General features: G+C 45.5%; 36 protein-coding genes, 2 tRNA genes and 1 pseudogene. 25 read left to right on the forward strand and 14 right to left on the reverse strand.

Translation table 11 applies throughout. The annotated features are described in order from the left end of the window. Positions 1-202 precede the first annotated feature (202 nt). Positions 203-276 (reverse strand) — tRNA-Cys (locus Q0K92_RS08495). A gap of 106 nt (positions 277-382) precedes the next feature. Next, positions 383-457, reverse strand: a tRNA-Gly gene (locus tag Q0K92_RS08500). A gap of 313 nt (positions 458-770) precedes the next feature. Here Q0K92_RS08500 and Q0K92_RS08505 point away from each other — a divergent pair. From Q0K92_RS08505 to Q0K92_RS08580, 16 genes are all read left to right on the forward strand, one after another. Next, positions 771-1,916, forward strand: coding sequence for an MFS transporter (locus Q0K92_RS08505; RefSeq protein ID WP_297325379.1), 1,146 nt, complete (start codon positions 771-773; stop codon positions 1,914-1,916). 81 nt (positions 1,917-1,997) lie between these two features. Further along, on the forward strand, positions 1,998-3,410 hold the full coding sequence (gene leuC / locus Q0K92_RS08510; RefSeq protein WP_297325412.1) for a 3-isopropylmalate dehydratase large subunit: 1,413 nt from the start codon (positions 1,998-2,000) through the stop codon (positions 3,408-3,410). 8 nt (positions 3,411-3,418) lie between these two features. Next, entirely contained in the window at positions 3,419-4,057 is a 639-nt protein-coding gene (leuD, locus tag Q0K92_RS08515) for a 3-isopropylmalate dehydratase small subunit (RefSeq protein WP_297325380.1), read from the forward strand. A 26-nt stretch (positions 4,058-4,083) separates the two neighbouring features. Next, the gene (gene leuB, locus Q0K92_RS08520) at positions 4,084-5,145 is read left to right on the forward strand and encodes a 3-isopropylmalate dehydrogenase (RefSeq protein ID WP_297325381.1); all 1,062 of its coding nucleotides are present in this window, start codon (positions 4,084-4,086) and stop codon (positions 5,143-5,145) included. A gap of 153 nt (positions 5,146-5,298) precedes the next feature. Then, positions 5,299-6,411, forward strand: a complete 1,113-nt coding sequence (gene asd / locus Q0K92_RS08525) for an aspartate-semialdehyde dehydrogenase (protein WP_297325382.1) — start codon at positions 5,299-5,301, stop codon at positions 6,409-6,411. Between the two features lie 169 nt (positions 6,412-6,580). Beyond that, a complete protein-coding gene (locus tag Q0K92_RS08530; RefSeq protein WP_297325383.1) occupies positions 6,581-9,145 on the forward strand; it encodes a FimV/HubP family polar landmark protein in 2,565 nt (854 codons plus the stop codon). Positions 9,146-9,209: 64 nt separating this feature from the next. After that, a complete protein-coding gene (gene truA, locus Q0K92_RS08535; protein ID WP_297325384.1) occupies positions 9,210-10,007 on the forward strand; it encodes a tRNA pseudouridine(38-40) synthase TruA in 798 nt (265 codons plus the stop codon). Between the two features lie 17 nt (positions 10,008-10,024). Next, entirely contained in the window at positions 10,025-10,642 is a 618-nt protein-coding gene (locus tag Q0K92_RS08540; protein ID WP_297325385.1) for a phosphoribosylanthranilate isomerase, read from the forward strand. Further along, a complete protein-coding gene (gene trpB / locus Q0K92_RS08545) occupies positions 10,639-11,838 on the forward strand; it encodes a tryptophan synthase subunit beta (RefSeq protein WP_297325386.1) in 1,200 nt (399 codons plus the stop codon). The genes Q0K92_RS08540 and trpB overlap by 4 nt, the downstream gene beginning before the upstream one ends. Before the next feature lie 130 nt (positions 11,839-11,968). Then, positions 11,969-12,793, forward strand: a complete 825-nt coding sequence (gene trpA / locus Q0K92_RS08550) for a tryptophan synthase subunit alpha (RefSeq protein WP_297325413.1) — start codon at positions 11,969-11,971, stop codon at positions 12,791-12,793. Between the two features lie 12 nt (positions 12,794-12,805). Then, complete coding sequence (accD, locus tag Q0K92_RS08555) at positions 12,806-13,675, forward strand: acetyl-CoA carboxylase, carboxyltransferase subunit beta (protein WP_297325387.1); 870 nt, start codon at positions 12,806-12,808, stop codon at positions 13,673-13,675. A gap of 59 nt (positions 13,676-13,734) precedes the next feature. Continuing rightward, positions 13,735-15,030 (forward strand): bifunctional tetrahydrofolate synthase/dihydrofolate synthase, encoded by a 1,296-nt coding sequence (folC, locus tag Q0K92_RS08560; protein ID WP_297325388.1) that lies wholly within the window; start codon positions 13,735-13,737, stop codon positions 15,028-15,030. 24 nt (positions 15,031-15,054) lie between these two features. Further along, positions 15,055-15,768 carry an SPOR domain-containing protein gene (locus tag Q0K92_RS08565; protein ID WP_297325389.1) on the forward strand — a complete coding sequence of 238 codons (714 nt, stop codon included), beginning with the start codon at positions 15,055-15,057 and terminating at the stop codon, positions 15,766-15,768. A 17-nt stretch (positions 15,769-15,785) separates the two neighbouring features. Beyond that, positions 15,786-16,283 carry a CvpA family protein gene (locus Q0K92_RS08570; protein ID WP_297325390.1) on the forward strand — a complete coding sequence of 166 codons (498 nt, stop codon included), beginning with the start codon at positions 15,786-15,788 and terminating at the stop codon, positions 16,281-16,283. Positions 16,284-16,424: 141 nt separating this feature from the next. Next, the gene (gene purF, locus Q0K92_RS08575; protein ID WP_297325391.1) at positions 16,425-17,945 is read left to right on the forward strand and encodes an amidophosphoribosyltransferase; all 1,521 of its coding nucleotides are present in this window, start codon (positions 16,425-16,427) and stop codon (positions 17,943-17,945) included. A 90-nt stretch (positions 17,946-18,035) separates the two neighbouring features. Next, positions 18,036-19,211, forward strand: a complete 1,176-nt coding sequence (locus Q0K92_RS08580) for an O-succinylhomoserine sulfhydrylase (protein WP_297325392.1) — start codon at positions 18,036-18,038, stop codon at positions 19,209-19,211. 148 nt (positions 19,212-19,359) lie between these two features. Here the strand turns inward: Q0K92_RS08580 and Q0K92_RS08585 are convergent, their stop codons facing one another. Continuing rightward, a complete protein-coding gene (locus tag Q0K92_RS08585) occupies positions 19,360-19,851 on the reverse strand; it encodes a peptidylprolyl isomerase (RefSeq protein ID WP_297325393.1) in 492 nt (163 codons plus the stop codon). Positions 19,852-19,881: 30 nt separating this feature from the next. Next, on the reverse strand, positions 19,882-20,472 hold the full coding sequence (locus Q0K92_RS08590; protein WP_297325414.1) for a peptidylprolyl isomerase: 591 nt from the start codon (positions 20,470-20,472) through the stop codon (positions 19,882-19,884). A 157-nt stretch (positions 20,473-20,629) separates the two neighbouring features. On the opposite strand from Q0K92_RS08590, the gene cysS reads away from it, so the two are divergent. Beyond that, complete coding sequence (gene cysS / locus Q0K92_RS08595) at positions 20,630-22,012, forward strand: cysteine--tRNA ligase (RefSeq protein WP_297325394.1); 1,383 nt, start codon at positions 20,630-20,632, stop codon at positions 22,010-22,012. 11 nt (positions 22,013-22,023) lie between these two features. On the opposite strand, the gene Q0K92_RS08600 is transcribed toward cysS, so the two are convergent. From Q0K92_RS08600 to Q0K92_RS08615, 4 genes are all read right to left on the reverse strand, one after another. Continuing rightward, on the reverse strand, positions 22,024-22,776 hold the full coding sequence (locus Q0K92_RS08600; RefSeq protein ID WP_297325395.1) for a class I SAM-dependent methyltransferase: 753 nt from the start codon (positions 22,774-22,776) through the stop codon (positions 22,024-22,026). Positions 22,777-22,814: 38 nt separating this feature from the next. Beyond that, positions 22,815-23,735 (reverse strand): flagellar motor protein MotB, encoded by a 921-nt coding sequence (motB, locus tag Q0K92_RS08605; protein WP_297325396.1) that lies wholly within the window; start codon positions 23,733-23,735, stop codon positions 22,815-22,817. A 38-nt stretch (positions 23,736-23,773) separates the two neighbouring features. Further along, positions 23,774-24,634, reverse strand: a complete 861-nt coding sequence (gene motA, locus Q0K92_RS08610; RefSeq protein WP_297325397.1) for a flagellar motor stator protein MotA — start codon at positions 24,632-24,634, stop codon at positions 23,774-23,776. A gap of 508 nt (positions 24,635-25,142) precedes the next feature. Continuing rightward, positions 25,143-26,282 carry a glycoside hydrolase gene (locus Q0K92_RS08615; protein ID WP_297325398.1) on the reverse strand — a complete coding sequence of 380 codons (1,140 nt, stop codon included), beginning with the start codon at positions 26,280-26,282 and terminating at the stop codon, positions 25,143-25,145. Between the two features lie 855 nt (positions 26,283-27,137). Here Q0K92_RS08615 and Q0K92_RS08620 point away from each other — a divergent pair. After that, complete coding sequence (locus tag Q0K92_RS08620; RefSeq protein ID WP_297325399.1) at positions 27,138-27,551, forward strand: hypothetical protein; 414 nt, start codon at positions 27,138-27,140, stop codon at positions 27,549-27,551. Between the two features lie 103 nt (positions 27,552-27,654). Here Q0K92_RS08620 and Q0K92_RS08625 read toward each other — a convergent pair whose 3' ends face one another. The 5 genes from Q0K92_RS08625 to Q0K92_RS08645 form a co-directional block, all read right to left on the reverse strand. After that, on the reverse strand, positions 27,655-29,220 hold the full coding sequence (locus Q0K92_RS08625; protein ID WP_297325400.1) for a glyoxal oxidase: 1,566 nt from the start codon (positions 29,218-29,220) through the stop codon (positions 27,655-27,657). 490 nt (positions 29,221-29,710) lie between these two features. Further along, positions 29,711-30,280, reverse strand: coding sequence for a hypothetical protein (locus Q0K92_RS08630; protein WP_297325401.1), 570 nt, complete (start codon positions 30,278-30,280; stop codon positions 29,711-29,713). A gap of 30 nt (positions 30,281-30,310) precedes the next feature. Next, positions 30,311-31,111 carry a PEP-CTERM sorting domain-containing protein gene (locus Q0K92_RS08635; RefSeq protein ID WP_297325402.1) on the reverse strand — a complete coding sequence of 267 codons (801 nt, stop codon included), beginning with the start codon at positions 31,109-31,111 and terminating at the stop codon, positions 30,311-30,313. 106 nt (positions 31,112-31,217) lie between these two features. After that, complete coding sequence (locus Q0K92_RS08640; RefSeq protein ID WP_297325403.1) at positions 31,218-31,679, reverse strand: hypothetical protein; 462 nt, start codon at positions 31,677-31,679, stop codon at positions 31,218-31,220. 184 nt (positions 31,680-31,863) lie between these two features. Then, complete coding sequence (locus tag Q0K92_RS08645) at positions 31,864-33,393, reverse strand: NAD(P)H-hydrate dehydratase (protein WP_297325404.1); 1,530 nt, start codon at positions 33,391-33,393, stop codon at positions 31,864-31,866. A gap of 71 nt (positions 33,394-33,464) precedes the next feature. On the opposite strand from Q0K92_RS08645, the gene purL reads away from it, so the two are divergent. Genes purL through Q0K92_RS08660 form a run of 3 tightly spaced genes read left to right on the forward strand, consistent with a single transcriptional unit; the run spans position 33,465 to position 40,816 of the window. After that, on the forward strand, positions 33,465-37,481 hold the full coding sequence (gene purL, locus Q0K92_RS08650) for a phosphoribosylformylglycinamidine synthase (RefSeq protein WP_297325405.1): 4,017 nt from the start codon (positions 33,465-33,467) through the stop codon (positions 37,479-37,481). A gap of 38 nt (positions 37,482-37,519) precedes the next feature. Further along, positions 37,520-38,752: a ChaN family lipoprotein gene (locus Q0K92_RS08655; protein ID WP_297325406.1), complete on the forward strand. Its 1,233-nt coding sequence runs from the start codon at positions 37,520-37,522 to the stop codon at positions 38,750-38,752. 18 nt (positions 38,753-38,770) lie between these two features. Further along, positions 38,771-40,816 (forward strand): M1 family aminopeptidase, encoded by a 2,046-nt coding sequence (locus tag Q0K92_RS08660; RefSeq protein WP_297325407.1) that lies wholly within the window; start codon positions 38,771-38,773, stop codon positions 40,814-40,816. A gap of 161 nt (positions 40,817-40,977) precedes the next feature. Here Q0K92_RS08660 and Q0K92_RS08665 read toward each other — a convergent pair whose 3' ends face one another. Further along, positions 40,978-41,172 (reverse strand): type II toxin-antitoxin system VapB family antitoxin, encoded by a 195-nt coding sequence (locus Q0K92_RS08665; RefSeq protein ID WP_297325408.1) that lies wholly within the window; start codon positions 41,170-41,172, stop codon positions 40,978-40,980. A 228-nt stretch (positions 41,173-41,400) separates the two neighbouring features. Here Q0K92_RS08665 and Q0K92_RS08670 point away from each other — a divergent pair, with 228 nt between their 5' ends. From Q0K92_RS08670 to Q0K92_RS08685, 4 genes and pseudogenes are all read left to right on the forward strand, one after another. Next, a complete protein-coding gene (locus Q0K92_RS08670) occupies positions 41,401-41,817 on the forward strand; it encodes a hypothetical protein (RefSeq protein ID WP_297325409.1) in 417 nt (138 codons plus the stop codon). A 194-nt stretch (positions 41,818-42,011) separates the two neighbouring features. Continuing rightward, complete coding sequence (locus Q0K92_RS08675; protein WP_297325410.1) at positions 42,012-42,284, forward strand: BrnT family toxin; 273 nt, start codon at positions 42,012-42,014, stop codon at positions 42,282-42,284. Next, positions 42,241-42,519: a BrnA antitoxin family protein gene (locus Q0K92_RS08680; RefSeq protein ID WP_297325411.1), complete on the forward strand. Its 279-nt coding sequence runs from the start codon at positions 42,241-42,243 to the stop codon at positions 42,517-42,519. The genes Q0K92_RS08675 and Q0K92_RS08680 overlap by 44 nt, the downstream gene beginning before the upstream one ends. A gap of 221 nt (positions 42,520-42,740) precedes the next feature. After that, a pseudogene (locus tag Q0K92_RS08685) lies at positions 42,741-42,974 on the forward strand (hypothetical protein); the annotation flags it as partial.

A 42,974-nucleotide genomic window follows, 5' to 3' on the forward strand; every position in this document is an offset into this window, starting at 1 on the left:
CTTATTTTGTCGATGCCGATCAAGAATTGACCAGGTAATCCACGTATTCTGATTACCGGTAACTCTTTTAAGGTGCTGAAAAAATTACCACACTTTTTACTGGCTTCTAACGGAATATTCTGGATTGCTGCGGAATGGAGTTTATTTTAGAACGGCTTAATTATTGCGTTTCGTGGATTGCTTCGGATTTGTGTGGAAGATGTGGAGGCGGGGGTCGGAATCGAACCGGCGTAGACGGCTTTGCAGGCCGCTGCATGACCACTCTGCCACCCCGCCATGAGTACATAACTATCAGATAAAAACTATATGAATAAATTTTGTTGGAAGCTATTTTATTCCGACAATTAAAATGTATTTCATAAGAGTCATTTTATTCTGAAAATGGAGCGGGAAACGAGGCTCGAACTCGCGACCCCAACCTTGGCAAGGTTGTGCTCTACCACTGAGCTATTCCCGCAATATGAAGTTCCTGTGCGACTTATGCCACTTTGGAAACAAAGGGTGGATTATAGTGATGCTGTACGTTTTGTCAAGAAATGCAGGCTGATAATTCTTGATGCAAATAATAGATCAAAATAGAATTGATTGAATCCCTCGTTTTATTACCGCTAATCTTACAAAATAATTTTCTCACTTCTTGTAAAATTAATGCCAAGATGGTTTTGAGATAATGATTGGTTTTTACATGCCTATTTTCAGCTAAATCCCAAATCTAATAGCACCGCCAAATCTACAATTCTTTATCGTTACAGCGTCAATTAGTTTATTTTATGCACTTACTTCCTTATTGGCGTCTTTCCGGTTTTTATTTCTTTTATTTTGCTTTTGTTGGTGCATTTGCACCGTATTGGAGTCTATATCTGCAATCGCTGTCATTTAATGCGCTGCAGATTGGCGTGTTGATGTCATTACTGCTGGTTACGCGTATTTTCTCACCGGCTGTTTGGGGTTGGTTGGCGGATCATACGGGTAAACGTGTTCGAGTAGTTCAGGTTGCCGCTGTCAGTGGCTTTTTAAGCTTCTGCGGGTTTTTCTGGGGTGAATCTTTTGCCTGGATATTTTTTGTCATGTTGTTGATGAGCTTCTTTTGGAGCGCATCTTTGCCATTGATGGAAGCGATTACGTTGTCTCATTTGGGGGACTACACGGACAAATATGGACGTATCCGCTCATGGGGTTCGGTCGGATTTGTTGTGGCAGTGATCGGTATCGGCTATCTCTTGGAAAGCGTGGAAATTGGTTGGCTGCTTTGGATTGTGCTGGTGCTTAAACTTGGTATTGTGATTTTTTCTTATCAAATTCCTGAAAAGGAAATCATCAATTATGCCACCGGACTTCATTCGGTAAGGCAGATTTGCATGCGCCCGGCAGTGATGGCCTTTTTACTTTCCAGTTTCTTAATGTTGTTTGCGCATGGCGCTTACTATACGTTTTTCTCAATTTATTTGGTTGAGCACGGCTATGATAAAGGATTTGTTGGATTATTATGGGCCGCCGGCGTTGCTTGTGAAATTGCCATTTTTTTTATTATGCCGTGGCTGATGCGGCACTTTAGTTTAAAACACATATTAATTTTCAGTTTTGCGTGCGCCATCCTGCGATTTCTGATGATTGGACAAGGCGTTGAATGGCCGATCATTATTATTCTTGCGCAGATTCTACATGCAGCAACTTATGGCGCGCATCATATTGCGGCGATGATGGCGATCCATCAATTCTTTCAAGGTCGCCATCAAGCGAAAGGCCAGGCGATTTATACCGGTATTGCTTATGGATTGGGTGGGGCTTTGGGATCGGTATTTAGCGGGTATACCTGGGATTGGTTAGGTGCGGATGTAACTTTCTTTATCAGTGCTGTTGCAGCTTCAATCGGTTTGATTTTAATCGCATGGAAAATGAAATCGTTCAATAATTAATACAATATAACGTGCTGAGTTTGTTGAATCAGTAAACTTTATGGGATAATTGCGCGTTAACCCGATTTTTAAATTTGTATGATGCAAACGCTATACGACAAGCTTTGGAACCAACATGTAGTGCATGCTGAATCTGCCGAGCCGGATAGCATGACATTGATCTATATTGACCGCCATCTGGTGCACGAAGTGACCAGTCCGCAAGCATTTGAAAGTCTGAAGCTGGCCGGCAGGAAACCCTGGCGTCTTGATTCCATTCTTGCAGTTGCGGATCATAATGTGCCGACGACCGATCGCAGTCATGGTATTCATGATCCCATTTCTCGTTTGCAAGTCGATACGCTGGATCAGAATTGCGATGAATTGGGGATTACCGAATTCAAGATGCAGGATTTGCGTCAAGGTATTGTGCATGTCATTGGTCCTGAGCAAGGTGCAACATTGCCCGGCATGACGGTTGTTTGTGGCGACTCGCACACTAGTACACACGGTGCGTTCGGTTGTCTGGCATTTGGTATCGGCACTTCAGAGGTCGAACATGTATTGGCGACGCAGTGTTTATTGATGAAAAAATCCAAAGCCATGCGCATTTCTGTTGAGGGCAAATTGGGTTTGGGGATTACCGCTAAGGATATCGCTTTGGCAATCATCGGTGAAATTGGTACAGCCGGCGGGACCGGTTATGCGATTGAATTTGCGGGTAGCGCCATCCGTGCGTTATCGATGGAAGGACGTATGACGCTGTGTAATATGGCGATTGAAGCCGGTGCGCGTGCCGGTATGGTGGCCGTTGATGATACGACGATCGACTACATCAAAGGACGGCCTTTCGCGCCACGAGGGGAATTATGGGATAAGGCGGTTGCCTATTGGAGAACACTCCATAGTGATACCGATGCGATTTTTGACCGGACAGTAGCTTTAGATGCTGCGCAAATCAAACCGCAGGTGACTTGGGGAACATCACCTGAAATGGTGACAACGATTGATGGTGCGGTGCCCGATCCTGCGTTGATTAGCGATGAAGTGAAGCGCCATGATATGCAGCAAGCGTTGAACTATATGGGCTTGCATGCCAATACACCGATTCAGCAGATTACTCTCGACAAGATATTTATCGGTTCCTGTACGAACTCGCGTATTGAAGATTTACGTGCAGCTGCGCACGTTGTCAAAGGAAAACATATTGCGGTTAATATCAAGCAAGCGCTGGTTGTGCCCGGCTCAGGCTTGGTTAAGAAACAAGCCGAGCGAGAAGGGCTGGATCAAATTTTTCTGGCGGCAGGATTTGAATGGCGTGAACCCGGATGTTCCATGTGCCTGGCCATGAATGACGATCGCTTGACGGCCGGTGAGCGATGCGCTTCGACCTCGAATCGTAATTTTGAAGGCAGACAGGGACCTGGCGGCAGAACGCATCTGGTCAGCCCGGCAATGGCTGCGGCGGCTGCCATCGCCGGACATTTTGTCGATGTGCGTGAAATAGGCGGATAACACAATCAATGGAAAAATTTCATACGGTTACTGGCTTGGTGGCACCACTGGATCGTGCAAATGTGGATACCGATGCCATCATTCCAAAACAATTTCTTAAATCAATCAAACGCTCGGGTTTTGGCCAAAATTTATTTGATGAGTGGCGTTATCTGGATCACGGGGAGCCCGGCATGGATCCGGCTCAGCGGAGGTTGAATCCGGAGTTCGTATTGAATCAGCCGCGTTATCAAGGTGCGCAGATATTGCTGGCACGTGCAAATTTTGGTTGCGGATCGAGTCGGGAGCATGCGCCGTGGTCGCTCCAAGATTATGGTTTTCGTGTCATTATCGCCCCCAGTTTTGCGGACATATTTTTTAATAATTGCTTCAAAATTGGTTTATTGCCGATCATTCTGGACGCGGCAGTATTGGACCATTTGTTTGAAGAAGTAAAATCAACCGTAGGATACCGTCTTACCGTCGATCTACAGAAACAAACCGTCATTACGCCCAAAAATGAAGCATTCAGTTTTGCTGTCGATGCCTTTCGCAAGCATTGTCTGGTGAACGGTTTGGATGAAATTGGTTTGACCTTGCAACACACAGAAAAAATCAAACAATTTGAACAAAAAAGGCGTACTGAACAGCCTTGGCTGTTTATGTGAATGACATCGCTGAAAGTTAGGATATTATGAGAATTGCTGTTTTGGCAGGCGACGGCATTGGGCCGGAAATTATTGCACAAGCTGTGCGGGTGCTGAATGTTTTAAAAGCAGACGGCTTGGCTGTTGAGTTGGAATATGGACTGATTGGGGGCTGTGCAGTCGATGCAACCGGGGAACCCTATCCTGAGGCAACGCATCGATTGGCCAGTCAAGCGGATGCAGTTCTGTTAGGCGCTGTAGGCGGTCCGCAATATGACACTCTGCCGCGCCAGCAGCGTCCTGAAAGAGGTCTGCTTGCTATTCGCAAAGCGCTTAATTTGTTTGCCAATTTGCGGCCGGCGATTCTCTACCCGGAACTGGCTAATGCTTCGAGCCTGAAATATGACGTAGTTGCCGGTCTCGATATCATGATTGTGCGTGAACTCACTGGCGACATTTATTTTGGCGAGCCGCGCGGAATCGAAATACGTGACGGTCAGCGTGTCGGATTTAATACGATGATATACAGCGAAGCAGAAATACGGCGCATCGCACATGTGGCTTTTAAAGCTGCCAGCAAACGGCATGGTAAGTTGTGTTCTGTTGATAAGATGAATGTATTGGAATGTACGCAATTATGGCGTGATGTCATCATCGAAGTATCAAAAGAGTACCCACAAGTGACACTTTCACACATGCTGGTCGATAACGCCGCGATGCAATTGGTTCGTAATCCTAAGCAATTTGATGTCATCGTTACCGGAAATATGTTTGGTGATATTTTATCTGATGAAGCCTCGATGTTAACGGGATCCATTGGAATGCTGCCTTCCGCTTCTCTGGATGAAAATAATAAAGGTTTGTACGAACCGATTCATGGTTCCGCACCGGATATCGCTGGAAAGGATCTGGCTAATCCACTTGCAACAATGTTGTCGGTTGCCATGATGTTACGCTACACATTTAATCAGGAAGATGCGGCGCAGCGGATAGAAAATGCTGTTAAGAAGGTTCTGGCGCTGGGTTACAGAACAAAAGATATTGATGAGCCGGGTATGAAGTCCGTTGGTACAACAGCAATGGGTGATGCGGTATTGTCAATGATGTGAAGTGCATTCCGAATAGTGAGTTCATGAAATGATAGAGAATTAAGGTGAATTTCATGTATTAATCATTTGTTATCGATTTGTAAAGTAAGCTAATATTTATGCGGTGTTTTTTATTTGATAACCGATTGTCAATTTTAGGATAAGAGAAAAGCAATGAAACAAGTTGGCTTTGTTGGCTGGCGTGGAATGGTCGGCTCCGTATTAATGCAGAGAATGCGCGAAGAAGCAGATTTTTCTTTGATAGACCCTGTTTTTTTTACAACGTCTCAAAAAGGTGGCACAGGTCCTGAAATTGGCAAGGAAATTCCACCTTTAAAAGATGCCTTTGACATCGCTCAGCTGAGTGCAATGGATGTCATTATTTCGTGCCAGGGTGGTGATTATACGAATCAAGTGATTAAACAATTGCGTCAATCCGGATGGCAAGGATACTGGATAGATGCAGCATCAGCGTTACGTATGGAGGATGATGCTGTTATCATACTGGATCCGGTCAATATGCCTGTGATCAAACAAGCATTGCATGATGGCGTGAAAAATTACATCGGTGGCAATTGCACGGTAAGTTTGATGCTAATGGCGGTTGGCGGCCTGTTTGAAAAAGGGATGGTGGAATGGATGAGTGCCATGACCTATCAGGCTGCATCGGGTGCCGGAGCAAAAAATATGCGTGAATTGCTGCAGCAGATGGGTGAAGCCCATAGAGTTGCAAAAGATTTGCTGGATGATCCGGCTTCGAATATTTTGGATATTGATCGTGAAGTGGCCGGCACGTTGCGCGATAAGAAATTTCCAACAGAAAATTTTGGTGTACCGTTGGCGGGTAGCTTGATTCCATGGATTGATAAAGAGGTAGCCAATGGGCAGAGTCGTGAAGAATGGAAAGGTCAAGCGGAAACCAATAAAATTCTTGGAAGAAGTGATCGGCAGATACCGGTGGATGGAATCTGCGTACGTGTTGGTGCAATGCGATGCCATAGCCAAGCTTTGACGATAAAATTAAAACAAGATGTGCCACTGGATGAAATTGAAGAAATTATCGCCAGTTCGAATGATTGGGTACACGTTGTTCCTAATGAGCGAGGGGCGACTACTTCAAGATTAACACCTACCGCCGTAACCGGGTCATTATCGATACCGGTAGGTCGCTTACGTAAATTGGCGATGGGCGGGGAATATCTATCAGTTTTTACAGTAGGCGACCAGCTGCTATGGGGAGCTGCGGAGCCATTGCGAAGAATGTTACGTATACTGATTGAACATTAAACGTGTTCATAATCTCCAGTTTTCCAAATTGGTTGGTAGCATGTTATGAGTAATCAAGGGTTTTCTGAAATGAATTAACCTGATTCTAAGCATAATCTCAATTTATGTGATTATCTTACAATGCTCGCCTGCCGGTATTTATTTTCAAAGAACTAAAGAGGGTATCTCAGTGTATAAAACTTCTTTTAGAGTAAGCTTGTTTGTAATCATTCTGATGTTACCTTGGACCGCTATTCATGCAGCGGGTCTCGGTAAGTTGACACTCAATTCAGCACTGGGACAACCACTGAATGCTGAAATCGACATTGTTACCACCAACCGCGATGAAGTTTCATCTCTAAAAGCTAGCATTGCAACTCGAGAAGCTTTTGCTCAGGCAGGTATTAATTACGAGCCTAATTTTTCGACTATTAGAGTTTCTATAGAATCAAGAACAGATGGCAGTCCATTTATTAAACTTGCCTCCCCCCAGGCTGTTAATGATCCATTTCTCAATATATTGGTGGAATTGAATTGGGCTGCAGGACGTATATTACGTGAATATGCCGTCTTGCTTGATCCAGTTGAAGTAAATGCACAAGATATCGCTGCACCCAAGGTTAGCCCGATTCCGGTAGCAAATACAACGCAGAAAAATGTAGAAAGAACGCCTGACGTTAAGAAAAATCGACCAGGAAAAGCTTCGCCTAAGCAAGCAACTCGTTCTACGAATCAAGCCATTGATACCTATGGACCGGTAATTCGGGGCGATACGCTATCGTCGATTGCACGCCAGGTTTTACCTGCAGGTGTCGATCTTAATCAGATGCTTGTGGCACTCTATCGTGCAAACCGTGATGCTTTCATTGCAAACAATATGAATTTACTCAGGGTAGGCGCAGTGCTAAAAATACCTGAAAAAAATGAGGCTGCGGCGATCGATGCATCAACTGCAAGAACTGAAATTAGGATGCAGGTTGCGGATTGGCATAATTATCAAAGCAAAATAGCAGCAATCCATAGTGAATCACCATCTGCCAATATCCGGCAGTCTGATCAAGGGAAGATTACAACAAGTATTGATAAAAAATCGGCTTCAACTCGTGAATCTGCCAAAGAAGTATTGCGCTTATCGAGTGGTGCTCAACTGGCGGATAAAGATGGCCAGATGCCTGAATCCGCTTTAGTAGATCGCCTGCGTATGATGGAAGAAGATGCCATTGCACGAAATCTGGCGTTGAAGGAAGCAAATGAGCGTGTAGCCATGCTGGAAAAAAGCATCGATAATTTGAAACAGTTATTGGAATTGAAGGATTCTGTTTTGGCCCAGGCGCAAATAAAAGCGGGCACTGGTACCAAGATTGAGCTCAAACCGGAAGTACGCTCGGCAGAGCCTATTAGTGCTGTACCTGAGAGCGGCGCTAAACCGGATATCGGTTCTTCGCAGGTACCAGAGCAAAAAGCTCCGGTAGTTCAGCCTGTCAATGAAACAACGATAAAAACAAACACAGAATCGCAATCACCGCAAGAAACCGAGGGTGATTCGCTGACTGATCAGATAGTTGGAAATATCGAATACATTGGCGCTGCTTCAATTTTGGTATTGCTGGCGGTGTTGCTGTATCTTAAAAAGCGCCGCAGTCAGTCGGAAGAAGAAAATGAATTAGATGAAAGGAGTACTGATTTTTCTTCCGCAATGCAATCAAGGATGGCCTCAATGGCTGCTGCACAAGCTATCCCTGCGACCGAAATCAATCATACGTTTTCTGAGCATGAAAAGGATGATTTAACCTACGAGAATATGAATTCTTATCCTGAAAGCGAGGGATATGGCGATAGATTTGATAAAGGCTCGACTTCTTACGAAGAACATACTGAACAAATTAAGGAATCCGAATCAGAAGCTAGATTTACTTCAGAGTTATCGGATGAAAATGAAGTGTCGACTGATGACGCACAATCAAATCATCAAGCAATCAATCTGAATTTGGAAGAGGATTTTTCAGAAGACAGAAATCAACCAATTGATTCTGGAGATGATTATAGCTCTGCAGATTCTGAGAAAAAAATTGACTTTGATTTAACGGATGAAGCGCACGAGATTGATCAAGATGTAACTAAAGAACAATCTCTTGCTGCAGTTCATGATGCTAAAGATAAAATTGAATTATCAGATGATCCTGAAAGCTTACAAGAAGAAATTAACGCTTCAGATTACGAATTAGAAGTTGATCTTGACGATTCAAAACATGCTTTGGATCCGATAGATTTTGAAGATAGAGCGTCGGAAAAAGACGATTCAGTAGCGTTTGAATTTACGCATTCAGATATCGATTTAGCAGAGGAAGAATCTGCCAATGAAATCGAAATACCTAAAATAAATGCTGGATCCAGATCGGGTAATAATGATTTTAATGCATCTGAGCTAATGGATGAAGCCTTGGATTTTGATCAGTATCAGGAATCTACAGATAATACCAAGCGGTCAGAGCCAGTGCCGCATGTACCGGAGCTTGGATTGGCTGATATTGATCTGGATATCGAAGATTCAGACGCAGTTGATAAAAAGGATCAAGCATCGGGTTTGAATGAGAAAAGTGAGCAGTGGCAAGAAGTTGAAACCAAATTAGATTTGGCAAAAGCTTATCAGGAAATGGATGATAAAGAAGGCGCCAAAGAAATGCTCGAAGAAGTTATTCGTGATGGTGATACAAAGCAAAAGAAAGTGGCAAGAAAATTGTTAAAGAGTTTGTAATGATGAACATTCTCTGCATAGTGACATGGGATATTCAACAGTTTGAAGCGGCGGTTTTTGATTTGTGCGCATAGCCCTTGTCCTAGAGTATGATGGTGGCCGCTACTGCGGATGGCAGAGTCAGCCTCAAAGTTGTTCCATCCAAGACGCACTTGAAGCGGCTTTATCTGCGATAGCAAAAGAAAAAATTCGTGTCATTACCGCCGGGCGCACCGATACCGGCGTTCATGCATTGTATCAAGTAGTACATTTCGATACCGCGGTGCAACGCCCTCTCAGTGCATGGGTGCGGGGTGTCAATGCATTCTTACCCAATGATATTGCTATTTTGTGGGCGACTGAAGTATCCGATGCGTTTCACGCGAGATATAGTGCACTCGAGCGGCGCTATCTGTATTTGTTACTGAATCAGCCGGTTAGGCCGGGCATTCATCATCACAAGGTCGGGTGGCATCATGTGCCGCTGGAGCTGGAGAGAATGCAATCCGCAGGGAATATTTTAATCGGTGAGCATGATTTTTCCGCTTTCCGGGCAGCCGAATGTCAGGCAAAATCCCCGATACGAACAATGACGCAATTACATATTACTCGCCAAGGAAATCTTTTCGTTTTTGATTTGCGCGCCAATGCATTTTTGCAGCATATGGTAAGAAATATTATCGGTTGCCTTGTTTATATCGGTAAAGGAAAGTATCCTCCTGAATGGATGTATGAATTGTTGGAAAATTGCAATCGGACGTGCGCAGCACCGACTTTTTCTGCTGCAGGCCTATATCTGGCCGGTGTGAAATATCATGACGACTGGTGCATGCCGGAATTAGCCGAAGCTCCATTGATCCCAGGCATATCATTAATTTCATAAAGAAGATTGTTGCTTAAATGTCAGTGCGCGTGAAAGTGTGTGGTATTACACGGTATGAAGATGCAAACACAGCGATTCGATGTGGTGTCGATGCAATCGGTTTTGTCTTCTGGCCGCACAGTGCGCGCTATATTGATCCGGATTCAGCGCACCGGATTGCGGCACATATACCGCCTTTCGTTTGTACAGTCGGTGTTTATGTTGACCCGGATGCTGCCTGGGTGGAAGAAACCGCTCGAGTTGCCAAACTAAATCTGCTGCAATTTCATGGTGATGAAACACCGGAGTTTTGCAATCAATTTTCCCAACCTTATATTAAAGCGATTAGAGTCAAACAAGACACGGATTTGCTACAATATGCCGAGCGTTATAATACAGCGAGTGGATTATTGCTTGATACATATGCTGCCGATATGCCCGGCGGTACAGGCCATGCATTTGATTGGCAGTTGATTCCACAACATCTGCCACTGCCGCTTATACTTTCCGGTGGCTTAAATCCGCATAATGTGGCAATGGCAATCAAACAAACCCAACCGTGGGCAGTTGATGTTTCAAGTGGCGTGGAAGCATCCAAAGGTATTAAAGATGAAGAAAAAATTTTTGCTTTCATGCAAGGAGTTAGACAATTGTGAGTGCTTATGACCTTCCCAGTAAAGATGGCCATTTCGGTCCTTATGGAGGCATTTTTGTTGCTGAAACATTAATTTCTGCACTGGAAGATTTACGAAAACAGTATGAATATTATAGTAACGATCCCGATTTTCAGGCAGAGTTTGCTTATGAATTAAAGCATTATGTGGGACGTCCCAGTCCGATCTATCATGCCAAAAGATGGTCTGAACATTTGGGCGGCGCCCAGATATTGTTGAAGCGTGAGGATTTGAATCATACTGGTGCGCATAAAATAAATAATACGATCGGGCAGGCGCTGCTTGCACGGCGCATGGGTAAAAAACGTGTCATTGCAGAAACTGGTGCGGGCCAGCATGGTGTAGCCAGCGCTACGGTAGCCGCACGCTATGGTATGGAATGCGTTGTTTATATGGGCTCTGAAGATGTGAGACGCCAGGCCACCAATGTCTACCGCATGAAGCTTTTGGGGGCGACTGTCGTGCCGGTGGAATCGGGATCCCGAACATTAAAAGATGCACTGAACGAAGCGATGCGTGACTGGGTTACCAATGTTGAAAACACTTTTTATATCATTGGCACCGTTGCCGGACCGCACCCATATCCCATGATGGTGCGGGATTTTCAGGCGATCATTGGGAATGAAGCCAAAGTGCAAATGCAAGAAGATTTTAGTCGACAACCGGATGCGCTGATTGCCTGTGTCGGTGGCGGATCCAATGCAATCGGCTTATTCTATCCGTATATTGATGACGTCAACGTTCGGTTGATTGGCGTGGAAGCGGCGGGAAAAGGCATTGATACAAATCAACACGCGGCGACCTTGTCGACGGGAAGACCTGGTGTTTTACACGGAAACCGCACCTACCTTATCCAGGATGAGAATGGTCAGATTATTGAGACACATTCAATTTCAGCCGGTCTTGATTATCCCGGGGTAGGGCCCGAGCATGCCTGGCTTAAAGATTGTGGGCGTGCTGAATATGTTGCGATCACTGATGATGAAGCATTAGAGGCATTCCATACACTGTGTCGCTATGAAGGTATCATGCCGGCGTTAGAATCAAGTCATGCACTGGCTTATGCTGCCAAATATGCACCGACATTGCCTAAAGATAAATTGCTGCTGGTTAATCTGTCCGGTCGGGGTGATAAGGATATGGCTACTGTTGCGCAAATGTCCGGCTTAACCCTTTAGTAGCCTAACAAATAAAAGTGCTATTTATATTTAATTTCCTGAAAAGAATTGAGATCGGATTGAGCAGATGAGCCTAGATAGTATTAAGAATTTACTGAATTTTTTTAGTGGGCAAGATGATGCTAAAAAAATGAATCGTATTGCCAAGACATTCGCCGCATTAAAAAAACAAAATCGCAAGGCGCTCATACCATTTATTACGGCGGGTGATCCTAATCCGGGAATCACCGTACAACTGATGCACCGGCTTGTACAATCGGGCGCTGATATTCTTGAGCTGGGCGTGCCTTTTTCAGATCCGATGGCAGACGGGCCAACGATACAGAGATCTTCAGAGCGCGCCTTGAAACATCACGTCAGCCTGAATGATGTATTTGGTATGGTGGCGGAATTCAGGAAAATAGACACGAACACTCCCGTGGTTCTGATGGGCTATGCAAATCCTGTTGAAGCAATGGGTTATGCAGCGTTTGCAATCAAAGCGAAAGAATGTGGCGTCGATGGTGTTTTAATCGTTGATTACCCGCCTGAAGAATCAGGCGAGTGGGTCCAATGTCTGGATCAACAGGAGATTGATGCAATCTTTTTGCTGTCTCCCACAACGCCTCAACAGCGTATTGAGCAAGTGGCGAAAATGGCCAAAGGCTATATTTATTATGTTTCGTTAAAAGGAGTAACGGGCGCATCACATCTTGATCTTCAGGAGGTGAGTGCGATGTTGGCGCAGCTGCGTAATTATATTTCATTACCGATTGGTGTCGGATTCGGTATTCGTGATGGCGCAACTGCCAAAGCAGTGGCGGGCTTGGCGGATGCGGTGGTGGTCGGCAGCCGGATCATTGAGGAAATTGAGAAATCTTCTGATGCAGAACTGCTCGATAATGTTGGAAACTTGCTGAACTCGCTACGTAAAGCTATCGATGACAACGAAAATAATACTCAACCCACAGTTTAGGAAACGACACTTATGAGTTGGTTTCAGAATATCATTCCGCCAAAAATTAAAAGAAAAGAAGCCGGTGAAAAGAAAATAGTGCCGGAAGGTTTGTGGAGTAAATGCAGCACCTGTGAAGCTGTTTTATATTACACGGATTTGGCCAAGAACCTGAATGTCTGCCCGAAATGTGATTTTCATAATCGCATTTCTGCAAGAAACCGCCTTGATCAATTGCTTGATCCCAAAGATCGACGTGAGATTGGTGCCGAAGTGATTGCCACCGATGCGTTGAAATTCAAAGATAGCAAGCGCTACGTGGATCGCTTGACGCAAGCAAAAGAAAGTACTGATGAAAGTGATTCTTTGGTGGTCATGCAAGGAACTATCAAAACCATTCCCGTCGTTGCTGCCGTGTTTGAATTTGGTTTTATGGGCGGTTCCATGGGTTCTGTGGTGGGCGAGCGTTTTATACGTGGCGTTAGAACCTGTATTGATCACCATTTGCCTTTCATTTGCTTTAGTGCCAGCGGTGGTGCACGCATGCAGGAAGGTTTGTTTTCACTGATGCAAATGGCTAAAACAACCGCTGCTTTGACACGATTAAGCCATAACAAATTGCCTTTTATATCCGTCCTGACCGATCCTACCATGGGGGGGGTTTCAGCAAGCTTTGCCTTTATTGGTGACGTAGTCATTGCGGAGCCCGGCGCACTGATTGGCTTTGCCGGTCCACGCGTTATTGAGCAAACAGTCCGGCAAACGCTTCCGGAAGGTTTTCAGCGCGCTGAATTTCTATTGCAGCATGGCGCGATCGATATGATCGTAGATCGACGGCAAATGCGCGATAAAATCGTCAATCTTTGTACGCAATTGATGCGTATCCCTGCACCTGTATCTTAGTTCCGATATTAAAACCTAACATTTTTTACCATTTATCAACGAGTAATCATTCATATTAAATGGATGCTCCAAGTAGACAGTCTGACTCGCTCGCTGATTGGTTGACTTATCTTGAAGCGCTTCACCCAAAAACCATTGAAATGGGATTGGAGCGTGTAAATCAGGTTCGATTGGCACTTGGACTAATGCCCGGATTTCCGATCATCATGGTGGGTGGTACCAATGGTAAGGGTTCGGTTTGCACAATGCTGGAATCGATACTCCATTGTGCCGGCTATACAGTAGGTTGTTATACTTCACCGCATTTGCTGCGCTATAACGAGCGCATCCGGATTGATAAGAAAGAAATTGACGATGAAACACTCTGTCACTCATTTGAGCGAATAGATGCTGCCAGGAAAGGTTGTCATACGTCATTAACTTTTTTTGAATTCGGTACATTGGTTGCTGTGGATTTGTTTGTTCAGGCGCGTGTTGATGTAGCGATTCTGGAAGTTGGCCTGGGTGGTCGCCTCGATGCTGTGAATATATTTGATGCTGATTGTGCAATTTTGACCAGCATTGATCTTGATCATATGGATTATCTCGGCGATACACGGGAAAAAATAGGCTTTGAGAAAGCAGCGATTTTTAGAAAGGATAAACCGGCGATTTGTGCGGAAATTGATTTGCCGGATTCCGTTCATCAGCAGATAGAGAATACCGGTGCCAACTTTCTTCAATTGACTAAACAATTTGGTTTCTCAAAAAAAGATGCGCAGTGGGATTTCTGGGGGCCGAAGGGGTGGCGATATTCTTTACCTTTTCCCGCTTTACGCGGTGAAAAGCAATTGCAAAATGCGAGTACCTGCCTGACCGCATTGGATACACTGCATGAGCTACTGCCTGTCAGCATGAAGGATGTTCGCCAAGGTTTAATTGAAGCGGTTATACCTGGCAGATTTCAGATGGTTTCAACGCAACCGATGATCATTCTGGATGTGGCACATAATCCCAGTGCGGCTTCCGTTTTGTCTAAAAATTTGGCCGCTACGAAACCGATGGGACGAACTTATGCGGTATTTGCCATGCTGCAAGATAAAGATATTTATGGTGTTATTCAGCAATTAAAAAATGATATTGATTGCTGGTTGGTAGCAACGATCCATTCTTCACGTGCTGCTACAGCAGATTATTTAATCAATGAGCTTCATAAAGCGGGTATTTCAAGTGATGAGCAGCGCGTTCATCAATTTCAGGACTGTGTGGCGGCGTTTGTTTTTGCCTGTGAACAAGCGACTAAAAATGATAGAATTTGCGTATTTGGATCTTTCTATACGGTGAGTGACGTGTTGCGCTATGTGAACACGCTTTGAGTAAGCGATAATCGGATATTTCAAATGACTAAAAATATCAGCGAAGAAGAACTGTTACTAAGAAAACGAGCCAGAAGACGCTTGGTTGGTGCAATTGTTTTAGTAATCTTCTCTGTAATTGTGCTGCCAATCATCTTTGATGAGCCTAAACCTGAAAATGAGCAGCATGAAATTGCGATTAATTTACCGACACCGAGTAAAAGTGCCAGAACGAATGCTGCATTGCCACCAAAAGAAGAGTTAACCGGGCGTGAAACATCCGAGTTTGATTCTTCATCTGAATTACAAGATAAATCTAAAATTAACCAACCGGACTTTGAAGAAGCAACAGAATTGTTGGGCGTGCGAAAACGTATCCCGATTCCAGGTATTAAGCCGAAGATTGATAGCAGGCATTTAGCTGAAACTAAAAGTGCACCTGTGGCGGCTGCAAGCACTGTAAATGCTGCGAGCAATGCAAGCACAAGTACTGCAACCGGTGCCAGCACAACAGCAACTGCAGATGTATCAAAAGGGTTTGTGATACAGCTTGGTGCATTTTCTGATCAATTGAAAGCTAAGCAACAGGTTGAGAATCTGGTATTCAATGGATTCAAAGCATATACCGAAACACTTAAAACCGGGAGTGCTGAAGTGACGCGTGTACGAATTGGATCATTTACGACGCGTAATACAGCTGAAAGTGAATTAAAAAAGTTAAAAAAACTTGGATTTGATGGTGTTATCACTTCCAAATAGATGTTGCTCATTAAATAATGACTGTTTTTGATTACATCATTTTCGGAATTTTTCTTGTATCGATTGTTTTAAGTATTATCAGAGGATTTGTTCGAGAAACACTATCTGTAGCAGGTTGGATAGTGGCGTTCATAGTTGCCGGAGCCTACGCTTCTTATTTTGAGCAATTTCTTCCTGCTGAAATCGCTGAGGAGACATTAAGATTCTCACTTGCATTTGTTTTGGCATTTCTTTCGGTATTGCTTGTAACGGCCTTGATAACAATGTTGTTGTCCGCATTGATTAAAGGCATCGGACTGGGATTTATAGATCGGTTACTGGGTTCTGTATTTGGTTTCTTAAGGGCGTTGATTATTGTAACGGTAATAGTTTTACTGGCGGGACTCACGACTATTCCCAATCAAGTTTTCTGGCAACAAGCTGTTTTAAGCCGACCCCTGGAAACGATAGCAATGGAGGTTTTACCCTGGTTACCTAACGAGTTATCAAAGCGTATTAGTTATGAGAGAAAATAAAATTCTCAATATCATTAACTATTAGAAAATTTTAAATATATTTGCTTGTAGTGTATTGTTTTCTATAAAGCGTTTTTATTTTTGTCTTGGATTTTATTCTGAGTCTTAGGCTGAAGAGAGCAAAATTTACGGAGTATTTCTATGTGTGGAATTCTCGGCATCGTTGCACAATCACCAGCTAATCAATTGCTTTATGATGGCCTGCTAATGCTGCAACATCGCGGGCAGGATGCGAGCGGTATAGTAACCGCACAAGGTAGTACTTTTCACATGCATAAAGGGTGCGGTTTGGTGCGTGATGTGTTTCGCACAAGAAATATGCGAGCACTTGCCGGCAATATGGGCATCGGCCATGTTCGTTATCCTACCGCAGGTTCAGCAAGTTCTTCCGCGGAGGCGCAGCCTTTTTATGTGAATTCACCGTTTGGTATTGTATTAGCTCACAATGGAAATCTAACGAATGCTGAGCAACTGAGTCAAGAGTTGTTCAGGACTGATCTGAGGCATGTCAATACCAATTCAGATTCTGAAGTATTGTTGAATGTTCTTGCGCATGAATTACAGGCGAGTGCTCGTAACTACCAGCTTGATCCTGAGACGATTTTTTCTGCTGTGGCCGGTGTGCATAAACGGTGCAGAGGCGCTTACTCTGTGATAGCGATGATTGCCGGTTATGGGTTACTGGCTTTTCGTGATCCTTATGGAATACGGCCTTTAGTATTCGGTAGTATTCAAAATGAGTTGGGTGATGAATATTTAATTGCTTCAGAAAGTGTCGCTCTGGATACATTAGGTTTCAAGCTTATTCGTGATGTGGCGCCTGGCGAGGCAATTTTTATTGACGAAGCGGGCAATTTCTACAGTAAGCAATGCGCAACAGAATATTCGCTGAATCCTTGTATTTTTGAATACGTATATCTGGCCCGACCTGATTCAGTCATCGACGGTATTTCTGTATATGAAACGCGATTGAATATGGGGGAACATCTCGCTGAAAAGATTAAGCGATCAATGCATCACCTCGATATCGATGTCGTTATTCCAATACCGGATTCAAGTCGCCCCAGCGCCTTACAACTTGCTAATCGATTAGGCGTTAATTTTCGTGAAGGCTTTGTCAAAAATCGTTATGTCGGTCGCACCTTCATTATGCCGGGTCAACAACAACGACGTAAATCGGTACGGCAAAAATTAAACGCGATGAGCATTGAGTTTCGTGGTAAAAACGTATTACTGGTTGACGATTCAATCGTACGAGGTACTACCAGCCGGGAAATTGTCCAGATGGCCCGTGAAGCAGGCGCAAATAAAATTTATTTTGCTTCCGCGGCACCGCCCGTTAGGTATCCTAATGTGTATGGTATCGATATGCCCACACGTCAGGAATTGATTGCAACAGACCGTAATACCGAGGAAATTTGTAGTGAAATTGACGCGGATTACCTTGTTTTTCAAGACCTAGATGCACTTAATCACGCTGTTTCAAAAGTGTCACCATCTATCAAAAGTTTCGAAACCTCTTGTTTCGATGGAAATTACATTACCGGTGATGTGACCTCTGAATACTTACGCGCCATTGAGTTACAACGCAATACGCACTCTTCCTTAGCGCAATCCAGATCTAATACGCAACTTGATTTAAGTTTGGTTATTTCTGATTAATTTCGGCCGGAAACAATCTGATTGGTAATAATGAAATAGCACAAGCTTTCACAATTCAAAAATTTTAGTTATCGCTGAGACCTCATCAATATGTCAGATCATCTGCAGCCAGAAACCCTTGCACTTCATACCGGTATTCATCGTAGTCAATTTAATGAGCATTCTGAGGCGATGTATTTAACTTCAAGCTTTGTGTTTGATAGTGCCGCCCAGGCAGCCGCTCGTTTTTCTGGAAATGAACCCGGTAATATCTATTCCCGATTTACTAATCCAACGGTGACAGCATTTGAAGAGCGACTTGCCGTATTTGAAGGAGCGGAAACATGTATAGCGACTGCTTCCGGTATGTCGGCAATACTTGCTTGCATCATGGGATTGTTGTCTGCGGGCGATCATATTGTAGCTTCCCGTAGTTTATTCGGTGCGACGGTAAATTTATTCAATAACATATTAAAGAAATTTAATATTGAGACAACATTTGTGTCGGCTACCGATGCTAATTCATGGGAAGCCGCCATAAGACCAAACACTAAGCTTTTCTTTCTGGAAACACCTTCCAATCCATTGACGGAAATTTCCGATATTGCCGAATTATCAAAAATTGCCAAGAAAGCAAATAGTTGGTTAGTCGTGGATAATTGTTTCTGTACACCCGTCCTGCAGAAACCGCTCGAACTGGGGGCTGATATTGTCATTCATTCCGCGACCAAATATCTCGATGGACAGGGCAGGGTATTGGGAGGAGCTGTGCTGGGTAATAAGGACTTATTGATGGATGGCGGTATATATGGATTTTTGCGTACAGCGGGGCCAACACTGAGCGCGTTTAATGCCTGGGTCATACTGAAAGGTCTCGAAACACTTAAAATACGTGTGGAGACACATTCGGCCCACGCGTTGCAAATGGCTCAGTGGCTTGAATCCCAACCGAATGTGACGCGCGTATTTTACCCGGGTTTGATTTCGCATCCGCAATATGAATTGGCAAAACGTCAACAGAAATCAGGCGGAGGAATCGTTACGTTTGAAGTGAAGGGTGGTAAAGACGCGGCGTGGCGCGTTATCGATTCTACCCGTTTGATTTCGATAACTGCCAATCTGGGTGATGCTAAAAGTACATTGACCCATCCCGCAACAACAACCCATGCGCGTATCAGTCAAGAAGCACGGGATGCTGCGGGTATATCCGATGGATTGTTACGCATTGCGGTAGGGTTAGAGGCGGTGCAAGATCTTCAAGCTGATTTGGCACGCGGGCTATCGTAACCTTGAATCCTTCTTGTTGAAAAACATTTCCGCAGCAGCCGATGCCACGCAAAAACAGGCGAGAAAGCGCATTATGCGTGATAAATGAGCATTCTGAGCCTGTTCTTAACACGTAGCGGCAACGCAGATAGTTTTTCAACGGGTTTGGCTAGATAACTTCGGCTTTCTGGATGATGACATCTTCAAGTGGAACATTCTGATGGCCCGCATGATCTCCGGTTTTTACCTTCTTTATTTTATCGATCACATCCTGACCTTCAACTACTTTTCCAAATACACAATAGCCATAGCCTTGTGGCGATGGCGATTTGTAATTTAAAAAGCCATTGTTGGTTACATTAATGAAAAATTGTGCTGTGGCAGAGTGCACATCCGCAGTACGCGCCATTGCTATCGTATAGGCATCGTTTTTTAGCCCATTGGCAGCTTCATTTTGTATGGGTGCTTGCGCTTTCTTTTGTTTCATTCCAGGCTCAAACCCGCCGCCTTGGATCATAAAATCGTCAATAACGCGATGAAATAGCGTGTTGTCGTAAAATCCGCTGGTTACGTAGTTCAGAAAATTCTGTACGGTTTCAGGTGCTTTGTCGCTATCGAGCTCAAGTGTAATCACCCCAAAATTGGTTTGTAATCTAACCATATCAATCCTTTTATTAATTTGTGATGCTCTTTATTGTGAATTTTTCTCAAGTACAGGTAGTTTAATCATATCTTCTATGATTATGCTGGTTTTAGGCACATCACCTGGGAATGGACCACCGGAACCGGTTGGTATTGATGCGATTTTTTGTACGATATCAATGCCGCTGATTACTTTGCCAAATACAGTATAACCATATCCGTTTTGATTGGGGGCTTTGTAGTTAAGGAATCCGTTATTTGCAACATTGATAAAAAACTGCGCTGTTGCAGAATGTGGATCTGTTGTACGTGCCATCGCAATGGTTCCAACTTCATTCTTTAAACCGTTAGCCGCTTCATTTTGGATGGGTGATCGAGTAGGCTTTTGATTGAAAGTCGTATCAAACCCGCCGCCTTGGATCATGAAATTAGGGATTACGCGGTGAAATATCGTATTTTTATAGAATCCACTGTCAACATATTGTAAGAAATTCTCCACAGTTTTAGGCGCTTTATCCGGGTAAAGTTCGAGTACTACATTGCCAATATTTGTTTTCATCTCGATAGTTATGTTGGTTGCAGCAACATTTAAGCTGATTGAAATTAGAAATAGAAAAATCACAAACTGACGCAATTGCATGGGCATATTTAGTCCTGTTGGGTGTGTAGTGGGGATGAGAGTTTCGTTCTGGCAGTATGTTATACTCATTCAGTAATTTCTAATTCAGTCTCCAGAACGTCCAGAATTTTATCAAGAAGACAAGTAGTTCTACAATTTTATCTCTATTAACCTCCTTATGCTTAAAATTTATAACTCAATCGCTCGTGAAAAACAAGACTTCGTGCCATTAGTGCCTGGAAAGGTAAAAATGTATGTGTGTGGTATGACTGTTTATGACTATTGTCACTTGGGACACGCAAGAGTTTTGGTTGTATTTGATACGGTCGTACGCTGGTTTAAGGCAAACAATTTTGCTGTGAACTATGTACGGAATGTGACCGATATCGACGATAAAATTATTAAGCGCGCACAAGAAAATCATGAATCCATTGAAGATCTAACGAATCGTTTCATTCAGGCGATGAACGAAGATTCTGCAGCGCTGGGTGTTGTGCAGCCTACCTGCGAGCCACGTGCAACAGGTTATGTGGAACATATGATCAGCATGATCAATACCCTGGTTAATAAAAAACTTGCCTATCCTGCCAGTAATGGAGATGTTTATTATTCAGTGCATGATTTTCCAGGTTACGGAAAATTGTCGGGTAAATCGCTGGATGATCTCCGTGCGGGTGAACGCGTTGAAATCGATTCCAGCAAAAAAGACCCATTGGATTTCGTGCTATGGAAAGCGGCAAAGCCTGGCGAACCGTCTTGGGAATCCCCTTGGGGAAAAGGGCGCCCGGGTTGGCACATTGAGTGTTCGGCAATGAGCGAACAGTTGTTAGGTGTACATTTTGATATTCATGGGGGCGGTCAGGATCTGCAATTTCCGCATCATGAAAATGAAATAGCCCAAAGCGAAGGGGCGCATGATCATCCATTTGTTAATTATTGGATGCACAATGGATTTGTGCGAGTCGACAATGAAAAGATGTCGAAATCGTTAGGTAATTTTTTCACCGTTCGAGAAATACTCAAATATTATCAAGCTGAAGTCGTGCGCTTCTTTATTCTGCGCGCACATTATCGCAGTCCATTGAATTATTCGGATCAGCATCTCAAGGATACAAAACTTGCGCTGGATCGTTTGTATATTGCACTCAAGGAAGTCGGGCCGACTGAAAAAACAGCTATCAATTGGAGTAATGCTGCTGCGCGGAAATTCCAGGATGCCATGAACGATGATTTTAATACGCCCGAAGCAATCGCCGTATTGTTTGAGCTTGCCAGTGATATTAATAAAACGGATTCACAGGAAAGCGCAAGCTTGCTGAAAGCACTGGGTGGTTTATTGGGTTTATTACAGCAAAATCCGCAAGATTATTTACAAAATAAAGCGGCTGTCAATGTGCCGGACTCTTTGGCTCAAGACGAGATTGAGCAATTGATCCAGCAACGTATTACTGCGCGTAAAGAAGGCCGATACTCAGATGCTGATACGATTCGCAAGAATCTATTGGAACAGGGAGTTATTCTTGAGGATGGCTCACAAGGGACTACCTGGCGGCGTCAATAACATTCTCAACGCTATATTTTCCACAGATATAGCGTAGAATTTGAAAAATCGTTGAGCTGAATGGTTTTGTGCGGTGTGAGTCCTGGAATCATAAACGTATTGCTGATCAGCAGGCTGCCCGGGCGCATTTCTTTACTGGCTTTGCGCCATAGCGATTCCATCGGAACCGGTGATAGGTAAGCGTATACCACATCATAGTTTGAAAAATCGTGATCCCAGAAATCACCCCAGAATATTTTGCAGGGTAAAGTACGAAATATATTTCTTAATCGACTGATTAAGAATGGTAAGGGGGCTGATTCGATACCGTAGAACTGACCATTCTTATGTGCACTTGCCAGATTATTTAATAAGCCGCCGCAACCACTCCCCAAATCAACAAAAGAAAACTGACCTTGCTTGGGCAGCAATGATTCAAGCGCAACATTCACACTTTTACTTGAAAGATACAGTGGCACCTGAGTTTTGTAGGTTTTGCCATAAATTGATAGCAAGCAAATAAAAAACAGCAAAAACCAAAGCGGGGAAATATTGAGTGCCAGTGTTGCGATGATAAGCGGCACAAACACAAGGTGAATCGGTATCCACCAATAGGGCATGCGCACATAGTAGCTGATGAATCCGGCCACTAAACCCTGCACCATACTCCATTCGAATATACTCAATGCGATGAAGGATTGAGAGATTATGACAAGCACTATCAATAGCGTGGCAACGATCTGAATCAGTAGCGCAGTGATTGAAGAATGCTGATGTTTTAACATAGGATATTGCAGATCATATCGTTAAATGAGGAATGCTTTCATGGGGTTTGTAACAGTTCTTTGCCAGGCTCACCTTGCATATCGATATCGACGGTAGGATTATCCATGGTGACTGCTTTCTCGGCTTTTTCATTCATTACTACGATGCTGATTCGACGATTGATCGGATTTAGCGGGTCATTTTTGTCAAATAATACTGCGGAAGACAAGCCAACTACTTGGAGTACTTTATTGGTATCCATACCGCCTGCAACGAGTTCGCGTCGTGATGCATTGGCCCGGTCCGCTGATAATTCCCAATTGCTGAAACCCTTATCACCCGATGGAAACGGTTTGCCGTCAGTATGTCCAGAGAGACTGACTTTGTTACTGACATCGTTGAGCATTTTTCCAATTTCTCTCAGAATGGTTTTGGTATAGGGCTGTAGTTCGGCTTTACCAAGTGCAAACATAGGGCGATTCTGTTCATCGACAATTTGAATTCTTAATCCATCCGTTGTGATATCCAGTAAAAGCTGGTTTTCAAATTTCTTTAAGGCTGGATTCGCTTCGATGGCTTGCTCTATCTTTTTCTTCAACCCTTCCAGTTTGATCAGCTCGGCGCGTTCCCGTAGAATTTTCTTGGTTTCATTGTCAATTTTTTGTTCCTTAATAACACCTTTCTGTACCTGGCCTTCTTGGCGAGTAAAATCAGTACCGCCACCTTTAATGACACTGCTACTATCACCGCTACCCGATCCGCCTGACATGGCAACTTTTAATGGTGTTTTAAAATAATCCGAGATGCCCTCCAGTTGGGCCTTGGTCGACGATCCTAATAACCACATGAGTAAAAAGAAAGCCATCATGGCGGTAACAAAATCGGCATAAGCAATTTTCCAGGCACCACCATGATGGCCACCTGCTGCCTTTTTAATCCGCTTGATGACTATCGGTCGTTGTGCAAGATCATCAGCCATAGGTATTCTCTCAATTCAAATTGAATGTTATTTAATGATTACTTTGTTTTGCTTTGCTTGACATGCTCTTCCAATTCCATGAAGGAGGGCCTCTCGGTGGTAAATAAGACTTTCCGGCCAAACTCAACAGCAAGAACAGGAGAATAGCCATTTAAATTTGCCAACAAAGTGATTTTGATACATTCATATAATTTGCTGGATTCGTGCAGGTTATGTTCAAGTTTGCCGGCTAAAGGACTGACAAAACCGTAAGCAAGTAAAATTCCCAAAAATGTACCCACCAGTGCCGCAGCAATCAAAATACCCAATTCCGCAGGAGGGAGATGAACCGATTCCATGGTATGCACCACCCCCATCACAGCCGCAACAATGCCAAAAGCAGGTAAGCCGTCACCGAGCTTGGATATGGTATGGATAGGTACTTCACCTTCCTGATGGTGAGTTTCCAATTCGCTATCCATTAAATTTTCTATTTCTAGAGAATTAAGATTGCCGCCAACCATTAATCTTAAGTAATCAGTAATAAATTCTGTAATGTGATGATCAGCTAAGATATCGGGATATTTGGTAAAAATAGGACTGTTACCGGGATCATCTACGTCTGCTTCAATGGACATCAGTCCTTCTTTGCGAATTTTTCCAAGTACCTCATAGAGCAGCGTCATTAAATCCATATACAACGCTTTGGTATACTTAGAATTTTTAAAAACGGTTGGTAAAGCCTTCATGGTTGCCTTGAGCGCTTTATTTGAGTTGCCGACGACAAACGCACCAACCGCAGCGCCACCAATCATAAGAAGTTCGACCGGTTGCCATAGCGAAGCGAGATGACCACCCGCTAAAGCGAAACCACCGAATACCGAGATAATAATGATAATGTAACCAACAATAACGAGCATTGTGCTGACTCCCAGGAATTTAATGATTTAACCATTGATGGCAGGTTCTGGTTTGAGAAGGTAGCATATCGTTACAAAATTCATTCTTAGAGATAAAACGAGTTTTCCCCGTATTTTCTAGTCTTTTATTACTATTGCTGTTTATCACATATAATCATGCCGATAGCGTTGCATTCAAGTGACGTGATGCAGAGGAGATCTTTGCGCATAGATAAAAGGTTTTGCTAGTAAATTGGATACCCTAATCGATATCTATGATTTGTAGACAGCTCTAGTCTTGAGTCGCTGTTTCCAGCACCTGCGCGCAGAACGTAGCACTTAGCGAATTGGATAGGTGACAATTCAACAAAAATAGCGAGATAACCGAAGTCTTTCGCTATTGGTGCATCAGTGATAGTAGCTGGTCCATATTTAATTATGACCGACTAAATGAATGGAGATTAATAGAGACGAAGGCTATATTTTAGGAAATATAGCCTTCGTCCAATGCATGTTTAAGCTGTTGTTATTAGTCGATACAGGAGGCAATACTGGTTGGGCAGGCTGAATTTAGGCCACCCGAGAGAGTGCTTTTTTGTGCTGTTTGATTCAGCATTAGCAATACATCATCGTAGTAACCTGGAGAGCGTGTCCATAAGATGTAATTGGCATGCAGTTTATCTTTTCCAAAATTAAACAGCTCGGTTATGGTTGGTTGATAGCCAGTGTCGTCGTGTTTGGTGTTCTCATAATTTGCTTTCTCTACTTGAGCTAACAGAGGAATAACGCCGTTAAGCTGAGGAAAGTAGGTATAGAGTCCTCTGGGTGAATGTTTCGATCCTGGAAAGTTCAATCCCGGCTCTTGTGGAAAAATGTCTGTAGCACCTAATGTTGCCCCCATTGTCTTTAATTCATTAATAAGTGAATCTAGAATTCCACGTGGATAGTTTGTAAGCTGAAACGTCATTGTGTTGGGGAAATTATTACGCATGCGCTGATTGATACTGAGCAGATTTTTGTAATAAGTGTCTATTTGAGCGCTGGTTAGCGGCTTTAGTGGTTGTCCCATAGCAGTTTCTTGCAGACCGAAACCTTCAAAGTTAGGGTGAGCATTTAAATGCTTGCCCAATGCGCGAACCAGCGCGCCTAAGCGATCACGCACCGCGGTATTCCACAATTTGAGATTGTATCCTTTGGTATGTGCGAATACTCCGCCTTCATAAATTGCAGCTTTCAGGTAATCTGGTATAAGGATTTCGTTAGGATCGAATGATTTTATTTCCAGTAAAATAATAAGGCGTTTATCTCGCGCTGCAAGCTCAGTAAGGTGTTTATCGATAGACGCAAAATCATACACACCTTTTGCTGGTTCCAACTCTGCCCAGTTGTAACGTATTGCTATTCCGCGTATTGCAGAATATGTATCGAGTTCATTGTATATTTGATCCATATAATAGGCGCTATCTTGGCCTGGACTTACGAGCATAACATAATGACCAGGATGCCATTTAATGGGGTTTGGAGTGACCGCTCCGATAGCGTATGTTCCCCAGGTGGCCAATATTATGCTTAGGGTAAATAATAATGTAGTCAGCGTATTGTGTATTTTTTTCGCTAAGTGAGTAGAAGTAGTGTTGACTCGAATTTTAATGATATTTTCAATTTGCATATGAAAGATTCCTTTTTAAAGTAGGAAGCTGCCTGAGAATAGAGCGGCTTGTTACAGAAAAACTTGTTAAGTCATGTTTCTTGATCATTTTGTTAAATGGAATAATATGAATTTCCACAAATGTTCAGAAATATGTCTGAATATCGTTTTCCTTCACTGCGATAACTATTCTCGGACAGCCTCGTGGGATTTACACTTTGAACTTCTTACTGGAAGCAATGAATGATCATCTTCTATAGATGGAACGTATCTTTATAATTTAATATAAGATTTTTTCTTGCATTGATTGCTTCGAGAATTCCTGAACGACAAAGCAACACCGAAACTTTAGTGTTTAAAAGAGAGGCTTAAATAGGCTAATTCTCAGAATAAAATGAATCGTTGTGTGGCAACTAATTGTTAATTAATTGTTTTTTATGGTATGGTTTTGTTCGCATACGTCAAGGCAAACGAGGTAATAGGATATGTTATAACTACTGACTAGCTGGAGATCGTTCGGTTAGTCAGATTTTATGTGTGGGATATGCGGATGGGGGATATAGGTTTCCTAGTAAGGAATCGGAGAAAGTAATAAAATATTCCTATCATTACTGTGGCAGAGATATGAGCAGAAAGGGGGAGGAGTGTATCTAAGGCTCATATTTTTATTTATAGCCGAGAATTAATTCGATAAGTTAATTATTTGAACTCAATCACGCTGATCAGTGAAGATTGAAAGTGATCAAGAAATATAAGAAGCTCTTGTGTGATACTCTCGGCTAGTTATGCAAAACTTCGTCCCGTTTTCCCACATTGTAAACGACTAACTGATTTCATCCTAATTACCAAGGATCCTGATAAACAAATGATAACAAAATGATTATTTTAGAGCGATGCATATTTTCTATTTTGCTATTGGTTTTATTGGTTGTTCAAGTTTCTGGGTGCTCTGTTTTTATGGCTGCAAAACAACCAGTCAAAAAAGATATCAGTTTATTTAGCATAGGCGTGTCAAGAACTGTACTAATTGCCGAATACGGCGCACCCATTATCAGTGAATATAAAGATAATAAAAAATTTGAAATCTTTAAATTTGTTCAAGGATATAGCACAGGAACCAAAGTAAGTAGGGCCTTTTTTCATGGTGCTGCAGATGTTGTGACATTGGGATTATGGGAGCTCGTGGGTATACCGACTGAGATAACATTTAGCGGTGATGAAATGGCTTATTTAATTAGGTATGATGAAAACGATTTGGTTGATGAAGTGATTGCTATAAAAACAGAGTGAATATTATTTGATTGCACCAGTCCCGTGTTATAAAACACGGGGCTCTTCTGTGTATTTTCTTTCTCAATAGCTACTATGCTGACTGAGAATGACAAACGATTTTTTAGCCAATCTGTATAATTTTCGCAACAGAAGGTACTCCTGAAGCATCCCAAACAAAAACCATATAGAAGCCTGGGGGAGCTATATTGGCTGTTGCCGGTGTTCGCACGGTCACAATGGTGCCTGTTTGTGGAATGGGTAGATTAAAAAAGCGCGTCTCGTGATCAAATGTATGTGTGGCTGCACCTACGCGCACAAGCGTGACTTTGGAGATACTAGCGGTTGCTTCGATTGAGAATTCTTGATCCCAGGTAATTATTGTCGTCGGAGCATCAATAATTTCCGGACGAGGTGCAAATTCACCGCTTCCATCTGTTTTAAACAGATAAGGTGGGTAGAAAATTTCACCATTTAACTGCTTGAGCGGACCTGGCGCACCACCTCCTCCAGTGATTACAGTTCCATCCGGAAGCAAGAGTGAAGCGGAATGATATAGCCTTGCTGTAGCTGCGCTTGCTGTGGTTGTCCAGTGACCAGTATTCGGATCCCAAAGCTCGGATTCTAATGCCATACCTACTAGATCATTGCCGGTCGATGAACCGCCATTAACCCAGACCCGGCCGTCGGCAAGTACAGTTGCACTACCATACTGGCGATCTTTTGCTAGAAGACCGGCTGGGGATACAATGGGTTCACCGGTACCGTTGATATCAACGTTTACTGCCACACGATCTTTGCGGACAGAGAGAATTCGACCAGGAGCATACATTACACTGGGCAAGTTATTGCGACCAACTACAGTTTTTGCTTTGTATTTAGTGAGCGTACCAGTACCTGAAATATCAAGCTTATACATTGGCCCATTGTGCCCAAGAATGAATATCGTGCCTTGTGGATTCACCCAGGCTCGCGGATAAAACCACGAGGCGCCACCGAGTCCTCCGTAAGCAGCGTCACTACTTGCTGTACTGAGTGTTCGCCAATTGCCAGCCACCGATCGTACCTCCGGTATGGGCGAATAGTTTTCCACGGTAGCTGGAATAGTCGATGTTCCCGCAAAATTTCTATCGTTACGACCGCCCAGTATGGCATGTTCGCCATTTGGCATAGTTACTGCCGTTGCATACCAACGCTTAAAAGCCATATTTTGAGTTTGGCGTATGAGTGTATCCGTAGTCGGATCAAAGATATTGACGTCACTATTTGCATAGTTGCGCTTTGTGTTCACCACAGCATCCCCACCGACGATCAGTGCATGACCTGTCGCAGGGATCAATGCTTGACCTGCACAAAAAATATCTGTATTGGTGGTATTGGGTAAAATTTCAAACGCACTGGTGCCGGTCCCCACCGAGGGATCCCATATCGCATAATGCAATTTGGCATTCTGCACCCCGGCCGGGGTTGTTCCATAAGCAAATACCCGTCCATCGGGCATAAGCATCATGGCGAGCGGTATAATCGGCCAATTGTGCAGGGGGCCAAATTCTCCTTTCAAGTGCGCTTCTGGTCCTGCTGCCAGTGCGGGCGTAATAGCCCTGTCAGTCAATGAGAAAAAGGCCAAAGTAGCTACTATAAGATACTTTAGACGCCACATCCCTTGTGCAGGAAGAAAATGCTTAAACATTATTTATAGCTCCTGATATTGAATATAAGAACTGGAGAGACATCGATTCTTTTATCATCATGGAAAATAATAAAAAATCTATATTAAACAAACAACAGCATGCCCGTAAACGAGCAGAAAAACATTGCATTATCGCCTAGTTTCTATAAAAAATTGAAAATTTAACTTCAATTTCTCATACAAATAAAAATAGCGCTTTAGTTTATAGGTGCAGTGATAAATATCGCCTACTTTTCAAATTTTACTATAGGTGATAGATCAAGATTTGTCATGGGTCAAATCTACTTATTTTATAAGCAAAACATCCTGTATTTTTTGATTAAAAAGCAGGGCATCTGCTTAAATTGATTTATAAAATGTGCTGCATGAAGATGAGCACCATGACACACGGTGATATGTTGCTGGTTCATATGATTCTGTAGGAATCAAGGTGGGATGATAGGCGATAGCCACATTGATATCTCTTTTGAATGTCTTAAACATATTTGTATCAATCATCAATAAGCACATGACCAAAAAAAGCAAATACTCCGATAGCAACGCCAGTAACAAACTGAGCATGCACCAAGTAAGAAAATTTCTTCAGCTCAGCGGGTGTATAACGTAAGGTCAAGAACAGGCCGAAGATTCCTTGCCAGATGATCAGTACCAGCAAGGCTGGGAAGAAAAGAATGTAGCTATATCGAGAGAATCCCATCATGGTGATATGTAACAGAATGATGGCGATTGTTGCAATGCCGATGTAAATATGTGTGCGATTCATCCAGGTTAGCAAGCGGTTAAGATGGGATGAATTGATCGGGGGGACATAATCCGGGAGCAAACGCTGCGCTAATTTTCCTTGACCCAACGCCAGTTTCAGCAAGGTGCGGAAATAAATGAATGCCAGCAGTACTAAACCCGTTTTACCAAAACCTTCACCGAGTTCGGTCAGGAATGTTTCGCGTTCTTCAGGAATTGAGTGAACCGAATAAGCATAAATAAAATATACCAATGAAACCAATGAAATAACAAACACATAAATGAGGAAATTGCGGATATTCTTGAACGATTGCTGCATGTTATTGATCAGTGTGCTTGATGGTAAAATTTAATATTCATAATCATGATGTTGTATGTTCGCGCTATAAACCTGCCTGCGGTGAAAAATGTTAAGTGTTATCAATCCAAGAAGAAACGATAGGACCACTGATGGTTCAGGTACAGGCGAGATGGTAAAATCAAAATTGCCTTGTACATGATTCGACAATAGGATATTACAATCAGGAAGGCATATGGATTCCAAACCTGGCCCGCCTTGGAGTCCCACGGTATAAAGCTGCCCCGCAACAATGGGGCGTGAAAATAGACCATGCGCTGTTGGATCGAATACATCAGACAATAATAAGCCGCCGCCCGGCCCACTCCAATTAATATTCCAGCCAATCAAGCCAAATGCATCACTCCCAATGGTATCCACGACTGAAACGTCATATACCATGGAAAAAGAACCATCGTTGTCCGCTATAAACGAATAGCTCCAGAAATTATTTCTCAAACCGACTAAATAGAAGTTTGCTTCACCTGAATAGCCAAATTCACTGAAAGAAACATGTCCTGAATTACCACCAGATCCCCAAGTTGCCTCAGCACTCCCGGAAACAGTAAGCGATTGATTGGCATCCACTGCGGTTGCATTAACTGCGGCATGCAAGGGTGCCAGTGGCGTTCCCCATGAATCTGTCGCAGAGTCAAGGACAAGGCTGGTCACAACGGCAGTATCGCCATCCAGTTCTTTTAATACTGCTTCTGCATGTAAATCAATTAAGGCTGAAACAGGCACGGCAAGTGCTGTATTAGTGAGACTACATAAGAATACAGCTAATGTGATGATCAAGTGCTTACTGTTCACGATAGCAGCCTCATTTTTTATGGAATTGGAATCATAAGGCTCCAATTATAAACACGCAAATTTTATATGGACTTAATCCTTCAGTGTTTGCGGTAAAGAATTGGTGCTAATGCGTTTGATAACCCATGACCTTAATGATTTTCCACGTAAAGTCATGAATGTGAACATCCTCGTTGGCTAAAGGCATCGATAAAGCGCCTTTCGATACCGGCGGCAGATCCAGATCAATGTGATGTATTTTGGGGTCGTGCGACATGGTGGCGTGCATGTCCATGTGATGGTGGCCGTGGATGGGTTCCATGCTGACAACCAATTGGGTTACATGGTAATTTTCACTGCCGTTGTAGATCGTGCCACTAAAAATCCCCCAGCCGAATCCGGCATCAATTTTCAGTTTCTGAATGGCTTCCGCGGGCAATTCGATCGAATGGGATTGTTTTGAGTCGGATTGTTGACAACAAGGCGTCGTGGCTAAAGATTCACTGGCTATCGCGGTATGCGAAATGGCCAGTATTACCAGCGATGATTGCACGAGAATACGCTTAATTGATTGAGATAGAGGTGTCATTAAATGTCCTTAACACAGTAAACCGTAAATAGAAATTGATTGGGATTATAAATCAAGGGGCGGATTTTATTGGAACAGATGATATAGCATCAATGTAGAAATGTCGGCTTACGATAGTATTTTTACGCTATCGAGTAATACGCATGAATGCTGTGAAAACTTTGCATCGCGTTGCAAGAATGTTTTATTTCTTCTGATAAATCCAATCATTCAACAGGGAACGCGCAGCAGCAATAATTTCCGATGCAGTCATACCCAGTGGGCCGTGATTATGTTGCAGCAGGCTATCGGCGGCGGCGCCGTGCAAGTAAACCGCCAGCAACAGCGCATGATCCGGATTCAAGCCTTGAGCAATCAGCGCACCGATCATTCCCGCCAGCACATCGCCGGTTCCCGCAGTGCTGAGTCCGGGATTGCCGCTGGTGTTTATGTGGCGTTCTCCATTGGGAAAGCAGCAAATACTCCCGGCACCTTTCAGCACTACGTAGCAATTGAATTGTTGTGAAATTCTATACGCGGCATCCATACGGTTGTTTTGTATGACATGGGTATCCGTTTTCAACAGACGGGCGGCTTCAGCGGGATGCGGGGTCAAGATATTCGGAGCTTTGCGTTGACTGAGTTTCTTGGCCAGGTGCGGATGTATGGCGATTAGATTTAATGCATCGGCGTCCAGCACTAGAGCCCATTCGGTACTGAGCGCGCAATCCAGCCAGGACAGTGCTTCCGGTTCGTCACCTAAACCGGGGCCGGCCACCAGACAGTCTAATGATTTCAGCTTAAATAGTTCCGGAGGCGAGCGCAGCATCAATTCAGGTTGTGAAAAATCAACGGGCGGGGCAAGACGAGTCAGCAAGCCAAGGTAGACGCGTCCAGCGCCCAGATACAAGGCCGAGCGACCGGCAAGCAGCGCTGCGCCGACCATGCCGGTAGCGCCACCCAGAATGGCGAGATTGCCGAACGTGCCTTTGTGGCTATTGGCACAGCGCGGAGGGGGCAGCAGCGATTGCGCCAGCTTTTTATTAAGCAGCCAGATGTGTGGTGCGGGTGGTGAGGCGAGTGGGATATCCAGATCGCACAACACAACCGTGCCGCAGCACTCAGGCCCGAAGTTGGTGAACAGACCGGGTTTTAATCCGATGAATGTCACGGTAATGGTGGCGCGTACCGCCACACCATAAATGCAGCCGTCATCGCTGCCCAGCCCGGATGGAATATCCAGCGACACGATGGGAACAGGCACCTGATTGACGCGATCCACCCATTCCCGGTATTTGCCTTCGATCGGGCGATGCTTGGATTGATCCAGGCCGATGCCGAATAAACCGTCAATCACGACATCCCAATGTTGATCGTTGGGGATGTCGGCGGAGATTTCGCCGCCGCCGGCGAGCCAGGCTTGCATTGCCTGCTTGGCATCGAACGGTACGCGGTCGCGGTCGCCGGTAAATGCCACAGTAACCGCATGGCCCCATTCCTGCAGATAACGTGCCACAACGAAAGCATCGCCGCCGTTATTGCCTGGGCCGGCGAGTACCAATACAGAATGATGCGTGTGCTTAAGCAATTGATCACGGATGATTTGCGCAGCTGCCAAGCCGGCCTTTTCCATCAAGCGGGGAGGGTTGGGCAGCATTGCCGCCTGATGTTCAATGTCACGTATTTCTGCAGTCAAAAAAACGGAATCAGCATTTATCATATTTGTCAGCATCATCGGATGAGCAACGATAAGTATATCTTCTCGTGTAAAATTGTAATCTTTAAATAACAGTTTGATACTCCCCGATGCTCCAATTCTGTGGTGGACGTGCGCTATCTTCGTTTCGTCTGGAAAAATTACTCAAAGAAATTAATACGCTGGATCTGCAAGTAGTCTCGGTAACTACCGAATATTGGCATTTTTGTTCGATGACACGGAATTTGCAGATTGAGGAATTCAACGCGCTGAGGAGGTTACTCAATGATGACCCGGCTCAGGAAAACAATCCGCATCCTGGCGAATTTTTTTTGGTGTTGCCACGCCCGGGCACAATTTCCCCCTGGTCCAGTAAAGCGACGGATATTGCGCATCACTGCGGGTTAACTGCGGTTGAGCGCATCGAGCGCGGTATCGCGTATTACATTCAATGCCATGAACAACTTTCGGATCAGGATAAGGCGCGCCTCATGCCTTTGCTGCATGATCGCATGACGGAAGCCGTGTTTGCTTCGTTTGACGATGCAGCTAAGTTGTTTCAGCATTTTGCACCGAAACCGCTCAACGAGATTGATGTGCGGCATGGCGGTATCGAAGCGTTGCGGCAGGCGAATCAAGCCATGGGGCTGGCGTTATCAGCGGATGAAATTGAATATTTATTGCATCATTTTCAACGAGTGCAACGTGATCCGACGGATGTTGAATTGATGATGTTCGCCCAGGCCAATTCCGAACATTGCCGCCATAAAATATTTAATGCGGATTGGATTGTGGACGGTAAAGCGCAGGATAAATCGCTGTTTGCGATGATACGCAACACGCATCAAGCGCATCCGCAAGGCACGCTGGTGGCTTATGCGGATAACGCCAGTGTCATCGAAGGCGCGGAAATTGCGCGTTTTTACCCAGGCGATCGGCAGGTTTACGGCTATGCCCAGGAACAAACGCATATTTTGATGAAAGTCGAAACGCATAACCATCCGACCGCCATTTCGCCTTTTCCCGGTGCGGCCACCGGTGTTGGCGGGGAAATCCGCGATGAGGGTGCAACCGGCCGCGGTGCCAAGCCCAAAGCCGGATTATCCGGTTTTTCGGTATCCAATCTGAATATTCCCGGTTACACGCAACCGTGGGAATACGATCGTTCCCATTCTGCTGATGACCCATCAACTTACGGCAAACCGGCGCGTATTGCTTCGGCGTTGCAGATCATGCTGGAAGGGCCGATTGGCGGGGCAGCGTTTAATAATGAATTCGGGCGGCCTAATCTGGCGGGTTATTTCCGTACTTTCGAGGAGCGCGTTGCTGGAGAGATGCGCGGCTATCACAAACCGATCATGCTGGCGGGTGGCATTGGGCAGATTTCCGATCGGCACGTGCGCAAGGAAAAATTTCCACCGGGTGCATTGCTGATTCAACTGGGTGGCCCGGGCATGCTGATCGGTCTGGGTGGCGGCGCGGCTTCCAGTATGGATACCGGCAGCAATACCGAAGCGCTGGATTTTGACTCGGTGCAGCGCGGTAATCCGGAAATGGAGCGGCGCGCGCAGGAAGTGATTGACCGGTGTTGGCAGTTGCAAAGAACCGGCGCTGATAATCCGATTTTATTCATTCATGACGTCGGCGCGGGTGGTTTATCCAATGCATTTCCGGAATTGGTGCATGATTCCGGCAGAGGCGGGCGGTTCAATTTGCGTGATATTCCGTCTGAGGAAACCAGCATGTCGCCGATGCAAATCTGGAGTAACGAAGCACAGGAGCGGTATGTTTTGGCGATCAAACCGGAATCACTGGCGGTATTTCAAAGCATTTGTGAGCGCGAACGTTGTCCGTTTTCCGTTGTGGGCGAAGCCACTGCCGATGAACAGCTGATCGTGACTGATCCGCAATCGGCAACACCGCCGGTGGACATGCCGTTGCCGGTATTGCTCGGCAAACCACCGAAAATGACGCGCGATGTGATGCACAAGAGCAGCATATTACCCGCCATTGATTTATCCGGTGTGAATCTGACCGAAGCCGCCTACCGGGTATTGCGTTTGCCCGCGGTGGCCGACAAAACCTTTCTGATCGCCATTGGTGACCGCAGCGTCGGCGGCCTATCGGCGCGCGATCAGATGGTTGGTCCATGGCAGATTCCGGTTGCCGACGTCGCCGTGACCAGCATGGGTTATCAGACCTATCTGGGGGAAGCATTTGCCATTGGGGAACGTACACCATTGGCGTTGATTGATCCCCAGGCGGCGGCACGCATGGCAGTAGGAGAGGCCATCACCAATATCGCGGCGGCACCGATTGCGGAAATCAGCAAAATCAAACTGTCCGCTAACTGGATGGCGGCAGCCGGCCATCCGGGCGAAGATGCCGGTTTATATGACGCAGTGCATAGCGTCGGTATGGAATTGTGTCCGCAACTGGGCATCAGCATTCCAGTTGGGAAAGACTCGATGTCGATGAAGACAGTCTGGGAAGAAACAGACAAAAACACCCATGAAAAAATCCGCAAGGAAGTGACAGCGCCGTTGTCGTTGATCATTTCCGCATTTGCCAATGTCACCGATGTGCGCAAAACTTTGACGCCGCAATTGCGCACCGATTGCAGCGATACCGAATTGATCCTGATCGATCTGGGGCAAGGGCGGAATCGCTTGGGTGGCTCGGCGCTGGCGCAAGTGTATAAGCAAGTGGGCAATGTGGCACCCAACATCGACGGCAAAGCAGGTGCAGAAAGACTCAAGGCATTGTTTGCCGCGATCCAACAGCTGAATCAGGAAAATAAACTGTTGGCGTATCATGACCGCTCCGATGGCGGTCTGTTCGTGACATTGTGCGAAATGGCCTTTGCCGGACATACCGGATTAACGGTGAATCTGGATCAGCTGTGTTTTGACGCGCATAGCAACGATATCGACGGATCTGAATTGCAGCCTGAACAATTGGGCGGCAGATTTATGGAGCGTTTGTTTGCGGTGCTGTTCAATGAGGAATTGGGTGCCGTGTTGCAGATCGACACTGCACAGCATCATGACGTCATGCAGGTGCTAACCGAAGTCGGGTTGCGCGATGCCAGTTTTGTGATCGGACGGTTGAATGCCACTGATGAAATCCGCTTCATGCGCAATAACAAGCCGGTGTTGGCGGAAAAGCGCGTGGATTTGCAGCGTGCCTGGTCGGAAACTACCTATCACATGCAAAAACTGCGTGACAATCCGGTGTGTGCGCAGCAGGAATACGATCGTATTCTCGATGTCGCAGATCCCGGTCTTCAGGTTGCACTGCGTTTTGATGCGAATGAAGATATTGCCGCACCGTATATTCAAACCGGCGTGCGTCCCCGCATCGCGATTTTGCGTGAGCAGGGCGTCAATGGCCATGTGGAAATGGCGGCGGCGTTCGACCGGGCAGGTTTTGCCGCACTCGATGTGCACATGAGCGATATCATTGCAGGCCGTGTGTCATTACAGGATTTCAAGGGATTTGTCGCATGCGGCGGTTTTTCCTATGGCGATGTGCTCGGCGCTGGCGAAGGCTGGGCTAAATCGATTTTATTCAATGTGCGGGCACGTGATGAATTCGAGGCTTTTTTTCAGCGCGGCGACACGTTCGCATTGGGTGTTTGCAATGGCTGCCAGATGATGAGCAATTTGAATGACATCATTCCTGGTGCCGAATCGTGGCCGCGTTTCAAACGCAATGTGTCGGAACAATTTGAAGCGCGTTTCGCCATGGTGGAAATACAGCCGAGTCCATCGTTATTTTTTGACGGCATGACAGGTAGCCGGATGCCGATCACGGTAGCCCACGGCGAAGGCAAGGTTGAATTTTCTGCCGATCAACCTGACAATGCAGCTGCATTGGTGACGGTACGTTTTGTGGACAATCACGGACAGGTGACTGAGCAGTATCCCTATAATCCCAACGGATCGCGCCAGGGAATAACCGGGTTAACCACGCCGGATGGGCGTTTTAATGTGCTGATGCCGCATCCGGAGCGGGTGTTCCGGGCTACGCAGCATTCCTGGTATCCGGAACGTTTGAAATCCGCTGCAACGGAAGATGGACCTTGGATGCGCTTGTTCAGAAATGCCCGCAAATGGGTTGGATAGCCCGCGAATCAATTGACCCGTTAACAGGATAATCAAAAATGACAAATTTTAGTGTAACCCGACGCAACAGAATGTTGAGCATGACTATATTGCTACTGAGCCTATGCTGGAGTAGCGCCTGGGCCGCCGCCATTAAACCGGCGAAAAAACCGACGCTGAATCAGTGTGTGGCGTTAGGGGATTGGGTTGTGCCGGGTTCCGGTCGGACGACGCAACAGGACGTGATTGCGCGCGCAGCAAAAGCATCGGTGGTATTGCTGGGTGAAACGCACGTCAACGCAGATCATCACCGCTGGCAATTGCAAACACTGGTTGCTCTGCATGCGGTGCGCCCCAATATGGTCATCGGCTTTGAGATGTTTCCACGCCGCGTGCAAGCAGCGTTGGATCAATGGGTGGACGGCAAGCTGAGTGAAAAAGAGTTTCTGCGGGTTGCCGAGTGGGATCGGGTATGGAATACCGATGCCAATCTGTATCTGCCATTATTTCATTTCGCGCGCATGAATCGTATTCCGATGCGGGCATTGAATATTGAAACGAATCTGCGTCGCCAGGTAGCGGAAAAGGGTTTTTATGGCATTCCGGTGGAAGAGCGCGAAGGCTTGACGCACCCCGCGGAACCCAGCCAGGCGTATGTGGATTATTTGCTGCCGATTTATAAACAGCATGATCGCAAAGATAAGCAAAAGGGCGAAATCGCCCAGGATGATGCTGATTTCAGACGTTTCATCGGCGGTCAACAACTGTGGGATCGTGCCATGGCGCAAATATTGCAACAGGCGGTGACGGAATCCACAGGTGCGGAAAAACCGCTGGTCGTGGGTGTCATGGGCACGGGCCATGTGCTGCACGGTTTTGGTGTCGCGCATCAATTACATGACTTGGGCGTCAGGAATGTTGCTGCGTTATTGCCGTGGGACAGCGATAAATCCTGCAAAAACCTCGTGGCAGGCGTGGCGGATGCGGTATTCGGCGTGTTGCCGCATGTTTCCGAATCTTTCCGGCCACAGTTCCAACGCCTGGGAATTCGCTACGAAATGGGCCGAGGCGGTGCCGTGGTGCTGCAGGTGGAAAAAAACAGCATTGCCGAAGCCGCTAAATTACAGGATTCCGATGTGATTATTGAAATGGCCGGGCTGCCGCTCAAAGAGACCGAAGATGTGATCAATATCGTCAAACGTCAATCGCCGGGAACCTGGTTACCGCTAACTATCAAAAGAGACGAGCAGGAATTACAGATCATCGCCAAATTTCCTGCATTGAAACACTAACCCTTACCGCACGAAACTATGACGGGACGTACATTCATCAAACTCTGCTGGTTTTTTTTATTGAACTGCGCTATTGCGCAATTTGCGCTTGCTGCGCCAGCTCCTGAGCCTACCAAAGTTAACGAAATTGACTATGACATCACGGTGCGAATCGATCCGATTAACCGTACCTTCGAAGGAAAAAGCATCATTACCGTCAAACGACCCAAGGAGTTGCGCTTGCTGCTGGGCGCTTCCTTTGAAGTCACCCATGCATTTTTTAACGATGCGCCGCTGGGCATTGGCCGTGAACGGAGCAATCAACCGCATTCCTGGCACATACCCTTCAGTTTCAGCCAGGAGTATCAATTTGTGATTCATTGGCAGGGGAAATTGGCGCCACTGGATGATTCGCTCGATCATCAACAGGCGCTGGGCAGACCCATCGCTGTCAGCGGTGCAGTCGGCACGTTTCTGCCGGATGCATCCGGCTGGTATCCGCGCGTTGCAGACGCGTTGGCGCGCTATAAAGTCAAGCTGGAATTGCCTGTGGGGCAACGTGGTCTGGTGGCGGGTCGATTGATTGAGGAAAGTGAATCGGAACAAGGCTATCAAGCAACGTTTGAATTTTCTCATCCGGCAGAAGGCATCGATTTGATGGCCGGGCCGTATGTGGTTGAAACGCAGACACATCAGAGCATTAGCCAGCGTCCAATTCAGTTGCGTACTTATTTCCATCAGCAAATCAGTAGCTTGTCAAAGGATTATCTGGATGCCGTGAAACGCTATCTGAAAATGTATGAAGCGTGGATCGGCGAGTATCCGTACAGCGAATTCAGCGTAGTTTCCAGTCCGACTCCCACCGGCTTCGGCATGCCCACATTGACTTATCTTGGTATCAATGTGTTGCAACTGCCGTTTATCCGCGATACCTCGCTCGGCCATGAAGTGCTGCACAATTGGTGGGGCAACGGGGTGTATCCGGATTACAGAAGCGGCAATTGGTCGGAAGGCCTGACCACGTTCATGGCCGACTACACGTATAAAGAACAGGAAAGCAGCGAAGCCGCGCGGGAAATGCGCCTGGGCTGGTTGCGTGATTTCGCTGCATTGCAACCAGGGCAAGACGCACCGCTGACGGCATTTACTTCGCGTACCCACGGTGCATCGAAGATTGTCGGTTATAACAAAGCGGCGATGTTTTTCTTTATGCTGCGGGATCAATTGGGCGATGAGGTTTTTCAGCGCGCTTTGCAGGGATTGTGGGCGGTGCAGCGTTTTAAGGTCACTTCCTGGCAACAATTGCAGAAGATGTTTGAAATCATTTCAGGACACAGTCTGCAGCCTTTCTTCACGCAATGGCTGGATCGCAGCGGCGCACCCACGATTACGATCAGCGAGGCGAAAAGTATCACGGCTGACTCCGGTCATGGATTGACGATTACATTGAAACAGTCCGATCCGCTCTATCAATTACGGGTTCCGGTTGCCATCCAAAGCGAGCAGGGCACGCAAACTCACGTGCTCGATTTGCAACAGGAACAGCAGACTTTCACGCTGACACTGCCGGACAAACCCTTATTCGTTTCACTCGATCCGGATCTGCGCTTGTTCCGCCAATTAGCGCCCGGCGAAGCACCGCCGATTCTACGCGAAGTGATGGTTAACCCATCGACACAGACTGTTCTTTTATCAGGCAAAGCCGAAGTGCGGAAAATCGCTGAAACACTTGCCGGCAAATTGCAGGACCAGAAACCACAAATCATTGCATCCAACGCACCGCTATCCGCAGCACCAACGCTCGTCATCGGCCTGCAATCCGAAGTCGATGCCTGGCTTGCCGCCAAACAGCTGCCGGCCAAGCCGGGTGAAATCAACAACAAAGGTACCGCGCAAGCCTGGACATTGGCTCGCGCCGATGGTGCATCACTCGCGATCATTTCCGCAAAAGACGCCGCATCACTCGAAGCGCTGATACGTCCGCTACCGCATTACGGGCGGCAGAGCTATATTGCGTTTGCTGGCCGGGAGGCGGTTGAGAAAGGGATTTGGCCGATGCGGGTGCAGCAGGTGGTGGTTGAGTGATAGCCTGAGTGCATGATTGTGAAGGAATTGTGTTTTGGATAGTTCGTGATTCTGGACATCACACCGTTCTTGCGTCGATGAGATCATCCAGTTCGGCTGATTTATTACCGGTTCGAAAATAGTCGATCCAGACAGACAGACGTATCGACCAATACCCGCCATTACTGGCGCACCCGAATTTCATCAAGGTTAATATCCAATTCGATTTTTCCCTTGAATTTCTTAAGATCCGAAATTTTTGATTTCCGGATTAACTCCTCTAGTGCCAGCACGATAACAGCGGCTTTGGTTTCGGCGTGGGTTACTCGCATTGCTTCGTTTAACAAATTTTCGGGTAAATCTAGAGTGGTTCTCATGATACCTCCTTATATAATGCATATAAGTGTAGGCAATTATGCATAAAGGATCAAAGTTGGTGTTTGAATTAGACGGCCTGCACGAGATACTGCATGATTACTTCCTTTGTAAATTTCGAATGGGCTTTTTGTCGTTTTCTGAAGTGTACGTGCATTTTTAATTTATCGAGCCCCCTAATGCCGCAAGAACAATTATTCTTGGTTATAGACCTGGCCCCTTGATGGGCAATGGCGGGTGATGTTGCAAAGCCCGAATGGCTAACAACGGATTGGGTTTTGTCTTTGTTTGGAAAGCAAAGGAGAATTGCAATGGAGCGATATCGGCAATTTATCCTGGAAGGTGTGCAACATCAACCTGAAATCTGGTCGAATTTAAAGGGACAAATTTATTTAGGTGATACAGCTTTCGTCACTGAAATGCAGAAAAGAATCGGCGAGGAAAAAGACGATTTAAATATACCCCAGCAGCAAAAGCGGCCGGTTGCAAAACCTCTATCTGAGATTGCAGCGCAACACAAAGACCGCGATGCAGCGATCATTGCCGCTTACAAAACAGGTGCATACAGCCAACGGGAAATCGGGGAGTACTATCAATTGCACCCAACGACGGTTGGGGTTATTCTTCGTAAGAAGAAGGATTCTTGATTCTGGACCTGACACCGGCTTTTATGGCCGGCAGGCGATTGAGAAAGAGATTTTGCCGATGCGGGTGCAGAAAGTGGTGGTTGAATTGATGGGGATGGTGTGATGGTGTAAGCACACAATCTCACCGCACCTATCGGACAATCCGATGACCATGAGAACTTGCACAGTACTGTTCTTGTAGATACACTAACCGCGTGACAATTACCTATGATCCAGAAAAACGAGCGCAGGCTCTGGCAGAGAGTGGCTTGGATTTTGAAGATGCAAAGTACCTGCTTGAAGGCATCATCCTGGAAGTCGAAGACATACGAGACTACGGCGAAACGCGAATCATCTGCTATGGATTGCTTGAAGGTCGTATGGTTGTTGTCGGTTACACGCCGCGTGGCGCGGATCGCCACATCTTCAGCATGAGGAAAGCAAATGAGCGCGAACAAACCCGTATCGGCCCGGAAATTGGGCTCTGATCTCAAGCGCGTAGACGCACACGTCATCCAAACACAGGAATATGAAGATCTTCCTGAGCTTACTGATGAAATGCTCATCCGGGCAAAGGTCAATAAAGGTGGCAGGCCAAAGCTGGCGAATACCCGGAAACTAATTTCTTTACGTTTACCGGAAGAGGTTATTAATAAATGGCGTGCCACTGGGCCCGGGTGGCAAACGCGCATGGCAAAACACCTGGAGGATTTGCCGCAGTGAGATCTAAATAGTAGATAGATCATTACAGGTGCTAAGAAAAGATCTGTGTTGCCGCCACCGCCACGGTGTTAGAAACAGACTCAACATGCTCATTTATCACGCATAAACTGCGCTTTTTCGCGATTATCGTCCGCCGGAGGCTACAGAATATATTCCTAATGCACATGCAATATTAGGACTAACTCCTCCAGCCTCATTTTATTTTCTAAAATTCTTCAATCATGTCAGCACATAAAGGCTACGGACAAACGTGGTGGGGCGCGCAGTGGCTCAATTCGCTGTCGCAAATCGACTATGACAATCGGTTGCCGCGGGGACGAAGTTATGCCAATAAAGGTTCGGTGGCGAAAATTGAGATTCAGCAGGGAAACATTCATGCCAAGGTGAAAGGCTCCCGCCCGCAGCCTTACACGGTGAAAATCGAGGTTCCGGCCATGCCAAATCCACAGGCCAAG

The sequence above is a fragment of the Nitrosomonas sp. genome (genome assembly GCF_024282095.1).
Classification (GTDB): domain Bacteria; phylum Pseudomonadota; class Gammaproteobacteria; order Burkholderiales; family Nitrosomonadaceae; genus Nitrosomonas.

Bases quoted from the DNA above. Each gene is read 5' to 3' on its own strand.
- Q0K92_RS08565 (WP_297325389.1), top strand. From the start codon at position 15,055: ATGACTAAAAATATCAGCGAAGAAGAACTGTTACTAAGAAAACGAGCC.
- Q0K92_RS08665 (WP_297325408.1), bottom strand. From the start codon at position 41,172: ATGAGAACCACTCTAGATTTACCCGAAAATTTGTTAAACGAAGCAATG.
- Q0K92_RS08580 (WP_297325392.1), top strand. From the start codon at position 18,036: ATGTCAGATCATCTGCAGCCAGAAACCCTTGCACTTCATACCGGTATT.
- accD (WP_297325387.1), top strand. From the start codon at position 12,806: ATGAGTTGGTTTCAGAATATCATTCCGCCAAAAATTAAAAGAAAAGAA.
- purF (WP_297325391.1), top strand. From the start codon at position 16,425: ATGTGTGGAATTCTCGGCATCGTTGCACAATCACCAGCTAATCAATTG.
- Q0K92_RS08505 (WP_297325379.1), top strand. From the start codon at position 771: ATGCACTTACTTCCTTATTGGCGTCTTTCCGGTTTTTATTTCTTTTAT.
- Q0K92_RS08660 (WP_297325407.1), top strand. From the start codon at position 38,771: ATGACGGGACGTACATTCATCAAACTCTGCTGGTTTTTTTTATTGAAC.
- Q0K92_RS08615 (WP_297325398.1), bottom strand. From the start codon at position 26,282: ATGCAAATTGAAAATATCATTAAAATTCGAGTCAACACTACTTCTACT.
- motB (WP_297325396.1), bottom strand. From the start codon at position 23,735: ATGGCTGATGATCTTGCACAACGACCGATAGTCATCAAGCGGATTAAA.
- Q0K92_RS08570 (WP_297325390.1), top strand. From the start codon at position 15,786: ATGACTGTTTTTGATTACATCATTTTCGGAATTTTTCTTGTATCGATT.
- leuD (WP_297325380.1), top strand. From the start codon at position 3,419: ATGGAAAAATTTCATACGGTTACTGGCTTGGTGGCACCACTGGATCGT.
- purL (WP_297325405.1), top strand. From the start codon at position 33,465: ATGCTCCAATTCTGTGGTGGACGTGCGCTATCTTCGTTTCGTCTGGAA.
- leuC (WP_297325412.1), top strand. From the start codon at position 1,998: ATGCAAACGCTATACGACAAGCTTTGGAACCAACATGTAGTGCATGCT.
- Q0K92_RS08540 (WP_297325385.1), top strand. From the start codon at position 10,025: ATGTCAGTGCGCGTGAAAGTGTGTGGTATTACACGGTATGAAGATGCA.
- Q0K92_RS08680 (WP_297325411.1), top strand. From the start codon at position 42,241: ATGAGCGCGAACAAACCCGTATCGGCCCGGAAATTGGGCTCTGATCTC.
- asd (WP_297325382.1), top strand. From the start codon at position 5,299: ATGAAACAAGTTGGCTTTGTTGGCTGGCGTGGAATGGTCGGCTCCGTA.
- Q0K92_RS08655 (WP_297325406.1), top strand. From the start codon at position 37,520: ATGACAAATTTTAGTGTAACCCGACGCAACAGAATGTTGAGCATGACT.
- folC (WP_297325388.1), top strand. From the start codon at position 13,735: ATGGATGCTCCAAGTAGACAGTCTGACTCGCTCGCTGATTGGTTGACT.
- Q0K92_RS08625 (WP_297325400.1), bottom strand. From the start codon at position 29,220: ATGTTTAAGCATTTTCTTCCTGCACAAGGGATGTGGCGTCTAAAGTAT.
- Q0K92_RS08645 (WP_297325404.1), bottom strand. From the start codon at position 33,393: ATGATGCTGACAAATATGATAAATGCTGATTCCGTTTTTTTGACTGCA.
- motA (WP_297325397.1), bottom strand. From the start codon at position 24,634: ATGCTCGTTATTGTTGGTTACATTATCATTATTATCTCGGTATTCGGT.
- Q0K92_RS08620 (WP_297325399.1), top strand. From the start codon at position 27,138: ATGATTATTTTAGAGCGATGCATATTTTCTATTTTGCTATTGGTTTTA.
- Q0K92_RS08670 (WP_297325409.1), top strand. From the start codon at position 41,401: ATGGCGGGTGATGTTGCAAAGCCCGAATGGCTAACAACGGATTGGGTT.
- Q0K92_RS08590 (WP_297325414.1), bottom strand. From the start codon at position 20,472: ATGCAATTGCGTCAGTTTGTGATTTTTCTATTTCTAATTTCAATCAGC.
- Q0K92_RS08640 (WP_297325403.1), bottom strand. From the start codon at position 31,679: ATGACACCTCTATCTCAATCAATTAAGCGTATTCTCGTGCAATCATCG.
- trpA (WP_297325413.1), top strand. From the start codon at position 11,969: ATGAATCGTATTGCCAAGACATTCGCCGCATTAAAAAAACAAAATCGC.
- cysS (WP_297325394.1), top strand. From the start codon at position 20,630: ATGCTTAAAATTTATAACTCAATCGCTCGTGAAAAACAAGACTTCGTG.
- Q0K92_RS08600 (WP_297325395.1), bottom strand. From the start codon at position 22,776: ATGTTAAAACATCAGCATTCTTCAATCACTGCGCTACTGATTCAGATC.
- Q0K92_RS08585 (WP_297325393.1), bottom strand. From the start codon at position 19,851: ATGGTTAGATTACAAACCAATTTTGGGGTGATTACACTTGAGCTCGAT.
- Q0K92_RS08630 (WP_297325401.1), bottom strand. From the start codon at position 30,280: ATGCAGCAATCGTTCAAGAATATCCGCAATTTCCTCATTTATGTGTTT.
- leuB (WP_297325381.1), top strand. From the start codon at position 4,084: ATGAGAATTGCTGTTTTGGCAGGCGACGGCATTGGGCCGGAAATTATT.